This window comes from Vibrio wakamikoensis (assembly GCF_050337275.1).
Classification (GTDB): domain Bacteria; phylum Pseudomonadota; class Gammaproteobacteria; order Enterobacterales; family Vibrionaceae; genus Vibrio; species Vibrio chaetopteri.
On record NZ_JAKJST010000016.1, the window covers coordinates 173,014 to 230,684 of the forward strand.

Genomic DNA, 57,671 nt, shown 5'->3' on the forward strand with positions numbered 1-57,671 from the left:
ATCCCGCCTTCATTCGTCGCGTCAAGCGAGTTCAGCCAGCTTGATCAAAAAACGGATGCCGCTCAGCATGAGCTTAACCAGCACAATCTGAAACATGTCGCAGAGCTGCTTGAACAACAAAATAGCAAGCTCAATTTGCTGCTCAACTACATGATCGCACAGCAAGACGAGCCGGAGCTCCGTTATATCACCAAAAGCTTTGGCGCCAGCCAGTTAAGCTACGTTAATAGCGACGCCTTGCAGGTTGGACAATACGCCAAACTGAAACTGTTTTTAGATCATCCGCCTTCTGGCGTCTATTGTTATGCTGAAGTTACTCAAGTAGAGCCGCAAGACGACGGTTTCCTCATCACGCTTTCCTTTGTTCGTATTTTGGAAGAGCATCAAGACCTTCTTATTAAGGCAGCCTTACATCAGCAACAAAAACTGCTTCGTCAGCGCTCATTAGATAGAGAAAACAATTAATCCATTATGAGTCATTCTCCACTACTTCCACTGAATGCCCCGCAAGGCAAAGGTGATAAAAAACATCTCGGAAATCTGATTGGTGGCGCACTGGCGCTATCTATCGGTGAACACGCGTTAGCCCATAACCAGCACACCTTACTGGTAGTGCCGGATCCGCAGTTGGCGCTGAAACTTCAAGGTGAGTTAGAGCAGTTCTACCCGGGAGATGTTGCTCTTTTCCCGGATTGGGAAACACTGCCTTATGACAATTTCTCGCCGCATCAAGATATCATCTCCGATCGTATCGCCAGACTGTACGCCCTGCCGCAACAAGCCAACGGCATCACCATAGTGCCCGTGAGCACCTTGCTACAGCGCCAAAGCCCACGCGACTATCTGATGCAGCACACCTTGATGGTGAAAACGGGCGATCTGTTCTCTCTCGATAAGCTCAGAGTACAGCTAGAAAACTCAGGCTATCGTCATGTTGACCAAGTGTTTGGACCAGGTGAATACGCTAGCCGCGGATCGATTTTAGATCTCTACCCAATGGGCAGTTCTGCACCGTATCGCATCGATTTTTTCGATGATGAAATCGACACTATTCGCACCTTTGATCCTGAAAATCAGCGCTCAATTGAGGACATTTCAGAGATCCGCCTACTCCCAGCGCACGAATTTCCGACCACCAAAGAGGCCATCGAAGAGTTTCGAACTCGTTGGCGTCAGCAGTTTGATGCCAGACGAGAACCTGAATCCATCTACATGCAAGTCACGAAAGGGACTTGGCCTGCGGGTATCGAATATTGGCAACCGCTATTTTTTGATCACACGGAAACCTTATTTGATTATGTCAGTGATGACGCACAGGTCATCATGGTGGGAGAAGTAGAAACCGCCGTCGATAATTTCCTTGCCGATGTCGATAGCCGTTACGAGCAGCGTAAAGTCGACCCACTTCGACCATTGCTAGCACCCACAGAGCTATGGCTAGAAAAAGATGAGTTCTTTAGCCGCCTTAAGCAGTATCCACAGCTGCAATACCATACGGATGCGATCAAAGAGAAAGCAGGACGCAACAACGCCCCTGTTGAGGCGCTACCAGACATTACAGTGCAGCATCAGCTTAAAGAGCCGATGGCGCAGATCCGTCAATTCACCGAGCAGTTTAGCGGCAATATTGTCTTTTCGGTCGAATCTGAAGGTCGTCGAGAAGCACTACTTGAGCTACTGCATCGCATTAAGCTTCGCCCAGTTGAGCAGAGCAATCTGTCTGAAGCCCTTGCCAGTAATGAACGCTTCACTCTGATCATCGGCCAATGCGAGCATGGATTTCGCTACCAAGACAGCTTTGCACTTATCTGTGAAAGTGACATGTTGGGTGACCGTGTTATCCAACGCCGCAAGAAAGAAAAACGCTCCATAAACAGCGACACGGTAATTCGAAACCTCGCCGAGCTAAAACCAGGACAACCTGTGGTACACATCGACCACGGTATTGGCCGCTATGTCGGTTTACAGACGCTTGAAGCCGGCGGCATGACCACAGAATACGTAACGCTTGAGTATCAAAACGACGCCAAGCTCTACGTACCTGTTGCGTCACTTAACCTTATTGGTCGCTATTCTGGCGGCGCAGAAGAGTCCGCACCGCTGCACAAACTTGGTGGCGAGGCTTGGGCGAAAGCGCGCCGTAAAGCGGCAGAAAAAGTCCGTGACGTAGCCGCAGAACTGCTTGATGTCTATGCCAAACGTGAACTCAAGCCTGGCTACAAATTCAAGCTAGACCGTGACCAATACGCTACCTTTAAAGCTGGTTTCCCATTCGAAGAAACGGACGATCAAGCTCAGGCGATAAATGCGGTCATGTCGGACATGTGCCAACCAAAAGCGATGGATCGCCTAGTTTGTGGTGACGTAGGTTTTGGTAAAACAGAAGTCGCCATGCGAGCAGCCTTTGTCTCCACGGACAATGGCAAACAGGTTGCGGTTTTAGTCCCGACTACCCTACTCGCTCAGCAACACTTTGAGAACTTCCGCGATCGCTTTGCCAACCTGCCAATCCGAGTGGAAGTACTCTCGCGCTTTAAGTCGGCCAAAGAGCAAAAAGCGATTCTACAAGATGTCGCAGATGGCAAAGTCGATATCGTGGTGGGTACCCACAAGCTGCTGTCCAGTGATATTCGATTCAAAGATTTAGGTCTGCTGATCGTTGACGAAGAACACCGCTTTGGTGTTCGTCAGAAAGAGAAAGTAAAAGCGATGCGAGCGGATGTCGATATTCTGACGCTGACTGCAACCCCTATTCCAAGAACGTTGAATATGGCCATGAGTGGTATGCGAGACTTGTCTATCATCGCTACACCACCAGCCAGACGACTTGCGATTAAAACGTTTGTACGTCAAAGCGAAGATAGCGTGGTTAGGGAAGCGATTCTTCGTGAGATCATGCGTGGTGGTCAAGTCTACTTCCTACACAACCAAGTAGAAACCATCGAGAAAGTGGCCGCTGATCTTGAAAAACTGGTTCCAGAAGCCCGCGTCACGGTCGCTCACGGTCAAATGCGGGAACGCGAACTAGAGCGCGTGATGAACGACTTTTATCATCAGCGGTTCAATTTGCTAGTGTGTACCACCATTATAGAAACTGGCATCGATGTTCCAACGGCTAACACCATCATTATGGATAGAGCCGATAACTTGGGTCTTGCGCAGCTGCACCAACTTCGTGGCCGTGTGGGTCGTTCGCACCACCAAGCTTATGCATATATGCTCACTCCGCATCCTAAAGCCATGACCAAGGATGCTATCAAGCGTTTAGATGCTATCGCTTCACTCGAAGACTTGGGCGCTGGTTTCACGCTTGCCACACACGATTTAGAAATACGTGGTGCGGGTGAATTACTGGGTGATGAACAAAGTGGCCAAATTCAGTCTGTTGGCTTCTCACTGTATATGGAAATGCTTGAACAGGCAGTTGAAGCGCTTAAAGAAGGTCGAGAGCCTTCGCTAGACGATCTGCTGCGTGAGCAAACCGAAGTTGAGCTACGGATCCCTGCGCTACTCCCAGACGATTACATTCCAGACATTAACACCCGCTTGTCGATGTATAAACGCATTGCGAGTGTGGGCAATGAAGATCAACTTAACGAACTTAAGGTCGAGCTTATCGACCGCTTTGGTCTACTTCCTGATGCAGCGAAACACCTACTGGAAGTTGCCAAAATGAAGCTTCGTGGCGGGTCGCTGAAAGTGAAGAAAGTAGAAGCGCATGAGAAAGGCGGCTATATTGAGTTTTATCCAGACGCTGACATTAACCCAGCCTTCTTAGTTAAACTACTGCAAGCTCAACCGACCAAGTTTGCGATGGAAGGGCCAACCAAGTTTAAGTTTATGGAGTCATTGACCGATCGCCGTAAGCGCTTGAACTACTTAAACAGCATGCTTGATGAGTTTGAAGCCAATCGACTACCGGCCTAAACGACACAAGTAGAGCCTTGCCGAAACATAAAGCTGATGAATGGCACAAATTGTTTCGGCAACACTTTGTATTAATTGATATACTGGATCCCACTCACCGACAGTGGCCATCAATGGAGAAACAATGAAAAAACTGATCCCACTGCTACTCCTATTGGTCTCTATGCCAAGCTTGGCACAGAGACAATTTGACATAGAAGTGATCGTTTTTAAGCGCGCCATCAATCCTGAAAAAGTGAATGAGTCATGGCCAAACGATGTGGCAGACATTGACTTTAGTCGCGCCGGCTCTCTTAACGATGCGAGTTATCGCGCGTCAAAAAATGTCACCGTGTTGCCGACAGCCTCTTTTCAGTTAAACGAAGAAGCCAATAAGCTTAAGAATCATGCGGGTTACACTGTATTGCTTCATAAAGCCTGGCGCCAAGGCGACAATGGTAAAGGCTCTGCACCTATCTTCCATCTTCGAGCAGGTAAAGACTACTCCACTGAGTTTTACTCTGACGGCTCTGAAAAAGGCAGCCTAAGCAACACATCATCACCCGTTGAAGGCGTAACTGAGCAAGCCATCGATAAACCACTGTATGAGCTTGATGGAAAACTGCAGATTTATGTTCAGCACTACCTCTATGCAGAGGCGCAACTTGACCTTAAATCACCAAGTACCAAACAAGTAGTTGTTGAAGCACCATTAAGCGAAGCTCCAATAGAAATTACAAACACAGAAACAACCACCGATGCCGCGCAGCCAGACAGTAATGTTATCGCTGGTAATCTCGAAGCCATTGAGCCACAACGTGAAACATTGACCTTCTTGAAAGACTATCGCCTGGATCAGAAACGTCGTATGCGCAGTAGTGAAACTCACTATCTCGATCACCCATTAATGGGAATGATCATTCAAGTACGACGTGTTCAAAACTAGTCGATACACAATCTTCTAGATACACTCTCTTCTAAAGACTCGCATTGCGAGTCTTTTTTTATTTCATTTCCCCAACTCTCAAAAAGCCAATAGAGCTGTGAACTCACTCGCATAAACGTTTATACTTTGGCTATGAACGTCAATTACACCATATACACCAAGCGCTTATGCTTACGTCTGCTAACACCAGACCATGTACCGCAGTTTGCAAACGCGATCCAAACCTCACCGTCACTTCATCAGTGGATTGATTGGTGCCACTCCAATTACACCGAAGAAGAAGCATTGGAGTTTATTAGTGCCACGCGGCTCAATTGGGTAAAAGCGTCGGCATTTGGCTTTGCACTGTTTAGTCGCGATAGTGACGAGTTTCTCGGTATGGCCGCATTCAATGAGTTTTATCATACCTTCAACATGGGAAGCCTAGGCTACTGGCTTAAGGATTCGGCGCAGCACCAAGGCTACGCCCTGGAGGCGATGGATGCGATTATTGAATTTGCCTTTGCTCACCTACTCCTAACGCGCTTAGAGATTGTCTGTGACCCGGACAACTCGCCTAGTCACCATCTTGCAGAGCGTTTGGGGGCAACCTTCGAATGTGTCGCGCAGAATCGCTACATCTTTAACGGCAAGCCGAAAGCAGGAATGGTCTACTCGATTATACCAAACACGCGCAGGGTATAGAGCCAACTTCAATTAGCATCTTATCTAACGGGTCAGATTCGAAACAAAAAAAAAGGAAGCTTACGCTTCCTTTTTTCGTTCATTTTGGATTGAGCTGATTAGCCGTGGTTGCGAATCCACTCATCCATGTCTGTTTTCAGGTTGTCAGACTTGGTACCGAAGATAGCTTGAACACCACCAGATACTACAACTACACCTGCAGCACCAAGTTGCTTAAGCTTGTCTTGGTCAACGATTTCAGTGTCTGCTACAGCAACACGTAGACGTGTGATACATGCATCTAGACCTGTGATGTTCGCTTTACCGCCGAACGCTGCAACTAGTTCACCAGCCATTTCGTTACCAGAAACTTCTACACCAGCTTCTTCAGTTTCGTCTTCACGGCCTGGAGTCTTAAGGTCCATTGCAGTGATTACTGTGCGGAATACGAAGTAGTAGATTGCTGCGTATACTAGACCAACACCAATCATTAGACCAAGTTTCTGAGAGTTACCAGACAGAACTAGGAAGTCAATTAGACCGTGTGAGAATGAAGTACCGTGTACAAAACCTAGAGTGTTTGCAACAACGTATGCAGAACCAGCTAGTAGAGCGTGGATTCCGTATAGTAATGGAGCTACGAATAGGAACGAGAATTCGATTGGCTCAGTGATACCTGTTAGGAACGATGTTAGAGCAGCAGAAGCCATGATACCCATAACTTTAGCGCGGTTCTCAGGCTTAGCACAGTGTGCAATAGCGATTGCAGCAGCTGGTAGACCGAACATCTTGAACATGTAACCACCCGCTAGCTGACCGAAGCCATTACCAGCAGCACGAGACGCTTCGTCTGCAACTAGGTAACAAGTTAGTACGCCGTTTTGAGTTTCGCCTGCAGCGTTAACACAAGTACCTGCTTCGAAGAAGAACGGTACGTTCCAAACGTGGTGTAGACCGAATGGGATTAGAGAACGCTCAACAACACCGTAGATACCGAATGCTAGTTGTGGGTTTTGCTCTGCAGCCCAGTGAGAGAATGCACCGATAGCAGCACCGATTGGTGGCCATACGATAGATAGGATGATACCTAGTGCAATCGCAGTGAAACCAGTGATGATTGGCACAGCACGCTTACCAGCGAAGAAGCCAAGGTACTCTGGAAGTTGGATTTTGAAGAAACGGTTGAATGCCCAAGCAGCCACACCACCGACAAGGATACCACCTAGTACACCTGTATCGATTTTCTCAACGCCCATAACACCAGCCATAACGCTTAGCGTTGCAGTCATGATGCCGTAACCAACGATAGCAGCTAGACCTGCAACACCGTCGTTGTTAGTAAAGCCAAGTGCTACACCTACAGCGAATAGCAATGCCATTTGGCCGAATACTGAGCCACCAGCTTGTTCCATAAGGTTAGAAACTACTTCTGGAATGAAGCCAAGGTTGGCAGCACCTACCCCAAGAAGAATACCTGCAACTGGTAGTACCGATACTGGCAGCATCAGAGACTTACCAACTTTTTGCAGGTTAGCAAAAAGGTTCTTAAACATGTTTATGCTCCTGATAAAGTTATTAGTATTTATGGGCTCTAACGGCACACCCCCGTAGCCTAAATGTTAGCACCCATAGAAAATGTAACCACGATTCGAATTATATTTTCTGCCTCTAAATATATCTTGATGGCACTCAAGGTTTCTACACACTTACGAAATTTAGTTTCAAAACTACGCATAGATCACGTTTCGAATCACCTTGTGTAATGGTTTTCAGGCGCCTTAAATAATTGAAAAGTAAAGGAATTATAATTATATCAATTAATTTCACTGAGTGAATAAAATAGGCTTCTAAGTTATTTTACGTAACATAATTACAGTTTGTGCAGAATCACCTCTTTTTTCTCAACAGAAATCGTTAACATTAAATTTATTTGAACTTTTCAATTTTTTTCGACAAAAAAGGCGCAAATTGCGCCCTTAGTAACCACATGTGTCAAAGTTGTTATTTCCTAGCTCAAAAAAAGATCGCGGTAATTTTTGCTGGTTTTTTCAGCGACCTCAGACAATGACACCCCTTTGAGCTGCGCGATATAGGCTGCAACTTCGACAACATACGCTGGTTGGTTCTCTTTTCCGCGGTGCGGAATAGGCGCAAGATACGGAGAGTCCGTCTCAATAAGCAGGCGTTCTAACGGTAATTGTTTCACGACTTCTTTGAGTTCTTTTGCTTGTCTGAAGGTAACAATACCTGAAATCGAGATATAAAAGCCCAGCTCCATAGCCGCTTTCGCGAAAGGCAAGTCCTCAGTAAAGCAATGGATCACGCCACCACAACGCTCTGCATGACCATTTTTTAGTATATCAAGAGTGTCTTGACGTGCGTTGCGAGTATGAATGATGAGCGGTTTATTCACGTCAACCGCAACGTCAACTTGCTGCTCAAAGCGACGTTTCTGAAGCTCTGCTGTGTCTGGTTGGTAGTGATAGTCCAGCCCAGTTTCACCAACAGCCACAACACGTTCGTCAGCCACATAACGTTTAAATTGTTCTAGCGAAAAATTACTTTCTACGTCCAGAGGATGAACGCCACAAGATGCCATAATTTGCGGGTATGGCTTGATAAGCTCCATCATCGCTGGAAAAGAATCTAGCGTAACACCTACGGATAAGAGCTGTTCGACGTTCGCTGCTTTGGCTTTATTCAGTACGTCTTGAATACCATCGTGTAGCTCGTCGTAGTTGAGCTTATCAAGATGACAATGTGAATCTACAAACATAATAATTTACTTAATTAACTATGAAAAATTTGAGGAATACGGAGCTGGTATGGAGTTAGACAATCGGTTTGGCCTAACCCATAGGGTAGACCAAGACCGTGTGTAAGGTTAGAACGAGACGAAAATTAAGCAACTAAAAACGGTATAACCAGTTCGTCATCAAGAGTTCAGTATTGAGGCCACTAGAGATCGACAGCTGCTGCTTTAGCTCAGCGAGAGCCTCCGCCTGTTGAAACAAGGTTTGATAGTCGAAATGTGCCGCTAACCGCTTCGCCTCTGATATTGTCGTGTCATCGGTTACACCAAGCGCCTGTTTTTGCGCACTCACCAACACGAGCCAAAGCCAAGAAAGCTGAACGTCGACAGCCACATCGCTCTTTACTAAGCTCGTCATCAATGACGACACGTCCGTTTGACCACTAATCACGACTTGGATAAAGGACTCAAGCAGACTATTAAAGACTTTCTCATGACCTTGCTCTATAAAAGCCTTCATCACTAAAGGCTCGCTCTGACAGAGGTAGGCAGCCTGAGGTGATACGTCTTTATTAAGTTGCTGACTCACCCACTCACAAGCAGCTTGCTGTGTCGGAGCAGCAATTGGCCAAGCCTCACAACGACTTCTTATCGTCGGCAGCAAACGTTGTGCGTTGTCCGTTGACAGAATAAACACACAGGAGCTTGATGGCTCTTCGAGCGTTTTTAACAAAGCATTAGCTGCAGAGGCATTCATACGCTCTGCTTGTGGAATCACAATCACTCGGTAGCCCCCAAATTGGGAGGACTCTAGTGCCCACTTATTAGCTTGGCGAATTTGTTCAACAGAAAGCGTCTTTTTATCCTTCTCAGGCAGCACCATATGCACGTCAGGATGTGATTCTGAACGGATTAAGCTACAGGCATGACAAAATCCACACGGCTCAGACGCATCATTCTCGCACATCAGCCCGCTAACATAGCGATCAATCAATGCTTGAGGTGCAAGACCCGGTTTAGCCTGTAATAGCATCGCCCCCGAGATGTGAGCTCGTTCTAAGTTGGACTTAAGTTGCTGCCAAGTGGTCGTGTGCCAAGGATACGCGTACATAACCTTTCCTATTGCTGTGCTAACCAAACTTTAACCGCTTGGCGAATATCCGCTTGAACCGAATCGATATCTTGGCTGGCATCAATAGTCACAATGCTCGAATCCTCACTCGCTAAATTCAAGTATCGTTCGCGAGTGCGCTCAAAAAAGCTAATGTCCATTTTTTCAATGCGATCCAATTCACCACGGCCACGAGCACGCTCAAGACCGAGACGTGGCTCAATGTCTAAATACAAAGTAAAGTCTGGCTTAAAGCTACCAAGCGCGATCTGCTTTAACGACGACATAATATCGGCATCAATTTGACGACCGCCGCCCTGATACGCCTGCGATGACAGATCATGACGATCCCCTATCACCCAAGCGCCCTTTTGCAGCGCTGGCTTAATCACGGTTTCTACAAGCTGAATACGAGCGGCATACATCAATAGAAGCTCTGAGCGATCTTGCAGCGCTTCACCTGGCTGTTCTTCTTTAACCAAGGCACGCATTTTCTCTGCCAACAAAGTACCGCCTGGCTCACGGGTGTTCTCTATGTGCTCAATACCGGCAGCGTCGAGCTCTTCACGAAGAACATTAATCGCAGAGCTTTTACCTGCGCCTTCCAGACCCTCAATAACTATGAATTTACCTTGAGGAATGAATTTACCTTGAGGAATATATTTACCTTGGTTCATTTTCGACTTCTTAACTGTTTTAAATACTGTTGGACCGCACGATTGTGGTCGCGTAAGTTCTTAGAAAACACATGGCCGCCAGTGCCACTAGCAACAAAATAGAGATAGTTGCTGTCTTCTGGATTCACTGCCGCCATGATAGATGCTTTGCCTGGCATTGCAATCGGTGTTGGTGGCAGCCCATTGATAACATAGGTATTATAAGGCGTGCGCTCACGAAGATCTTTCTTACGAATATTACCATCATATCTATCGCCCATGCCGTAAATTACAGTTGGGTCAGTTTGAAGGCGCATACCTTTGTTCAAGCGGTTCACAAACACTGATGCGACACGTTCACGTTCAGACGGAACAGAGGTCTCTTTTTCAATGATTGAGGCTAAAATTAAGGCTTCGTACTGATTATTTAACGGCAGTTTCTCTTGTTTCTGCTCCCAGCTCGCGTTGAGTATTTTTTCAAGCTTACTGTTAGCACGTTTTAAGATATCTAGATCGCTATCACCAACCGAATAATGATACGTTTCTGCAAGGAACAAGCCTTCAAGCTTTTCATGTTCAATACCCAGAGCCTTGGCAATTTCAGCCTCTGTCATTTCCTCTGTCGCATGCTTTAAATGCTCAGCAGTTGTAAATTGCTGGCGCCATTCTTTAAACGTTGAGCCTTCGATAAAGGTAATAGCGAGTTGATACTCTTGACCATGGATGATTTCGCTTATCGCCTGTTCGAAACTCATGCCCGGTCTAAGCTCAAATGTTCCAACTTTAATCTTGGTAAGCTCAGGGTGAAAACGACGGATCAATGGCTCAAAATCTGTTGGCTTTATCCATTGGTTGGTGACGAATTTACCTATTATCGTATTGAGACTATTCCCACGCTGAACAGTCACCAACTCAGGCTGTTCTATATTGAGCGGTTGAGTGATAAATGTTTCAACACTGTTCTTCACATATACAAAGCCGCCAGCGGCTATCGCACATAGCACGATGACGAGTAATACAAACTTCTTTAGCACAGACTTAACTTCTCCTGGATCTGTTTTGTTAGTGAGCCTTTGACAAACTCAACTTCCCTAATTTTTATGACGGGCGCAACCCCTAGAATACAATTGGTAACGAAAACCTCATCGGCATCTAGAACCGTCTCGAGACGAAACTGACCCACGGTCACTGAGTAGCCAAGTGAGCTCATCGCTTCAAGCACTTGTTCACGCATAACGCCGGAAACACCCGCAAGCGAAAGATCAGCAGTAAACAGTTGCTGAGACTTAACCCAAAACAGATTCGCCATTGTGGTTTCTATGACATTGGCCTCCAAATCGAGGACGATGCCATCTAGATAGCCCGCATCTTCTACATTGGATTTCGCTAGAATTTGTTCGAGTCGGTTATTGTGTTTCAAACCGGCCAATAATGGACTGTGCCCCAACACAACGTCTGAAACCGTCATTTCGACGCCATTTTGTCGAAGTTCGTTATATTTTTCCGGATATTCAAAGCAGCTTACCGTTACGAAAGGGCCATGGTTGACCTTGGCACTGTAGCCTCGACCACCTTCTCCTCGACTTACGTGTAGCTTGATGCCTGCTTGGGCATCGGGCAGAGCTAGGCTTTCAATATCGTCACGCAAAGCGTGCCAATCCACGGGTTCAATACGCAATGCTTCGAGCGCCTGTTCCATACGCTTCACGTGCTGCGCCCACAGTTGAAGTTTGCCATCTCGCGTCAAGATCGTTGTAAAGCAGCCGTCACCGTATTGAAAACTTCTGTCACTTACCGAAATCCTTTCGATAGGCTGACCATCACGCCAATGCATACTGTTCCCTTAAAATAACAAAACGGCTCAATGCTAAGCATCAAGCCGTTTAAATACAAGTCTCTTATCTCAACGAGTAGATATTACATCTTTTTGAAGATTAGTGAGCCGTTTGTACCGCCAAAACCGAACGAGTTACACAATGCGTATTCCATTTCCACTTTACGTGCTGTATGTGGTACTAGATCCACATCGCACTCTGGGTCTGGATTATCGAGGTTAATCGTTGGTGGCACGATTTGGTCAACCAAAGACATGATTGTGATAATTGCTTCAGCTGAGCCTGCAGCACCAAGAAGGTGACCTGTCATCGATTTTGTAGACGATACCAATACTTTCTTCGAGCCTTCTTCACCAAGTGCACGTTTAATGCCTTTGATTTCAGCTACGTCACCCGCAGGTGTTGACGTACCGTGTGCGTTTACATAACCGATTTGCGCGCCAGTAAGGCCTGCATCACGAAGTGCCGCTTCCATTGCTAGTGCGCCACCAGAACCATCTTCGCTTGGAGATGTCATGTGATAAGCGTCACCGCTCATACCGAAACCAACAAGCTCAGCATAGATCTTAGCACCGCGCGCTTTAGCGTGTTCGTACTCTTCAAGTACGATCACTCCAGCACCATCACCAAGTACAAAGCCGTCACGATCCACATCCCAAGGACGAGATGCTTTCTGAGGTTCGTCATTACGAGTTGACAGAGCTTTCGCAGCACCAAAACCTGCCATACCAAGAGGTGTAGACGCTTTCTCAGAACCGCCTGCAACCATAGCTTCAGCGTCACCGTATGCGATCATACGAGCCGCATGACCAATGTTGTGTAAGCCAGTAGTACAAGCTGTTGAGATGGCAATGTTAGGACCACGTAACCCAGCGAGAATAGAAAGTTGACCAGCAACCATGTTTACAATAGTCGAAGGGACAAAGAAAGGACTTACGCGACGAGGGCCTTTCGATACCAACGCTTGATGACCCGCTTCGATGAGATCAAGACCGCCAATACCAGAACCGATCGCAACACCGATACGGTGTTGGTTATCTGGCGTGACGTCTAGACCAGAATCTTTAAGAGCGTGCATACCTGCCACAATGCCGTATTGGATAAACAAATCCATTTTCTTGGCATCTTTTTTAGACACGTACTCACTGCCGTCAAAGTCTTTAACTAAGCCTGCGAAACGAGTTGAGAAATCGGTTGTATCGAAATGTTCAATATTTACGATACCACTCTTGCCCTCAAGAAGGGCTTTCCATGAAGATTCTACGGTGTTGCCTACCGGTGACAACATACCCATGCCAGTGACAACAACACGACGCTTGGACACGATTTTTTCTCCGGGATATTTGTGATTCTATTTGAAAGGATAGAAGACGTTTAAAAAAAACACAGGCGGCCATGGTGGCCGCCTAGAAAGAGATATTACTGAGCGCTGTTTACGTAGTCGATAGCAGCTTGAACAGTAGTGATCTTCTCAGCTTCTTCATCAGGAATCTCAGTGTCGAATTCCTCTTCTAGAGCCATTACTAGCTCAACTGTGTCTAGAGAGTCAGCACCTAGATCGTCAACGAAAGAAGCTTCGTTTTTAACTTCTGCTTCGTCTACACCTAGCTGTTCAACAATGATTTTCTTTACGCGTTCTTCGATGTTGCTCATTTTAATTTTCCTTTACAGATTTCGCTCTATGCGATGTTTCCGTAGTTTATTCGAACTGTTGAAAGTTGCAAGGGGGTCCTTGCTGGTCAAACCACAATTTTAGCGAATTTAACCGAAATTCAGCACATTTTTGACTTAAATCATGCACAAATGTTGCACAGATCAAACCATGTACATGCCACCATTTACGTGAAGAGTCTCACCTGTGATGTAAGCCGCTTCTGGCGATGCAAGAAATGCAACAGCCGAAGCGATTTCACGAGGGTCACCTAAACGGCCAGCAGGCACGTTCGCTAGTGTAGCAGCTCGTTGCTCATCATTCAGTGCTTTTGTCATGTCTGTTTCAATAAAACCAGGTGCAACTGTGTTGACTGTTACACCACGTGAAGCTACTTCACGTGCCATAGACTTGGTAAAGCCGATAACGCCTGCTTTTGCTGCTGCGTAGTTTGTTTGACCTGCGTTACCCATAGTGCCCACAACAGAGCCTACGTTGATAATACGGCCTTGACGTTTCTTCATCATGCCACGCAGTACCGCTTTAGATAGGCGGAAGATAGACGTAAGGTTCGTGTCCATGATATCCGTCCACTCATCGTCCTTCATACGCATTAGAAGGTTGTCACGAGTGATGCCTGCATTGTTAACCAGAATGTCGATAGCACCGAATTCTTCGTTAATTTGCTTTAGAACAGCTTCGATTGAGTCGGTATCTGTCACGTTAAGAGCTAGACCCTTACCGTTATCACCTAGATATTCACTGATTGCTGCTGCGCCGTTCTCTGACGTAGCTGTACCAATTACCTTTGCACCGCGCTCTACAAGTAGCTCAGCGATTGAGCGACCAATACCACGGCTTGCACCTGTTACTAGGGCAATTTTGCCTTCAAGGTTCATCATTATTGGATTCCTTTTATTTTGCAGCTTCAAGTGACGCAGCGTCGTTTACTGCTGCAGCACTTAATGTCTTAACGATACGCTTAGTTAGACCCGTTAGAACCTTACCTGGGCCAAATTCTAGCAGTTTCTCTACACCTTGCTCGCTCATCTTCTCTACACCTTCAGTCCAGCGAACTGGGCTGTGTAGCTGACGTACAAGTGCGTCTTTAATTTTTGCAGGATCAGTCTCTGCTGCCACATCAACGTTATTGATAACTGGAACAGATGGTGCGTTGAATTCAATCGCCTCTAGAGCAACGGCTAGCTTCTCTGCTGCTGGCTTCATCAGCGCACAGTGAGAAGGTACCGACACAGGAAGAGGAAGTGCACGTTTCGCACCCGCTTCTTTACACAATACACCAGCACGCTCAACTGCCGCTTTGTTACCGGCAATCACGACTTGACCAGGTGAATTGAAGTTTACTGGAGAAACCACTTCACCTTGCGCTGCTTCTTCACACGCTTTAGCAATAGATTCATCATCTAGACCGATGATCGCGTACATAGCGCCAACACCAGCTGGTACGGCTTCTTGCATTAGCTGACCGCGCAGCTGAACAAGCTTAATGGCTTCTTTGAAGTCAATCACACCTGCACAAACTAGTGCAGAGTATTCACCTAAGCTGTGGCCTGCGACGAGCACTGGCTGAGCAAGGCCTTGCTCTTGCCATACACGCCAGATAGCGACAGAGGAAGCTAGCAACGCTGGCTGTGTACGATGTGTCTGATTAAGATCTTCAGCAGATCCATTTTGAACCAATGCCCAAAGGTCGTAACCTAGTGCATCTGATGCTTCTGCAAATGTCGCTTTCACGATCTCATGTTGCTCGCCAAGCTCTGCAAGCATGCCAATTGTTTGTGAACCCTGACCTGGGAACACGATTGCAAAATTACTCATCGTTATTTCCTTAAACAACGCAATCTATGACTTTTATACCGTTTGGTTTGGGCAGAGTTAGAAGCGAACGAGCGCCGAACCCCAAGTAAACCCACCACCAAACGCTTCTAATAACAGGTTTTGTCCACGCTTAATTCGGCCATCACGCACTGCTTCATCGAGTGCAGTCGGTACCGTAGCGGCTGACGTATTACCGTGACGATCAAGTGTCAATACGACTTGATCCATCGACATACCAAGTTTCTTCGCTGTTGCGGCAATAATGCGATAGTTCGCTTGATGAGGCACTAGCCAATCGAGATCTTCTTTACTCATCCCATTGGCTGCTAGTGTGTCTTTCACCAATTTAGATAGCTGGGTTACCGCTACCTTAAAGACTTCGTTGCCTGACATGTTGAGCCATTTATCTAGCTCACCACCACGAACTGGCATTTCAAGGCTAAGCAAATCGCCAAAACGGCCATCTGCATAAAGATGTGTCGAGATAATTCCTGGTTCTTCGCTTGCACCAAGAACCACGGCGCCTGCAGCATCGCCAAACAAAATAATAGTAGAGCGATCAATCTCTTCAACAGTTTTTGATAGACAATCTGAACCGATCACCAATACGTTTTTACACATACCAGAGCGGATATGCTGATCGGCAACTGATAACGCATAAACAAAACCAGTACATGCTGCCGCCATATCGAATGCAGGACAACCTTGAATACCAAGTTTTGCTTGAACTTGACATGCAGACGACGGAAACGCGTGGCTGCTACTTGTCGTTGCAACAATGATCAGATCGATATCGTTTTTATCGATACCTGCCATTTCAATCGCTTTTAGCGACGCTTCATAGCCCATATCCGCGACGGTTTCGTCTTCGGCGGCAATGCGACGCTCTTTAATGCCTGTGCGAGTGACAATCCATTCATCTGTCGTGTCTACCATTTTCTCTAGATCGGCATTGGTGCGGATCTGAGATGGCAGGTAGCTGCCCGTACCTAAAATTTTGCTATACATGAAGACTAATACTGCCTCTCGAGTAACACTGCTTCTAGACGATCGCTTATTTGGTTTGGCACTTGGCGCTTAACCTCGTGAACCGCTTCGCCTATTGCATTAACAAGCGCCGAAATATCAGCGCTTCCGTGGCTTTTTATGACAATGCCGCGCAATCCTAACAAACTTGCTCCGTTATACTGGTCGGGGTTCAGTGCTTTTACTTCACTTAACATGTCAGAAAACAGTAATCTGGCTATCCATCCTTTGATGGTTGACGTAGCCAACTTCGCTTTAAGTTTGTCCAAAACAAACTGCGCAGTTCCTTCGCACGCTTTCAATGTGGTATTACCAACAAATCCATCGCAAACGATAACATCAGCACAGTCGCTCAATAACTCATTACCCTCAACGAATCCAATATAGTTAATGGATGGGCATTGTGTCAGCATTTCTGAGCAACGTTTGACCAAATCATTACCCTTAATTTCTTCGGCACCAATATTGAGAATGGCAACGCGAGGGCAGCGTCCCAAATGTTGCTGTGCAAGTGCACTACCCATGACAGCGAACTGAAATAGAGAGTCTGCATCAACCGACGCGTTTGCGCCCAAGTCGAGCATCCAGGTTTTTGCACCGGATTGGGTTGGCAGTGCCGTAACTAAAGCGGGTCTATCAATGCCTGGGAGAAGTTTGAGACGATATCGTGACAACGCCATCAATGCGCCAGTATTTCCGCCACTAACACATGCGTCAGCGTGCTCAGATTCAACTAAATCCAAGGCAATACGCATCGACGTATCGTGACTGTTTCTTAAGGCGAAGGAAGGCTTTTCGGAATTCGAAATGACTCGGTCACTATGCATCACCTCAAGGCGAGGGCTGCGTTGGTAACCTAAATGTTTGAGTTGCGTGTTTATTGACGGCGTGTCGCCAACAAGCACCACTTTTAGCTCTGGGAAATGCGACAGTGCCTGCACGGCGGCAGGCACTGTTACGGAAGGACCGAAGTCCCCGCCCATTGCATCAAGTGCAACGGTTATATTATGCAAAGGTCAACCTTACTTGTTGATAACCTTTTTGCCACGGTAGTAACCGTCAGCAGTCACATTGTGACGTAGGTGAGTTTCACCTGAAGTTGCGTCTACAGATAGTGCAGCTGAAGTTAGCGCATCATGTGAACGACGCATGCCACGCATAGAACGTGACTTCTTGCTTTTTTGTACGGCCATGGACCCTACTCCTATGTTAGTAATTTAAACGTCAGTAACTTTAGTTACTCACGCTTTAAGCTCTTTAAAACATCAAATGGATTTGGCTTTTCTTCTGGAATCTCTTCCGGAATATCTCCAAACACCATGTTGTTTGAGTCAACGCTACAGTCTGCTATATCGTGCATTGCGACTTGAGGCAGGTTTAAGATGAACTCGTCTTCAACTAGTTGTATGAGATCAACCTCACCGTACTCATTAAGATCTACCAAATCATAATCTTCCGGTGCTTCCTCTTCACTCTTCTCACTATAATAAGGAGTATAAGTGAATTGGACTTCACACAAGTGTGTGAAAATCTCATTACAACGCTGACATTCCAAATCAACTTCGATGTTAGCTTTACCAGAGATAACAACAAGTCGCTGTTCATCATGCCCAAAGGACAATGTCACTTCAGCATCGCGTTTTACGCTACTAACTGACTCGTGCAAACGCTTAAAAAGGCTGACTTGGATGATGCCATCATAGTCGAGTCTTTTTTGTGCCGTCTTACCCGGGTCAACACTTCGCGGTATTTTTACCTTTTGCATAGGGCGCGAATATTATCTTCCAAAACGGATTTAGTCAAAGAAAAAGGCGAAAAAGTTGTACTTTTTTTGCCTACAGATTAAGAATCTATCAATATGTCTAGAAACTGCAATTATAATAGAAAAACTGAACCGAAAATGAAATCCATAAGACTCATTTTAGCCTCAACTTCTCCTTATCGTGCCGAGCTATTGGCGAAGTTAGGTCTACCCTTTGAGGCCATCGCCCCACAAGTTGATGAAACCGTCCATTCTGATGAGTCAGCTACGCAGCTGGTTCAACGACTAGCAGAACAAAAAGCACGTGCACTGCAAAATGAGCCCGACGCGCTTGTTATCGGCAGTGACCAAGTTTGTGTTATCAACGGCCAAATTATTGGTAAGCCTCTTGATCGCGAAACAGCTATTGCTCAGCTTAGCCAGCAGAGTGGCAAAACCATTCGATTCTATACAGGCCTCGCTGTCGTCAACACCAACACAAATGAGTGTGACGTCACCGTCGATACCTTCGATGTTACCTTTAGAACGCTAAACCAAGCGCAGATTGAGCGCTACGTTGATCTCGAGCAGCCCTATTACTGTGCCGGCAGTTTCAAAAGTGAAGGACTTGGCATTAGCCTATTTAGTACATTGGAAGGAAAGGATCCAAACACATTAGTGGGTCTGCCTTTAATCGATCTAGTAACTATGCTCGATAAACACGGGCTCTCACCTTTAGGCTAGTTTCAGCGCTATTCTTTCTAAGAGTTCAAAAAAGCGAAGCCAACTCGGCTTCGCTCATCAATAGAACAAACTAACCTCAAGACATCGTCTTAAGCTTGTCCAATGCTTTTTGAAGCTTAGGCTCCATTTCGGCGTCGATTTCCATTCGCTCTTCTTTACCCGGGTGGGTGAAAATAATGTTTGCAGCATGTAGGAATAAACGATCCAATCCTGCTTTGGCCGTGTAAGCATCAAATCGGCGATCACCGTAACGGTCGTCCCACGCAATAGGGTGACCGGTATATTGAGCGTGCACTCGTATCTGGTGAGTACGCCCGGTAATCGGACTTGCCTGAATTAACGTTGCTTGCTCAAAAGACGTCAGCACTTTGAAACGTGTTTCTGATGGCTTGCCGTTAGGGTTCACTCTGACAATACTGTTCACTTCGTTTTTAAGAAGTGGTGCTTTGACGACCTTGCAGCTCGGCTTCCACTTGCCCATTACCAAAGCATAATAATATTTCTGAACGGTTTTCTCTCGGAACTGAGCTTGCAAGTGGCGCAGCGCTGAGCGCTTTTTCGCTACCAACAAAATACCGGACGTATCACGGTCGATGCGGTGCACAAGCTCAAGAAAGCGCGCTTGTGGTCTCAAAGCGCGTAACGCTTCAATAGCACCAAACTTAAGGCCGCTGCCACCGTGAACGGCCAGACCCGAAGGTTTATTAAGGATGAGCATGTGGTCATCTTCATAGATGATCTTCGATTCCAGCTCAGCGACACGACTTAGGTTGGTATTGAGCGGCGCTTCTTGCTCTTTTTCTTCCAGAGTTACCGGCGGAATGCGCACCAAGTCACCCGCTTGCAGCTTGTATTCGGCCTTAACGCGCTTTTTGTTGACTCGCACTTCGCCCTTGCGCACGATTCGATACACAACACTTTTTGGGATGTTTTTAAGTTGGTTACGCAAAAAGTTATCGATGCGTTGACCAGCCATATCGTCATCGATGTCGACGAATTGGACTTTTGTTCTAATTTCACTCATTTCGCTATTATAACACTCAAAGTATCAAGAAAAGAACGCTTTCTATTTTCCGTATCCAATTCGGAAACTTGTGAACTGTGCCAAAACAGGTCAAGTGGTACTGGCTGGACAAGTTGTGGATAAATTTTAACCACGATTGGATCCATTTTCACAACCCTCTAATTTTGACGATTAAAATCAGTACATTAACTGTACAGACCGCGCAAAAGCTTGGTTTTTTTCTGTGGTTTACAATAAAGCTGATTGCTGATAATTCGTTGCGCTGCTATAGTTCACAGCTGCACAGGGTAATTAGAATCGATTTACCATTTATCGCTATTATCCTTGAGCAATTATATCTTGAGTAGATCGCTTAGTATTGAAACGCAGCAACTGGCATAAGACGTTGAAAGCTAAGTCTTCCTTGTCACCTACTCACGTACTCGTGTTTGAGTAATACCGCTAGATACGCGGATCACACAGCCTCAGCCTTGTGTGATGACTGTAGTGCCCACGAGCATCCCTTCCAGCCGGGAGGTTGCATTAAATAAAGCCATGGGATCAGGCACCGCGAGTTACGAAACCTGTGACAAGAGCAATGATGAAAACAAAGAAAATACAACGAGAATTTCTGTAATGAAAAGAATGTTAATTAACGCAACTCAAAAAGAAGAGTTGCGTGTTGCTTTGGTTGACGGCCAAAAGCTTTTCGATCTTGATATCGAAAGTCCTGGTCATGAGTCAAAAAAAGCAAATATCTACAAAGGACGTATCACTCGAGTTGAGCCTAGCCTAGAGGCCGCTTTCGTTGACTACGGTGCCGAACGCCACGGTTTCCTCCCTCTTAAAGAAATTGCAAAAGAATACTTCCCAGAAGGTTATACCTATCAAGGTCGCCCAAGCATCAAAGATGTATTGAGCGAAGGCCAAGAAGTGATCGTGCAAGTTGAAAAAGAAGAGCGTGGCAGCAAAGGCGCTGCTCTGACAACGTACATCTCTCTAGCAGGTAGCTACTTAGTTCTAATGCCAAACAACCCTCGCGCCGGCGGTATTTCTCGTCGCATCGAAGGTGAAGAGCGTACTGAACTAAAAGCTGCACTGAGTACTCTTGAACTGCCACAAGGTATGGGTCTTATTGTCCGTACTGCAGGCGTTGGTAAGAGTGCAGAGGAACTTGAGTGGGACTTACGTTTCCTACTGAACAACTGGGAAAACATCAAAGGTGCTGCAGACCAAAACCCTGCACCATTTTTGATCCACCAAGAAAGTAACGTGATTGTGCGCGCTCTGCGTGACTATCTACGTCGCGATATCGGTGAAATCCTTATTGATAGCAACACTATCTATGAGCGTGCTCGCCAGCATATCCAATTGGTACGCCCAGACTTCGTTAATCGTGTTAAAAAGTACGACAGCGAAATACCATTGTTCAGCCACTACCAAATTGAAAGCCAAATCGAATCTGCATTCCAACGCGAAGTGCGCCTACCTTCAGGTGGTTCAATTGTTATCGACCCAACAGAGGCACTTACCTCTATCGATATCAACTCAGCGCGCGCAACCAAAGGCAGCGATATCGAAGAGACGGCACTGAATACCAACCTAGAAGCAGCAGATGAAATTGCACGTCAATTGCGTCTTCGTGACCTAGGCGGTCTAGTGGTTATCGACTTCATTGATATGACGCCAGTTCGTCACCAACGTGAAGTAGAAAACCGTCTACGCGAAGCGGTTCGTATTGACCGCGCCCGTGTTCAAATCGGTCGTATCTCTCGCTTTGGTCTACTAGAGATGTCGCGCCAGCGTCTAAGCCCATCGTTGGCTGAAGCTAGCCACCACATCTGTCCGCGTTGTAGCGGTACTGGTGTGGTTCGTGACAACGAATCACTTGCACTTTCTGTATTGCGTCTGATTGAAGAAGAAGCGCTTAAGGACAACACATCGCAGGCTTTAGCGATTGTTCCTGTGCCTATCGCCTCTTACCTACTCAATGAGAAGCGCCGCTCAATTAACCACATCGAGCGTGTTCAAGAAGTGAAGATCACTATCGTCCCTGATTCAGACATGGAAACACCACACTTTGAGGTGATCCGTGTTCGTGAAGGCGAAGAGCAAGATCTATTGTCTTACCTACTGCCTAAGAAGCTTGAAGCACTGCGTGAAGCAGAAGCAAAAGAAGCCGGCGAGTCAGAGGTTAAGCCACGTAAAATAGAACAACCAGCACTGCAAGGCTTCGCGACACCAACGCAAAGCGCTCCATCTCCATCTACATCTTCGACTCCAGCGCCTAAGACGCCAGAGAAGAAACCAGTGGTTGAGCCAAAGGTTGAGAAACCTGGTCTGTTCTCACGTATTCTTTCTGCAATTAGCTCACTATTCGCGTCTCCAGAACCTGAAAAGAAAGAGCCAGAGAAGAAAGAAGACAACAACAAGAATCGCAACAATCGTTCACGCCGTAACCGCAACAACGATCAGCGTCGTCGCAACAACAAAGAGACTCGTGACAACGATCGCAACAAGAATCGTCGTAACAAGCCTAACCGTGACCACGATGAAGAAAAAGAAACGCAAAGTAACGAACAAGAGCCGCGCAAACCTCAAAACCGTCGTAACAAGCAGCAAGACCGTCGCAACAAGAAGCGTGACGAAGCAGCTAACAACTCGAAGGTAGAGGAGCAAGGCAAGCAAATCGCTGCTGATGTTCAAGCTGAGAAGAAAGCACCTCGTGCGGAAGAGAAAACAGCGAAAGTGAAAGAACGTCGTCAGCGTCGTAAACTCACTAAGCAAGTTCGTGTGAAAGATCAAAACGCGAAGCAAGAAGAACTCGAAACGCAACAAGAAGCCGCTGTTGTCGCCCAAGCTCCGGTAGAAAAACCGCAAGCTCCAGAAGCGTCAAACGAAGCAGGTGCTAAAGAGGAAGGCAAGCAACGTCGTAACCGTCGTTCACCACGTCACCTACGTGCAAGTGGTCAGCGTCGTCGTCGCGGTCGTGATCGTCGCCCTAACCCATTCCGCCTGCGCAAAGGTGGTGTTGCATCACCAGAGATGGCAATGGGTAAAGTGATGCCAAGCTACGGTATTGTGAAACCAAAACCGAAAGCGAAACCTCAAGAAGAAGTAGCTGAAACACCAGTACTAGCTGTAACAGGTATGGCAATGCCAGAAATGGCGATGGGTAAAGTCATCGTTATGCGTAAGCCAGAGCCCGTCGTTGCGCCAGAGCCAGTAGAAACTGCAGTCGTTGAAGCGGTAACAACTGAAGCACCTGCTGTTGCTGAAGCTGTCGTTGTAGAAGCTCCGAAAGCAATTGAAGCTGCTCCAGAAAGCACTCCAGCACCCGTCGCTGAAACTGAAGTTTCTGCAGAGCCTGCAATCGAAGCGGTAGCTCCTGCTGCAGAAGCGCCGGTTGAAGCTGCAAAGCCTAAGCAAGCGGCTCCTGCGAAAACAACGGTTAAAGGTCACGCAAGTGCACCAATGGCTAAAGCGGAAGGCAAGCAAGAGCTAGGTGAAATCATCATCAACGCAGCGCCTGCTAAAGCAGAGCGTTACCAGCCAAAAGGCGCTGGCAGTCAAGCTGCGTCTAACGCTGCTTCAGCGGTGATGACCAAACCAAATTACTAACCCTTTGCGGTTAGAAATTGACAACAACGAAAGGGCTACCAACTGGTAGCCCTTTTTTTATTCTTCATTCCACCCAGTGTATTATTCGGTGCTTCCTAATCTCGACACTATTTATGCATAACAATTTGTTTCAATATTGAACTTCTGGAGACAATTAGGTAGCATGCCCGACTTTGATTATTTCATTAGCAATGCACCTCACCTATGAGTTAACACTCATAGCTCATGACGCTCACTTACTCTTTTTTGCTCGCTGTTAATACAGTTGAAACAGTTTAAATGTCGAATGTGTGCTGGATGAAATGGATGTTAACCCAACAACATAAGTACGATTAATTTCATGTTTGAATTCCCACAGTTTTCTAAACACTCTGTAAAGAATGACGTTTTGTCAGGTCTTACAGTGGCTCTAGCACTGGTACCAGAAGCGGTGGCATTTGCCTTCGTAGCTGGTGTTGACCCTATGGTTGGCCTTTACGCTGCGTTTATCGTTGGTTTGGTCACCTCTATCTTTGGCGGCCGCCCGGGTATGATTTCCGGTGCAACCGGCGCGATGGCTGTGGTCATGGTTAGCTTGGTAGCGACTCACGGCGTCCAATACCTCTTTGCAGCCATCATGCTTGCTGGTTTGCTGCAAATTAGTGCAGGCCTTTTCAAGCTCGGTAAGTTTATCCGCATGGTGCCTCATCCAGTGATGATTGGCTTCGTAAACGGTCTCGCCATTGTCATCTTCCTTGCTCAGCTTGGTCAGTTTAAAGCGCCTGACCTATCCGGTGCACTCACTTGGCTACCACAAGACCAAATGATGCTAATGCTAGGCTTAGTCGCACTGACTATGGGTATCATCCACTTCCTACCAAAGATCACGACAGCGGTACCTTCTTCTCTAGTTGCGATTGTGACTGTCACTCTGCTGGTTCAAGGTTTAGGTCTTGATACGCGCACGGTTGTAGATTTCCTACGCTCAATGTCTGGTGATGAAGCTGCGACGCTTGCAGGCTCGCTACCATCATTCTCAATCCCAGCGGTACCACTAACGTGGGAAACGCTGCAAATTATTCTTCCTTACGCAATCATCCTTGCGGCTATCGGTCTTATTGAGTCGCTACTGACGCTTACCGTTTTGGATGAAATGACGAACACTCGCGGTCAATCAAACCGTGAATGTGTAGGTCAAGGTCTAGCAAACGTAACGTGTTCCGTATTCGGTGCAATGGGTGGCTGTGCGATGATTGGTCAGTCGATGATTAACGTAAACTCAGGTGGTCGTGGTCGTCTATCAGGCATCGTCGCTGCCGTTGCGCTACTGATGTTCATTCTGTTCGCCGCAGCACTGATTGAAATGATCCCGCTTGCTGCGCTTGTTGGTGTAATGTTCATGGTGGTTATTGGCACCTTTGAATGGGCTACATTCAAACTTGCACGTCGCGTACCTAAGAAAGACTTCTTTGTTATTGTTCTAGTAACTGTAGTTACTGTATTGACTGACCTTGCTGTCGCTGTTGCTGTGGGTGTTGTAGTATCGGCACTTATGTTTGCTTGGGAACACGCTAAACACATTTATGCGAGCAGCTGCATTAATGACGAAGGCTCAAAAGAGTATATGGTGAATGGTCCGATTTTCTTTGGCTCTGCCGCGAACTTCCTAGAGCTGTTTGATGCACCAAACGATCCTCAGGATGTTATTGTAGACTTTGCTAACTCACGAGTAACTGACCACTCTGCCATTGAAGCGATTGAGACGGTGGCTGAGCGCTATTCAGCTGTAGGCAAAACCCTACACCTGCGTCACCTCAGCCCAGATTGCCGCAAGCTACTCGATAAAGCAGGTAGCTTAGTGGAGATCAACGTGAAAGAAGATCCAAGCTATAAAGTTGCAACAGATGTACTTGCTGGTTAATCAGCAGGCACGATGAAAAGGGGTGGCGACACCCCTTTTTGCTATCTATCATTTGCCAACTATCTGGTGCTTTACCAACTATAGTTTGCAAGTACTAGCGCTCAATCTTATTGGGCGACTTTCACTCGCGCTATTTCATTGGAATTGTCAGCGAACTGGTTTTTAAGGTCAGCTTTACTTTTGAAAGTAATGTCTCCACCAGCAGCCACCGACATGTGTTGCGGATCAACATTATGCTTTGACTGATACAGCATAACGGCCTGCATACAAGAAGAGCGTTGTTCATCAGAAAGACGACTGCCCTCTGGCCAGCGGCCTGTTTCTGTGGCGTAAAGTAGCCTTTCGTATACATCTGGTGTCATTGCAGCTAATAATTGCTCTACATCCATAATAAACCTTCTTGTTCTAAAGATAACAGCCCCGCAATTTTGCGGTTCTGAGAGGTTAATTCATTACTCGAACCATAACCTGATGGTACACTGAGTCAAGTTAAGCTAGATAAATCAGTGTATTCGATCACAAGTAGTAACATGAATTTACCCCACTCTTTGCTCGTTCTTTTAAGTGCGTCTCTTTTAAGCGGCTGTTTTGAAACACGCAAGAATACAGATCAATTGTGCGAACAAGAACCCGCATTGAATTGTGCAGTAATGAATACGTCAGATGGCCAATGTCGGATCCCAAGAACCAACCTAATTTGGCATCGCTACGATATGCTAAGTGCACCAACTGAAGCAAATACTGTCCAAGATTATTATCTGCTCAAGGAGTATCGTAAGTGCTTGGAACTTGCTTCACAGATACAGCCTATCGAGCAAGCTGATCTTAAAGCGCGTCGATTCAATGCGCTTATGTTTACGATCAACGAACAAGAGCGTGTGACGCAGTCACTGAGTGCAACCACTTCACCTGACACTTTATACTTCTTGTGGAGTGAAACGGGAGACCACGCAGCAAGAAGGCGCTTTCTCGCAATGGAAGGGTCGCCTCAGCTAGACACACCACAGCTCCAGTACGCCTTGGCGACGTACTACATTTCCCGTGATAAGACCAAAACTTATCAACTGCTCAATCGTTCTTTGATGTTGTCTGAAGGGGTTAGTTCAGTAAACAATGATGTGATCCAAGCGCTAGCCAGCGTCACGCAGAGTCTTGACCAGCCAGAGCAGTCTTACCTGTGGGCGATGGTTGCAACTCAGTTTGATATCCCTATCGCATCGGAGAATGAACTTCGATTAATGTTCAACTTAAGTGATAGCACTTACAAGCGATTGCAAAAACAAGCTGACGACGTCACCAAAGCCATTAAAAGTGGTGACTACTCTCCAAGTCTCGCCATGTAATTAAAATGGTGAGCGACCAATATTAAAAAGCCCCAACCAAGTTATCTTGATTGGGGCTTTTGTATTCATTCGCTATCAGGATTAATGAAGCTTAAGGTTTGGACGCAGCACACGGTTGATGCGACCGACCAACATCATCAAGCCGGTCTTTAACACGCCATGAAGTGCCATTTGGTGCATGCGATACAATGAAATATACACCACACGTGCGATTCTACCTTCAACCATCATCGAGCCCTTAGTAAGGTTACCCATTAGACTGCCGACCGTTGAGAAGCGGCTTAGAGACACCAAAGAGCCATGGTCGTTGTAAACATAAGGTTTTAGCTCACGGTCGTTTAGCTTAGCTACGATGTTTCCAAAAGCGCGGCTCGACATTTGATGAGCAGCTTGAGCGCGTGGCGGCACAAATTTACCATCCGCTTGAGTACACTGTGCAAGGTCACCAATGACGAAAATATCGTCATCACGAGTGGTTTGCAGCGTGTCTTTTACTACGAGCTGATTGATACGGTTCGTCTCAAGACCAGCAATGTCTTTCATGAAGTCCGGCGCTTTAATACCCGCAGCCCATACCATGATTTGTGCTGGGATATGCTCGCCATCTTTCGTAGTTAGACCGGTTGCATCCGCTTGCGTCACCATAGTCGCTGTACGAACTGTCACGCCAAGTTTTGTAAGCTCAGAGTGTGCTGCACTTGAGATACGTGGCGGAAGTGCTGGCAAAATACGCTCACCGGCTTCTACCAAGTTCACGTTAAGCTTGCTCGAGTCCAGATCACCAAACCCGTATGTACGAAGTTCTTTAACCGCATTGTGCAGCTCAGCAGAGAGCTCAACACCCGTCGCGCCCGCACCTACGATAGCAATATCTACCGCACCCTGACCGTTTTTCGCATGTAACTTCAAGAACTCATTGTTCATCTCAGTACGGAAACGGTGTGCCTGCTCTGGGCTATCCAGGAAGATACAGTTATCACGAACGCCTGGAGTATTGAAGTCATTAGACGTAGAGCCAATAGCCAAAACAAGAATATCATAGTCGATATTACGGCTAGGCATTAGCAGTTCACCCTGCTCATCCTTCAGCTCACTGAGCGTGATGTGCTTGCTTTCACGGTCAATCTCTTGGAGGCTGCCCATTTGGAAATCGAAATGGTGGTTTTTTGCATGCGCACGATAGCTCAATGCATCCACACCTTCATCCAGCGAACCTGTCGCTACTTCATGCAGCAACGGCTTCCATAAATGGCTGGCTTTACGATCAACTAGGGTAATATTGGCGCGCCCTTTACGTCCCAGTGTACGGCCTAATTTGGTTGCAAGCTCTAATCCGCCTGCGCCACCACCTACTACGACAATATTAGTCACAATGGCTCTCCTAAAAAGTGAAAATTTAAAAATTGAACGTGCCCCGACAAAGTCCAAGCACAAAAATTCTTGTCATTCTGCGTTAACTTGCATGAGTACAGAGTGCCCCTAACGCGTTACAAATCCGGTTTCACTTCACATATCGGCACAAAATCGTCTAATTTTGCGACCTTTGGGCAAGTTTTCTTCTTGCTCTCAATTTTTTTTGATATTTATCAAAATTTGTAGAATGGTTTTATTATATAGAGCAAATCAATGTCCGCAACTATTCCGTGGGATTATTTTTTCTTGGTAAATTAAATGGTGATTAAAGCAGCAATTACCGGCACAACAAAAAAACGGCCCTACTTAGAGGACCGTTTACAGGCTAAAACCTGGAGAATTCTTTAGATATCATGCATTTTTAAAAGCTTTCATCGCCTGCAAATGCTGAGAAATCTTCTTGAACTTATGAGTCTGAGTCTCATCCCATGTCACGTCATAATAATCACTTAATGCATCAGCCGTTTCGTGATTGTCACGGATCTCATCTTCACGAGATAGAACAACCATACATTGCTTCGCATTCTTAGTACGGAACTTCTCGACACACTTAGTGGCGATGTCTTCGTACTCTTCAGGACGGTCGATACGTCCTTGCATGTTGATCTCTGGATGAAGGTTTGGGTTAAAAACTACCTGTTTAATGCCACACAAAAAACCGATTCGCTCAGACCAATAGCCACCGAGTCCAACACCACAAATCAATGGATTAGTATCAGAAGACTCCTGAACTAACTTGTTGACCTCTTTGAGAAGAAACTGCATGTCATGTTTGGGATGGAGTGTGCTGTAGTTAACGAAGCGCACGTCTTCGTCGATGAATTGCAACTGAAGCACCTTTTCATGGTTGCCTGGGCTTGTTGAGTCAAAGCCGTGAAGATAGATAATCATAGTACCTCTCGATCATTCCTGTAATGGTACGCTTTCCTTAAATCTAACATGAAAGCCATAACTTCAAAGGGGTTAAACGCGTTTTACGATGATGGAACTGATAAACAGTGATCCATTCAACAATTTCGCTGATAAATTTGCTCAGCAGCAACTAAAAACTCTGGATTTTCCCATTGCTCTGCGGCGAGTACATACCAAAGCATGGCCATAATTTCAGAGTGAGGCTGCCAACTACGCATATCATCTAGCCACTCAGCGGCATTGTCGATATAACGATATTGCTGATAAAGATTAAGTCCCGTCTGGTAATCTAGACCCAACATATCCAACGTCAGGACTAAATCGAGCGTAGGGGAAGCCATCGCCGCATATTCCCAATCTATCACCACAAGCTGATCTTTGGCGCTTAGTATGTTGTGGTGACCAAAATCGAAATGGCAAAGCACATTGTCTTCGCAATGAAGCTTGGGTAACTGGCGGTATTTCTCATACAGTGACTTATAACGCCGTTTTAAGACATTATCGTGAATATGCGCCCAGTAATGGTCGAGTTTGGCGGTGAGATCAAAATTACGTATTGATAAGGACGGTTTGATCTCGTGGATCTTGGCTAACTCACTCAATAAAGCATCGGCCGGATGATCTGCCGAAATAGGTTTCCCTTCGCACCAAGTGACCAACAGCCCCTGCTCACCCTGCGCCACAACACGATTGGCTGAAAGATACCCTTCAACGCTCAATAACGCATTGGCTTCATTGCGGCGATCAATATCGAATACTTGGCAATGCTCACTACCCGCTCGCCAGACTAACCAACCATAATTCGATGTAAGAACGCGCCAACAACGATTGGTTAGCCCTCCAGAAAGAGGAAGTGCCCCGAGGGGCACTTCATTAATCAGAGAGGGGATGGCCGCAAGATTGGGCGCTGATTGCAGCGCTTGCTTCCATGGCTGCATCATTAACTCTGTAATATCGGCATTACAGACCCAATACCGAGCGAGACTCTTGTTTACGAATCTCGGTCTCGTCAGCCCACTCAATCAGGCCAGTTTCTAGATCCATAAGACGCATCGTCATTTTGTAGTAGACGTCTTTGTCACTGCCCGCCTCTTTAACGATGCTGCTCAAGTTGCCGTAAAGCATGTACTGTGCGCCAACCATTTGACCAAATTGAATCGCAGTGCTTTGGTTCACAAGCTCGTCGTTGTTTTGGAAGTTAAGCTGCTCACGCACAGACTCTACGCGATCCATATCCACGAAACGGAATTTGCCTGAGTTAAGCATCTTGGTACTGATTGTGTCAGTAATCGACTCAGTATCAATGTGCTCTGTGGTTTTATTCTTAATGCGCTCAACAAACACGATTGGACGGCTGTCGCGAGTGATTGCCGCTACAGAGCCCGACATCAACATGCTATCAACCATATCCCCGGCAATTTTTTGCAGATCAGTCGAACCGAAATCGATGGTCGTTGTTTCAGTTGCCTGTGCATCGCCATAGCTGACTTTATTTGAACAACCGCCAAGAATGACAGCTAAACCCAACAAAGCAATAATACTCTTTTTCATTTTGTTTCCTTAGTCTTGCTTACGTTTCCAACTCGTGGAAATTAATCATCAGCTCCGCGCAACTGCACACGGAATTCTTTACCATTTGGATTAACAGACACCTCAGAGAGGGTAATGGTTTCATCACCGCGTAAAATGGCTCTACGCCACGGCGCCTGTTTTGTATTGACTTCTAGGCCTTGCTCGTCATACCAATAAAAACGATATTGAATCGTTTGATCGACAGAGGTCTTATTCGATAGCTTAACCACCGCTCTAGGGTGACCATTTGTGTCAACAGTAGAGATGTCGTCAATGGAGAACTTATCCCCCATTTTTTCATCCCCATAAAGCACCGTCTGAGTCTGTCCCTCAATTTTAATACCGGCTGTTTTGCTTGAGCTACAGCCAACAATTGAGAGCAACACCCCAATTACTACTAACCACTTTTTCATTACAATCTTCCTAGTTGCTTGTGCCAAATAGTGGCATTACCACCTTGCCTCGAAATCCAAACCAAGGCTGTTTGGCGATCTCTTACTTCAAAAGTATAGTCCTGACCATCCACTGTGAGTGTATGCTCACCCGCATTCACTATGCTACTCGCCGCGTTTACTCGCCCCGGCAATGTTTGCCAACTGCGGGTATCCGGTTGTTCAGTCAAAGTATTCCACACGTTGAACAGCAGATTACCCACGTTGTCTTCATCACCCGTCGAGCTTTTACGAATCTGATCTTTTGCATACACACGCAGCGCTTGTCTTAACAAAATTGAAGGCATGTTCTCAGAAAGCTGCTGCTGCGCCATCAAGTTTACATCAACCAGCTCATCGCTCTTCATCGATTTACTGTCTAACACCAGAGGCGACAGTTTTGGCGGAACATTGGGTACATAATAAGGCAAGGCGACAGTATACAGAGCGGTATTGCCACGACTGTCATAGATAGGCAAAGTCAGGTTCCAAGCCTGCATCGCCGAGACAACCCCCTGCTCTTCCAGCACAATCACCCTACCCTGACCTTGTTTTGGCCCAGAGCGATCGCCATATTGTTTTTTCAGTTTAGCCAAATCTTGATTACGGCTAGAGCGTTTCGCCACGCGAATCGCGGATTCAATAACCGCTTCATTTTCAGGTGCAACGGCTAAAGCACGCGTGTAATCAATATAAGCACCATTTAAGTCATTCGACGCTTCATACAGAAGACCCGATAGGTACAGTAGATAGCCGTTTTGAACTGCCTTGAGCTTGTTACCTGCATCAGGGTAGCGTGACAGTACTGATCCCAAGTTTGGTGATAGACCTTGCTGCTTGAGCTGCTGCTCCGCCGATTGGAGATCTTTTTCTCTTGCTTGACGAGCTCGCTCTTGAACTCGATTAGCGCGTCTTACTTCGACCAACGCGCCTTCAAGATCATTGCTTTCAACGTAGTTAAGTCCAAGGTACAAGTGTAGAAAACCCAGCTCATAGTCAGGCGGGGTATACTCGGTAATGTTGTCGTTAATCGCCAACGCACCGACACTGGTTGCTGTGTCAGTAATCGAGATCAACGCTTTATCCTGCTGCACGCGCACCGCTTTATCACTTAATTCCAGCGCGGACTTACTTTGCGGGTAGTCGCGGTTCAAAAATTCCACTCTACCGCGTTCAAAGTTATCCAAAATTCCGCCCGCTACAGGCTCAGCTGGCAATGCTGACAAGGCCTTATCGTACTGACCTGTTTTTACCGACTGGTAAACAATCGTATTTTGCTGAGTATAGTGACTAAATAGATTGCCGGCGGAAAGCCCGGCACAAGCGGTCAAGGTCGCTGTAAGCGCGACCGTTGCCGTATGTTTAACGCAACGTCTTAACATAAATTTTGAATAACATGACTCATTTGTTTGTGAAACTATGACCGCTAAACGCCAATATGGTTGCAACTCGGCCGATATTGGCCACAGCTTCATTCGTACGCAACAGTCAGGATAACAACTTGGTTAACTTGCTACCTATGACGTTTTAGCCGACTAATAGGGGTCCAAGTGGACGACCGCCCACAAGGTGCATATGAATATGATAAACCTCTTGTCCACCATAAGCGTTGCAATTCATGATCAGACGGTAACCGTCATCAGCAATGCCTTCTTCTTTTGCAAGCTTTTTCGCGACAGTAAACATACGACCCATCATTGCTTCGTCATCAGCCTCAACATCATTCACTGTTGGGATCAGTTTGTTTGGAATGATAAGGATATGGCTTGGCGCACGAGGATTAATATCGCGAAACGCCGTCACTAAGTCATCTTGATACAAAACATCAGCTGGGATTTCTTTACGAATAATTTTGCTAAAAATGGTTTCTTCAGCCATGAAGGTCTCCAATTACCAGATAGGATACGTGTGTGAGTGAATACACTTAATAATAAAAGAAAGTATGCACCATGGGCTTAGGGATCACAATTGAAAGCAAACCCAACTAGCTACTTGTTTTTATTATTGTTCAAATCTTCAACGTGTCGACTCTTTCTCTCGAAGACTGAGCTAACACTTCTTCACAAAACTATCACTTTTGTTGTGTTTTTGATGAGTGCGTCATAAAACGTAGCACTGTTTATTAGATATATTTCAGTTTTTGCTATTTGTAACGATAGAGAGACATAGCACCAACTGATATTTAGTCCGCACGCAGATTGTGCGACAGGTTGGTGACAAGCGTCCAGACTATTTTTGTATCGTTTTTGTATTGCTGCACTTTATAGGGAGAGATAAATGCAGGGTTCTGTCATCAGAAGAATGTATGCCGGCTTTACGCTGATCGTCGTACTATTCGTCATCACTATTGCCATCATGCTTAACGGCATGAATCAGATTCACCAAAACTTTGGTTCGGTATCGAACACATCGTTACCCCTGGTGTCCATGTCTAACCAAACCAGTGTGCAGCTGCTATCCGCTGATAAGTCATTCAAAGACTTTCTCACTACGCAGAATGAAGAGCGCATGACCATTCGCCGTGAAGAGTTTACGGTATCGATGCAGAAATTTGGCGAGGCGCTTACTCAGCTTTCTGAAGTCAGCCAAGGTATCCCAGAGCTTGAAACGGCTATTACCGAATTGCGTGACGTGCAAACCCGTTATGACCAGGAAGCGCAAACAGCTATGGACAACTACCAGTCCATGTTTGCCGCGCAAGAGCAAGTTCAGCAATCGACTCGTCGCTTCCAAAAACTTCACGCTGACTTATCCGTGGGTATGAAAGATTATGTGGATGATTCATCGAGCATCTCGGTGAAAGTGATGGCGAAGAGCTACTTCATTAAACTTAAGGATGCTGAAATCATTACATCCGATGCGCTTGCTAGCAGTGATACAGAATTTGTACAGCAAGCCGTAAACAAAAACCGTAAGGCAGTGAGCCACTTAAACTACGCGTTCAATGGCCTAGTCACTCAGATGCCAGAGCTAAAAGACGCTTTTTCTGAGTCGGTAGCTCAATTTACGCAGGATGTCGGCCGCAAAGGTGGGGTACTCGACCAACACAACAACTACCTTATTGCTAAAGATGCCTTATACCAGAACATTGAAAGTCTAGCCGTCGTGGTTGACGATGCCATGGGAACACTTAATGGCTTCAATGACATTGCAACCAGTAACCTCAATTCATCATTGGCTCATGCCGGTGACATTTACAACGAAGGCGTCATCAAAGCCGTCGGTATCGGTTTTGTTGTAACATTGATTGCGGTTGGTATTGGCTATCACATTGCACAAAGTGTCCGCCAACCACTCAACAGCACGCTTAAGACGCTGGAGAGCCTAACTGAAGGCGACATGACTCAGCGTATCGAAGTGAAATACAACAACGAGTTCCGCCGTCTAGGGAATCACATCAATACCCTTGCGGACAGCTTACACAACGTTCTGGTCAAGCTTAACGATGCTTCGGACAACCTAACGGATACCGCAAGCAGCAACCAATCGACATCAGCCAGTGCCCAGCAACAGTTGAGCGCTCAGCGTGAGCAAACGGCTAACGTTGCTACAGCAATGACGGAAATGTCTCATTCGGTACAAGAAGTGGCGAACAGCGCGCAAAGCTCTCTAGAGAAAGTGCATGCCGTAGAGTCTGCATCTGAATCTGGTCGTCAGATCATGAGCACCAACATCAGCACGATCAACCAGCTTGAGACTCGTCTCAATGAATCGGTTGAAGCGGTGGGTGAGCTGCAACGCATGAGTAGTCAAATTGGTAGTATTCTTGATGTAATCCGCAATATTGCAGAACAAACCAACCTGCTCGCCCTCAACGCAGCGATTGAAGCGGCACGTGCAGGTGATCAAGGTCGAGGCTTCGCAGTCGTTGCGGACGAAGTTCGAGTGTTGGCACAAAAGACCACGGAATCAACCACAGAAATTGAAACCATGATCAGTAACTTACAGTCTAGCTCAAAGAGTGCTGGCTCAGTGATTGAAAGCTGCATGAAAGATATGGAGCTGTCCGTTGAGCAAGCTTCAAGTGCTAATGGCGCGATGGAAGAGATTCAAGCGCTCATTATTGAAATCAGCCAAATGAGTACTCACATCTCTCAAGCCGCTGCAGAGCAGAGCGAGACAACCGCTGACATCGCGAAAAACATTGAAGAAATCAATCACATCGCAGATGACAGTTACCAAGCCATGTCGCAAATTGCCGCGACCAGCCAAAGCTTAACTAGCCTTGCTAACCAACAAGGCGAACTGGTACATCGATTTAAGCTTTAACTTCGTCAATAAAGCGTAAATAATTCAACAAGAGCGAGATTCCTAGAGTCTCGCTCTTGTTTTTTAAACCTAACGCCATTATATCTTGAGTATGGCTTGCTTTACTTTTTAAAGACCTAGCGCAGGGCTGCGTTGGGTCGTCTTCCATTTTCTTCGGTAAGCCAAATGTTGAAGGAAACACTATGGCCGTTCATGTAGGCATCATTGACCAAGACCCGATTCGCTTGGTCACTCCATTACTCGATGACCGCACCGTCAGTCGTCATATCATTTTTATCGGTGACGAATCCCAGTTTGATATGTATGAGCGCCTGAGCGCCGTACTTGGTGAGCGAGAAATCACCTCTGAGTTTTTTGAAATTCCCAATATCGTCAACACCTCAGCCATCAAGCAATCCATTCTAACGCTCGCCAATACACTCAAAGAGAAAAACCTTGAGGTCAAGCTCAATGCAAGTTGTGGTTTAAGGCACAGACTGCTGTCCGTCTATGAAGTGTTCCGCACCTTCCACTGGCCTATTTTTGTAGTTGAGCCAAACAGTGACAAGATGTGCTGGTTGTACCCAGAAGGCGCACAGGATGCCCAGGTGCAAGACCACATTACTATTGGCGACTATCTAACCATCTTTGGCGCGAGAGGCGAGTTCACTGACTACGACCTACCACCACAGTTAGATAAGAAGCTGTACCAACTTGGCGAGAAATGGGCAAGTAACGCCCTAGAGCTTGGCCCTGGCCTTGCGACGTTAAACTACCTTGCGACTACATGCCGTAAAGAGCAGAAACTTGATGTCGCCTTGTCTGAGAAGCAGCAAGGCTACCGCGAGCTGAACATGCTAATCAGCGACCTAGTCGAGTCTCAAATCGCCAATTACGACAACGGGGTACTGACGTTTATCAGTGAAGACGCTCGACGTTTCTCAAACGGTGAATGGCTAGAGAACTTAGTTCATAGCACAGTGAAGCAAATCCGTGATGACTTGCCGACCATTCAAGATCACTCGCTAAATGTACAGGTGTATCGTCAGCTCGGAGAGCGTGAAGTGCGTAACGAGTTGGATGTCGCTTCCGTGGTGAACAACAAGCTGCACATTATCGAGTGTAAAACCAAAGGCATGCGGGATGACGGTGACGACACGCTCTACAAGTTAGAGTCACTGCGCGACCTCCTAGGTGGCCTGCAGGCACGAGCGATGCTAGTAAGCTTTAGACCCCTTCGTCACAACGACATTACTCGCGCAGAAGATCTGGGACTGGCACTTATCGGCCCTGATGAACTCAAAGATCTCAAACACCACCTCACTATCTGGTTCCAAGGCGCTGGCGGTATTGATGAGCGTGCGCGTCTGAGCTAATTTCCAACTAGCTCATACAAAAAAGGCTTGGCACAGCGCCAAGCCTTTTTGCTATCTAAATCTGAATTAAGCAGATTTGATTTGTTCACGCTTTACTGCAGCTTTATGCTTCATGCCAACGATAACCACACACACGTATGCGGCAATCGTTAGACCAAGGATAGCAAATGGTAGTGCTGCCCAGCCGTAACCATCAACGGCAATACCACTGATCACACTGCCAAAACCAAAGCCAAGCGAGATAAAGAACATCATCAGACCTTGAGTCAAACCGCCGCCAACAAACGTCAGACGTGCAGCAATCGCTGGAGAAATCATGTCCGTTACCGTAATACCTTGCAAGTAAACGAGGAATAGCGCTAGAGGAATGATGTAGTGCAGAGACATACCCGCTTCTGCAATCACATAAGCAATAGCAATCACCACGATTGATGCAACTGCAGATAGCTTAAATAGGCTTAGGTTACCAAAGCGTGCAACGAATTTTTCCGCGGCAACCAGAATCACTAAGCCAAGAATTGATGCTACCGAAAGGTTGGCTGCAGACAGAGACTGAGACACACCATAGCCATTCTCTAGTAAGTTCGGATATTGTGCTTGGAATGCACCTTGACCCGCACACAGTAGGCCAACCGCCAACAAGAATAGACCAAAGTTAGAGAAGATAACCTTAACAAAGCCAACTTTTGGTGCATCATCTTCTGCAGCTGCAGCTGCCATAGCTTCCGCGTTATCAAGAATACGCTGCGCTGGCTTCTTATTTGTTAGCATAGTGATAACCGCGAGCACTGCAACGATCGCCATCATTGCTATAAAGCGCATTTCGTATGACCAGCCAAGATCTGTCACGTACGCGAGTGCAATGCCAGATAGCAACGAACCGATAATAAGAACCTGAGCCATGCGACCAAGCATAGACGCTTCGGTCTTTGCATCGTAACCAGCAAAAGTGATAAACACTGGGTTTAGCATAAGAAGAATCGCAGAGCCTGTACCAAAGAAGACTGAGCCTACCGCCATCATAGAAAAGTTGCTACCCGCAGTAAGGAAACATGCGCCAGCCAGTAAGTAAGACACCATACCGAAAAGCTGAGCAAGACGGTGTGCCTTATATTTGTCTGCTAGCATGCCAATAACTGGAGCAAAAAGGCCAGCCAGACCAAACAGACCCATTGCCAAGCCAGCGTCCGTTGCGCTGCCAGTACGAGCAAGGATGAACGATGGCACCATCATAGGAATAAAAACGATTTGTACGATACCGTAAGCAAAGTGCGCTGAGAACCAGCCTTCTAAGCCAAGCTTTTTCAACATGTTGCAGACCTCTTTAGGAAAATATCCATAGGGTTGTAGGAATAAAGGAACAGTACGGCAAAAAGAATCCTTCTTTTACCCACTTTCATCATAGCCTCCATAATCAACGATAATAAGTAACATACTAGTACACGTTTTGTGTGCTTATCTGTTACTCTAGCGCGCTCATTGTGGCAGGCATTTAAAGGCCGCAATCATAGCAAGGTCTCCATTAGCCAGTAATAGTGCTACCTCCCCCACTGTCAACATAACGCTTCACTGAGCGTCACAAATGCTATACTCTACGCATCATAACAATAAACTCATTAGCGACTCATTCACACGCTAATTCTTTTGGTGGGAGCTCCCCCTATGAACCTTACAAAATTGCGAGTGTTTGCACTGACTGCCGAACATGGCTCGCTAACCAAAGTTGCCAATATTATGGGTAAAACCCGCACATCTTTGAGTATGGCTCTCTCGAGCTTAGAGGATGAGCTTGGCGTAGAACTGTTTGAACGAACTCGTAATCGCCTAGTTCTGAATGATGCAGGTGCAGCCTTACTGCCAGACTGTCGGAATATTCTCAATATGGCTGAGAGCTTGTACTCAAAAGCAGAACAGTTCCGCCAAGGCGACAGCGACAAAATCCGTATTGCCTACGATGACACACTTCCATCGACGTTTTGGCGTCGGCAGTTAGTGGCACTGTCTGATGAGTTTCCTCACATATCGCTCACTGCAATAAAATCATCCAGTGCAGATATTCCAACGCTCGTTAAAGAAAACCACGTTGATCTTGGCTACGGGCTTGTGTTTAGTTCAGGTGACGACCCAGCGATCAAAGTTCGCGCTCTGCACCGTATTCGTATGATGGCCGTCTGCTCACCACTACATGATTTGGCTAAGCTATCTAATGTGACCAGCACAGACATCACTGCCTATCGTCAAATTGTACTTTCTCACCTTTTCGACGAAATTCACCAAGATTTCCGCCCGATTTCTAGTAGTACGATGAGCTTTTCTAACTATCAAGAAGTACTAGAGGCCGTGGTTGATAACCTCGGCTGGGGCATTATTCCTGAGAGTTTAGTCAAACAAGAACTACGCAAGGAGCATCTTGTGGTACTCAAGCACCCAAATGGAATGTACTACGAGAGCTTTGGCGAGATGTCTAGACCGAATGACCATACCGTTGAGACGCGTCAGGCGCTGATCGATGGAATTGAGGAAGGGATTTACGATTTGTTTTAAGGGTTGTGGTTTCTTTGGATTCTGCATATTTACCCCTCCTAGCCTCCCCTTATTAAGGGGAGGAACCATAAGCTCGCTACGCATCGCCTTATAATTAGTGCAATGTTACGCGAGTAACGAGCAGTGGTTCTCCCCCTTTATAAGGGGGAGCTAGAGGGGGTGCTCTTAAAAAAACAAAAAGCCGAAGCAACAGCTTCGGCTTTTTCACGTCAATCAGTCAAACAACCGATTAAACGATACGCAGACCGCCTTGAGCGATTGCGAAACGACGTGCGCGAGTGAACGAGTACGCGTTTGTGATACCTTCGCCAGTTGGACCTGCGATTGTGAACGTTGAAGTACCTTCAGCGTTGTAACCTACACCAGATAGTGTTGGACCGTTGTGAGCGAAGATAGTTGTGTTGATAGCACGACCGAACTTAGTGACGTTCTCGATGTTACCAGAGTAGATACATGCAGAGTGCTTGTTACCACGTTCAGCAGCTACTGCGCGCTCGATAGCTTCGTCGATGTTCGCACAACGAACAACTGGAAGTACTGGCATCATTTGCTCTACGTGTACTAGTGGGTGATCGTTCTCAACAACCATAACCGCTAGACGAGTCTCTGATTCAACACCGATAGACTTAAGGATTTCACCTGCGTCTTGACCAACGTGTTGCTTAACTGGGTGCCATACGCGAGCAATTTCTTGCGCAGTACATGGCTTAGCACCGTCGATTTCGTCCATAGTTAGGATTTGTGCAGTTAGCTTCTCAGCTTCTTCTGCAGAAAGAACGTAAGCGCCCGTTGCTTCTAGCTTAGCTAGGAACTCGTCAGCGACTGCATCTTCAACGAATACTTCTTTCTCGCCGATACATAGTAGGTTGTTATCGAAAGATGCACCGCCGTAAACGCCAGCCGCAGCTAGGTCTAGGTTAGCAGAAGCGTCAACGATGACAGGTGGGTTACCAGCGCCAGCGCCTACACCTTTCTTACCAGATTGTAGGATTGCTTTCACTAGACCAGGACCACCTGTACCTACTAGCATGTTAACTAGTGGCGACTTAGCGATTTGGTTAAGAGTTTCTAGAGTAGGCTCTTTAACCATAGTAACTAGGTTAACTGGGCCGCCTGCTTCAACGATAGTTTTGTTGATCATGTCGATCATCATCGCAGAAACGACTTTAGAAGATGGGTGAACGTTGAACGTTACCGCGTTACCAGACGCTAACATAGAGATAGCGTTGTTAACGATAGTTTCAGTTGGGTTAGTGACAGGAGTAACAGCACCGATAACACCGTAAGGTGCGCGCTCTTCTAGAGAGATACCGTTGTCGCCAGACCATACTTTAGTTTCTAGAACTTCAGTACCAGGAGTTTTAGCAGCCGTTAGCTGGTGCTTAGCGATCTTGTCTTCAACGCGACCTAGTTTCGTTTCTTCACGAACCATTTTCGCGAAGTCTTCAGCTTTAGCTAGAACTGCACCACGGATAGCAGTAAGGATAGCTTCACGGCCTTCTTTAGTAGAGTTTGCGTAGTATTCTACTTGTGCTTTATGAGTTGCTTCGATTGCAGCTTCAACAGTTTCGAAAACGCCTTGTGCGTTGTTGATATCGAATGACATTATAATTACCTTCTGTAAAGTATTCAGTGGCAAGCCACTTTTAAAGAGCAGGATTAAACCTGCTCCTAATCTTTATTCAATTAAGCGTCGCTATTAATTAAGCGTAAGTTTGAGCAGCTTCTTCGCCGTTCACTACGCGTAGCGTACCTAGTACTAGTGCTTCTAGCTCAACTTCACCTGGGAACTTAGTTACAGGAGCGATGAACTCAACACGCTTAGTGATTTCAGCTGTGATGTACTTGCTGTATGCGATACCACCAGTTAGAAGGATACCGTCAACCTTTTCACCGCCGAATACCGCGCCCATAGCAGCGATCTGCTTAGAAACTTGGTAAGCCATAGCGTCAGTCACTAGTTTGAACTCAGCGTCGCCAGCTTCCGCTTTCTCTTCGATTTCACGCATGTCGATGCTACCTGTGTAGCTGAATGCGCCGCCTTTACCTTGGATGAATGCTTTCATCTCAGCGTGCGTGTACTCACCGCTGAAGCAGATGTCGATTAGCTCGCGAGTTGGTAGGTCACCAGAACGCTCTGGAGTGAATGGACCTTCAGATACTGCGTCGTTTACGTCAACAGTTTGGCCGCCCATGTGAGCACCTACAGTGATACCGCCACCCATGTGACAAACGATAACGTTAACGTCTTCGTACTTCTTACCTTGGTCTTCAGCGAATTTACGCGCGATAGCTTTTTGGTTAAGAGCGTGGAAACGACCCTTACGCTTGATAGCTTTGTGACCAGAGAAAGACGCCAGCTCAGATAGCTCGTAAGTTACTGGAGCGTCAGTGAAGAATGCTTCGATGCCGTTCTCATCAGCGATCTCTTTACCAATGATGCCTGCAAGGCTAGCTGGGTGCTGGATTTGCGCTTCTAGAAGGTCTGCGATTACTGCATCGTCAACCTTGTAAGTACCGCCAGAGATTGGCTTAAGAACACCACCGCGACAAGCAACAGCGTTTAGCTCAGAAGCTTTAACGCCCGCTTCTTCTAGAGCCGCTAGAATTGCTTCTTTACGGAATTCTTTTTGGTTTGCAACAACTGCACCGAATGGCGCTAGCTCTTCAGCGCTGTGACGTAGAGTTTTTTCGAACAGTTCAGTTGTACCTTCGAAAAGACCGATTTTTGTAGACGTAGAGCCTGGGTTGATAGCTAGAATTTTCATCACTTATAAACCTAATTTAAGTTATTGCTAGTTATAATTAAGCAGACGCGTCTGCTGCTTCTTTCTGCTGGCTCATCGCCGCGACAGAACATGCAAGCGCGATAGATACTGTCTTCTCAGCTTCGCCGTCAGCGCGAGAAACTAGAACAACAGGAATACGTGCACCAAGTAGAACACCCGCCATGCTGAAACCAGCCATGTACTGAAGTGCTTTAGCAAATACGTTGCCTACTTCGATGTTTGGAACCATTAGGATATCTGCGTTGCCCGCTACTGGAGACTCGTAACCTTTAAGGTTTGCAGCGTACTGAGATACCGCGATATCTAGAGAGATAGGACCAGAAACGATACAACCTTCGATTTCACCGTTTTGGTTCATTTTTTGAAGCTCTGCCGCGTCCATAGTCGCTGGCATTTTGTCGTATGGCTTCTCTTTCGCACACAGGTTAGCTACTTTAGGCTCTTGGATGCCTACAGAGTGTGCAAGGCTCACTGCGTTCTTGATGATGCCCGCTTTTTGCTCAAGCGTTGGCATGATGTTCATTGCTGCGTCAGTGAATACGTGGAAGCTGTCGCCGCCTTCTTTAAATAGAACGCCTGCGTGGCTAAGAACGTTACCAGTACGTAGACCGTGCTCTTTCTTAAGCACTTCCTTTAGTAGAACTGAAGTGTCGATTAGACCCTTCATTAGTAGGTCGCCTTTACCTTCTGCGATTGCAGATACCGCTGCAGTAGCGATTGCTTCTAGACCATCAGCTTCGATAATGTCGAAGTTCGCTAGATCAACGTTAGCTTTTGCTGCTGCTTCGTTGATTAGCGCACGCTCACCAACAAGAATCACGTCAGCCATTCCTTCTTGGAATGCGTTGTTTGCTGCGTCTAGCGTTGCATCATCGTGCGCCGCTGCAACAACCATGCGTTGCTTCTTACCGAACTTTTTAGCTTGCTGAATAAAGAAGTCTTTATTGTACATAGGGGCGATACCTTTTATTTAAGAAGAGAGCCACTCGCCCTCTTTCTATTATCGATAAACACTTATCTCTAAAAACAATTCGTCATTGTGGAGCAATAGAAGCGAATTATTTTGTTGGACCCTCGTGAAAGGATGGGTTGAATTTATCGTAGGTATTATCGGAATTAACGTCACTCAGTGTCAGTTTTTTTGACCGATTTACGGTAACAACTATTTGACCATGAATGATTCATAAGCATTCATATCACCAGTAGCTATGGGAGCAGATCGTGATCACAAATTTGCTTAGATTTGGCTGTCAATTTGACAAGAGAAAGGCAAAACGTAACAAGGCAGAGCTTAGGTAACACACCCTTTATACTAGGTAAGTTACCTATATAAAGTTGAGTAACACTGCGAATATCAGCGATAAATTCACAGCAATTATCTATTCGCTATTTACGATTAAAGGCCATCGAGTTGCCTATGCTCAAACCACTCATTCAGTGAATGAATGTTAATGGCACATTTGTAAAGTGTAGTAGTAACGCTAGAGTAAGTTTTTTTGACGCTGAGTGAAGTGCCCCGATTCATGACCATACCCTATACTTGCCTCAGCTAATCAACGTGATTGAGAAGTTTAAGTTTCTGAATCACAAAGTAGATACACCATTGACTACTATTAAGTAAGGGTCGACGATGACAATCCAAAATCGCCTAGAAGAAAGTGTAAATAACCTAAACACTGTACTTGAAGAGCAAAAGCAACTTCTTGCTGAGCACAAAGCGAGCCAAAACTACGCTGAACGCCTACAAAACCTGCTTACTCCAACAGATGAACTAAGCACTAAAGGTGATGACCTATACATCGGTGGCTGCAAAGCAACTGATCTAATTGAACAATACGGCAGCCCGCTATTCGTACTGAGCGAAGACACTCTACGTGGCAACCTACGTCGCGTTAAGAATGCATTCGGTTCAAACTGGCCTAAGCCTGTGAACGTAATGTTCGCAATCAAATCAAACACTAACTACGCTGTTCGCGCTATCTGTAACGAAGAAGGCGTTGGTGGCGACTGTTTCGGTCCTGGTGAAGTTGAAGCAACTCACATCGCAGGTGCGGATCCAAAAACTATCGCACTAAACGGTACCGTTAAGCCTGAGCTAGCTATCCGTAAAGCAATTGAGTACGGCTACGCAATCCACCTAGACTCTTACGAAGAAATTGAAATCGTAGAGCGTATTGCGGCAGAAGTTAAGCCAAAAGAAAAAGTACGCATTGCTGTACGTCTGAAAGTTATCCCAGAAGATTTCTTCAACGACTTCGAACCAGATGCATACCCATTCCCTAACTTCATCGGCGCGATGAAATGGATCAAGTTCGGTCTACTAAAAGAAGAAGCGAAGAAAATCGTTAACCGCGTTAAAGAAATCGATGCATTCGAATTCTACGGTTTCCACACTCACCTAGGTCGTTTCTCTAAGCAACCTGAAGGTTGGGATGCGCTATACCGTGAGTACGCACGCAACGTTATCGAGATCTCTCGTGAGTGTGGCGTTCAACCATTCCAAATCGACCTTGGCGGCGGTTGGCCACGTGAGCGTGAGCCAGAGTGTCGTAGCGTTGAACACATGATGAACCGCAACACAATCGAAGACTACGCTGCTATCGTATGTAAAGGCATGCTAGAAGAATTCAACAAAGAAGGCTTCGAGATCCCACAACTATGGCTAGAACCAGGTCGTTACATCGCAGGTAACATCGGTACGCTACTAACGTCTGTATACGTAGTGAAAGATGACCAAGAGATGGACTACACCTACACAATGGTTGACGCATCTACGTACCTAGCAACGCTAGTAGAGTCTCAAGAGTCTAAGAACCCAGTTCTACCGGCTAACAAGATGACTCAGCCTCTTCAAGAGAAGACGACTGAAGTAGCGGGTCCAATCTGTATCCCATCTATCTGGGAAAGCGGTGCACGCATGCCAGCTCTAGAGCCAAAAGACGTTCTAGCTATCATGGATGTAGGTCACTACGCAGAATCTCAAGCGAGCCAGTTCAACTCTCTACCACGTCCTGCAACTGTACTAGTTAAAGACGGCGAAGCTGAACTAATCAAGCGCGCTGAAACGGTTGAAGACGTATTTGCTACGCAAATCCTTCCAGAGCGTTTCAAAAAAGCAAAAGCAGAACTTGAGAAGCAGCGTAAAGCTTAATTCTTAAGTCTTCTGGACGGACAAAAGCCTCTCAATTGAGAGGCTTTTTCGTATCTGTTGCCCAGATAATGTTACCAATAGACAAGTAACAAAAAAGCGGAGCAGTTTCCTGCTCCGCTTTTCTATAATCTCACTTTCTAACCGCGATAACCGTTAATTAAGTAGCTTGCGCGCCGCTTCCACAACAACGCGAATAGAACGCGTCTCTGCTTGTTTCAACGTATCGTGATCCGGTGTCTCTTTCTGTGTACGGTTGATGATAACGCCCGCAACACAGCCAGCTCGTAGACCTGAACTTGCACACATTGTTAGTAGCGTGGCTGATTCCATTTCAAAGTTAAGCACACCCATTTGTTGCCACTCTTCCATAGAACCTTGGAAACGACGTACTACACGACCCGAGAACGTATCATAGCGCTCTTGGCCTGGGTAGAACGTATCGCTCGATGCTGTCACACCAGTGTGCACTGTTGCACCTGCTTCAATCGCAGCTTCTTTCATTGCCGTTGCTACATCGAAATCCGCAACCGCTGGGAACTCCATTGGCGCGAAGTGTAGGCTTGCACCATCAAGGCGAACAGAGCCTGTGGTCACAATCATATCGCCCACATTCACATGTGATTGAATCGCACCTGTGGTACCAACACGCAAGAAGGTACGCACGCCAAGTTGCGCTAGCTCTTCTACAGCGATAGAGGTTGACGGACCACCGATACCTGTCGAGCAAACCACCACTGGCTTACCGTCTAATTTTGCACGATACACAGTGTACTCACGTTGGCTTGCCAAAAACTCTGGCTCATCCATCAACTCAGCGATCTTCTGAACTCGAGCTGGGTCACCTGGAATAATGGCAAGTGTTGCGCCTTGTAGATCTTCTTTATTTACTCCGAGATGGAAAACAGCTTGGGACATGGGGGACTCCTTTTGTCTCTTGGGTATGGGTTTAAGCTTATAAGATAGTGCCACCAATAAACGTACACGGATCACACTTATTTAATGCAACAGACGCAACATTTCACATTAAATCGGTTTGCATCACACTTTATTGTCGAATTTGCTCTGATATTGCACAAATTCAGTTTTTCAGCTCACAAAAAAGCCGCTCATAAACGTTAAGTCCCTGAGCGGCTATCGCCATACTAGTCGAGACTAATCCAACGAGGATTTATGACGAAGCAGTCTTAGCGCATTCAAGGTCACAATCGCCGTCGCGCCACTATCGGCTAGTACGGCGACCCAAAGCCCAGTAATACCCAGCAAGCTCGTGACAAGAAACACCCCTTTGAGACCAAGCGCAAGGGCGACGTTCTGTTTGATGTTGTTGAGCGTTGCACGTGAGAGTTCGATCATCGCTGGTAGCTCAGTTAAACGGTTGTGGGTCAGAGCTGCATCGGCGGTTTCAAGCGCGACATCAGTACCGCCTCCCATCGCAACCCCAATATTGGCCGCTTTCATTGCCGGAGCGTCATTAATACCATCTCCCACCATCGCCACTCGATGCTGGCTTGCCAGTTCATTCACATAACTCACTTTGTCCGCAGGCAACAATCGCGCTTTATAATCCATCCCAAGAGGAGAAGCGATGGATGCGGCGCTGCGTTCATTATCCCCGGTCAGCATGATAGTTCGGATACCAAGTTTGGACAGTTTTGCCACTGCCTCAGCAGTATCTGGCCTAATTTCATCTTGCCACGCAATCAGACCCTGCAGCGCCATCCCCTGCTCGGTTTCACAAAGTGCTACCACGACGGTTTTACCTTGATCCTCAAGTGCTGCAATTCGCTCTAGAGCTTCGCTAGAAATTGACACCTCAAGCTTGGAGGGGGCAGAAAGTATCCACTTCACATCTTCTAACATGCCTTCAACACCCACACCAACCAGCGCTTTTTGCTCTGAGGCAGGCAAAATCGACACACCTTTACTTTCTACATAGCGCACTAACGAGGTTGCGAGTGGATGGTTAGAACCCTGCTCAATAGACGCTGCCGCTGATAGTAGCTCGTCTTCAGACAATGAACCACTGACAATCACATCCGTCACTTGCGGTTTGCCTAGCGTTAGGGTGCCCGTTTTATCAAACGCAACGGATTCAATGTTGCCAAGCTGCTCAAGCGCCGCCCCGCCTTTAATGAGTGCACCACGTCTTGTCGCCGCAGCTAGCCCAGAAGTAATCGCGGCTGGTGTAGAAATAACGAGAGCACAAGGACAAGCAATCAATAACAGCGCAAGGCCTCGATAGACCCAGGTTTCCCAAGGCTGAGCAAACAGAAGTGGCGGCGTAATAATAACCAGCAAAGACACTAACATCATAAGCGGGGTATACCAGCGGCTAAATTTATCGAGAAAACGCTCGATCGGCGCTCGGCGTGACTCGGCTTCTTCAATAAGGTGTAAGATGCGATCAATCGCGTTCTCACCTTGCTTTGATGTCACTTTTAGGCGCACGACTTTATCAGCCAACACTGCACCTGCCATGACCGTGTCACCAACCATACGCTCAACGGGAACAGATTCACCGGTAAGTGCACTTTCATCAAAGCTTGCATTGGCACTGAGAAGTTCACCATCAGCGGGCATTCTATCGCCCGGCGCGACTTCAATAATATCGCCAGGCTCGAGCAAAGCGGCACTTTTCTTTTGACGAGTGTTGTCAACAATGACCGTGGCTTCTTCTGGTACTAGCGACATTAGCGCTTGAACGCCGCTTCTTGCTCGTGAAGCAGCGAACGCTTCAAGGCGCTCGCCAATCAAAAACAGCAACAGCACCATCGCCGCTTCAACCGTTTCACCGAGATAAAGTGCACCAATCGCCGCCACACTCATCAGAGTTTCAATGGCAAAAGGCGTACCCGATTTAGCAAGCTTAATAGCTTTGGCGCCAATAGGCATAAGACCAAGGATACAAGTCAGAATAAAAAGCCACTCACTGATAACAGGATAAGTCCCTTTAAAGGCAGCGGCGATAACCATACCTGTGGATATCGCAAGGATATGTGCGTTGTCTTTAAAAGTCTTTTTCCAGCCTGTCAGCTCAGCGTCACCGTTGTTATTAACCGTGCTGCCATCTAATACATTGAGGGTAAATCCGGCATCGGCAACAGCGGCTTCGACTTGTGAAAATAGCGCAGCATCATTGACTCTCACCACCAATTTTTCGGTAGCAAACATCACTTTTGAATTAACAACGCCTTGGATTCGACTGGTTGCAGTTTCCACTTTTCGCGCACAAGCGGGGCAATCCATGCCGGCGACTTTCCAGGACTTTAGCAGTCCAGTGGATTCGGTTGAGGGTTGGCCACTGGAGGCAGCAGGCTCTTCAGGTTCCGCGCTGCAGCAACTGTCGCCAGACTGGCAGCCTTCATCCGGACTCGCAGCGATAGTGGAAACTTGGGTGATTTTGGCTGCATCACAAGCGTCACTTACAGGACGAATAGCATTGATTTTTTGCGTACTGCACGCTTTATGTTTGTTACACATGGGACTCTCCTTTTCATATCCTTGATCCCAAGTGTAAACCTTGGAGCTAGCTCCAAGGTCAAGAACAAATTAACCAGAAAGTGTTGGTGATTCGAGCTGCTTGTCGATTTTTGATACTTCTTCGATCATCACAGGATCATGGGAGCAGAAAGGCTGTGAATTGACACTAACGATACTTGGGTCTTTGGTTTGTGTGCACTCTCCAGTTTTATGAAGCTCGGCAATATGGAAACGCAGCACAATGTAACCAAGCACACCAAACACAATGTTGCCTACGGCTTGACCATACAAAACCCCCAAGGCGCCAAACCACAGTGAGCCAAAGTAGACAAATGGCAAGGTACCGGCGGTCGCTTTTCCCAAATTGAGCGCTGTCGAGTAAAGCGGCTTCCCAAGATTATTAAATGATGTATTGGCAACAAACAGCACGCCATTAAACACGAAGGTGATCGCCACATAGGTAGCAAACGCCGCAACAACATGCGCCGCATCGCCGGTCAATGAAAACACCGCTATTAACGGGTCTTGAACTAAATAGAGCAACAAGCAAACCACCAGCGTGTAGAACGTAGTGACAATTAACGAGTTCTTTAATGTCTCTTCAACCCTATCAATTCGTGCAGCACCAAAGTTTTGGCCGACAATAGGGCCAACCGCCCCAGACAACGCAAAAATAAACGCAAAACACACTGGAATAATACGGCCAATAACCGCAAAACCAGCCACATAATCTTCACCATATTGAGCGATCGCTGTGGTAACAATAGCATTACCAATTGGCGTCGCGGTATTAGTGACAATCGCAGGTAGAGCAATGGCTAGCATGACCTTAGTATCGCGCTTCACGGAATCAAAGGTTGGTCTAGAAAGCAGCTGGTGTACTTTGATGAGCGGCATAAATGAGAAATAGAACACAGCAAATCGAGCCACTACAGAAGCCGCCGCGGCTCCCTCTACATTCCAGTTGAAGCCGAAGATAAACAACGGGTCGAGTATGGCATTAACAATACCACCCGCGAGCGTTGCCCACATCGAACGCTTTGCATCACCAGCGGCACGAAGCCCAGCGCCACTCGCCATCCCAAGGGCAATGAGTGGGGTACTAGGAAGCAAAATCCACAAGTAGGCTTCTGCACGCTCATGCGCTCGACCTTCCGCCCCAATGGCAGTGAGAAGCTCCGGTATGTACGCGCACATCAGCGCGGTCACCAAGGCACTAATAACGAAGGAAATCACTAAGACACTACTGCCAATTTCTCGCGCATAGCTGATGTTCTTAGCGCCAATGGCCTTGGACATCAATGCACCCATTGCAATGGATGTACCGATACTGACCGACGTAGCAAAGAAAGTGAGAGTGCCCGCAAAGCCCACCGCGGCGGCGAGTTCTGCTTGTCCGAGCATACTGATAAACAGCATGTCGAGTAAGTCGACAATGAAAATCGCCATGATGCCCACAGTCGATGTTCCAGACATCACCAAAATGTGGCGCATCGTTGATCCTTCAACAAACTTGGCAGATTGTTCAGCCATTGAATTCCCTTTCTGTCTACAGACGCTCTACAAACAACAAAGGGCGCCGCAGCGCCCGTTTCGAATAATAGCTAGTTTATACTGGATGTTTGAAGCATGCTTCAATGGTTTTACCAATAGCACGCAGCACATCACGACGGGTAATCACACCGACCAAACGACCGTTATCGATAACAGGATACATTTTCGGCTTACCCACTTTCATCATATCAGCCAGTTCGATAATGGAGGTATCCGGAGCGACAGACAATACCTCACGGTACATACAGTCCCCTACCGTGTGCGTGTCCTGACAGTGATAACTCACTTTTACTAACTTCTCGAGCAAATCTTGCTCAGAAATAAAACCAATCACCTGCTCTCTTTCATCAATAACAGGCCCGCCTAAATGGGTCGATTGCATCACTTTGTCGAGTGCTGCACTGAGCGACATGTCTTCCGTGAACGTGACCGTTCTTTGCGTCATATAATCTTTTACTTTTAGCGACTCCATAGCACTCTCCTTACTTCCCGATAATCAAACCTTGTACGTTCATTCTGGTGCAATCCGTCACAAGGTAGAAATGGGACTTATCGATACTATCGATAGTGAATTCCTATTACAGCGGAAACTCCTTGATTCCACTGCATTGATATTTTTAAGCGTAAGACGGTTTTTTCGATTTTGCCTATCTTATCGATAAGAATTTTGTAACAATCCCGTGAATTAGATTTTCCGTTACTGGCGCCATCATGTTCAAAAAGCTGCTTCAATCTTTATCCGATGCTGTTGAATTTCGCTCACGTATTTGGGTGGTTCACATCTCAGAATCGTTTCTTAAAGACCAATCCTTTGTGGTCAATGAGGATCAGTTTTCAAGCCCGTTATCTTGGATGAAAAGCCGCGGCTACCCGAAAACTATGCTCGACAAGGTCGAGACAATGAAGCGTTCGCAAGTACTCGTTGTTGAGCTCGGTGAAACCACTCACCAGCTTATGAGAGTGAAATAATCTCACCCTCATTATAAGCAAAGCGTAAGTTACGCTGACATCACCCAGACTTCCTCACCACGTATTTCGACAGGCCACGTTTTCACCGAGATATTAGGGTCTTCGACACACTCGCCAGAGGTTAAATCGAAATGCTGCTTGTACAATGGGGAAGCAACGCAATCTCTGCCACCTATGTCTCCCACAATCCCACGACTTAGCACAAATGCCTCACCCAAAGGATCCCAATTATCAATGGCATACACCGCCTGTTCCGTTTCCGGTAAATAAAACAGAGCAAGTTGAGTTTCCCCGACCAGTGCGCCGCGCCCTTGGTATGGCGTCAAATCAGCAACATCACAAATCTTATTCCACATAATTAATCCTCCAACTGCGGGTCAACGATGGTAACAGGGATCCTCTGGCCTCGAACACGCTGATAGCCAAGGTCGGTACTTTGTTGGTCACTGTTGATAAATGGCATAAACTTGGCACGCTTCTCTTCAGATTCAATCGCTGTTTTCCATTCACACTGGTATGTGTCCACAATGTGTTGCATTTGCTTTTCAAGCTGAGCATTGATACCAAGTGAGTCTTCAATCACCACTTGTTTGAGATACTCGAGACCACCTTCTAGGCTTTCCATCCAAACCGAAGTACGCTGCAAGCGTTCGCCGGTCTTAACGTAGAACATCAACACCCTGTCGATCAAAGTGACCAACTGTTCTGTCGTTAGATCAGACGCAAGTAAATCTGCATGGCGTGGACGCATCCCGCCATTGCCACAAACATACAAGTTCCAACCATTTTCGGTGGCGATCACACCAATATCTTTGCTTTGTGCCTCGGCACATTCACGTGTACAACCTGACACCGCAAACTTGATCTTATGCGGAGCTCGAAGACCCTTGTAGCGATTTTCAAGATCGATAGCGAGACCCACTGAATCGTCGACGCCATAACGACACCACGTCGAGCCCACACACGATTTCACAGTGCGCAGCGACTTACCGTAAGCGTGGCCGGTTTCAAAGCCTGCAGAGATCAATGTGTCCCAAATTTGCGGAAGTTGCTCGACCTGAGCACCAAACAAGTCCACTCGCTGGCCACCGGTAATTTTGGTGTAGAGATCGAACTTCTGCGCCACCTCACCCAGCACGATCAATTTTTCAGGGGTAATTTCACCACCAGGGACGCGTGGAACGACTGAATAAGAGCCATCTTTTTGTAAATTCGCGAGAAACAGATCGTTTGAGTCTTGCAACCCACGATGTGAGCCTTCCAAAACATGTTCATTCCACAGTGAGGCAAACACAGAAGCCGCTGTAGGTTTACAAATGTCACAGCCTTTACCTTTACCATGCTTTTCAATCAGTTCATCAAAGCTCTTAATGGAATCCACTTGGCAGATGTGGAACAGCTCTTGTCTTGAAAATTCAAAGTGTTCACAAAGATGGTTATTGACCTCTTGTCCCATCGCCACCAGCTCTTCATCAAGAACGCTCTTCACCATGTTGGCGCAGCCGCCACAGCCAGTTCCAGCCTTAGTTTCATCTTTTAACGTCGCGAGATCATGAGCGCCAGCATGAATAGCTTCGACCAAATCCCCACGGGTTACATTGTGACAAGAACAGATCATGGTTGAGGCACTTGCACCGCCAGACAATGAACTGGTATCAAACAGCAGCTCCGCTGGATGCTCAGGTAGGGTTTTCTCATTGAGATACGCTTGTAAGAGCAAATCGTAGTCGGTGGTATCTCCAACTAGAATTGCGCCTAGCAAACGGCTACTGCTTTCATCAACGATGAGCTTTTTATAAGTGCCTTGAGCGGCGTCTTGCAGCACCATCTCTTTTGCCCCGGGAGTTTGCATTTGCGCGTCACCAATTGATGCGACATCAACCCCTAGTAGTTTAAGCTTGGTGCTCATGTCCGCACCTTCAAACGTCGCCACCTTACCCATAAGCTGGTCTGCGACTGCGCGCGCCATGGCATAACCTGGTGCCACTAGTCCAAAGATACGATTTTGCCAAAGGGCACATTCACCGATTGCGTAAATAGCCTCATCACTGGTTTGGCAGTGATCGTTAATCACAATGCCACCACGCTCACCAATATCTAAACTCGCCTCTCTTGCGAGTGCATCTTGGGGACGAATACCGGCGGAAAACACCACTACATCCACATCCAATGGCTCAGCATCTTTAAACACCATACGGTGATAAGCGGTTTCACCATCACAGATCTTATCGGTACCAGTTGAGGTGTGTACCTTGAGCCCGAGATCTTCAATTTTGCTCTTCAACAGACCGCCAGCACCATCATCAAGCTGCACTGGCATTAATCTAGGCGCAAACTCTACAACGTGAGTTTCAAGCCCAAGAAGCTTCAAGGCATTGGCCGCCTCAAGACCCAGCAAACCACCGCCGATAACCGCACCCGTTTTCGCTCCCTCACACGCTTTACGAATCGCAGAGAGGTCATCCAAGGTTCTATATACAAATACGTTGTCGCGATCTTTGCCTTCAATTGGCGGCACAAACGGATAAGAGCCCGTCGCTAAGACCAAGTGGTCATAACCAAGAATGTCCTCGTCATCTAGAGTGATGCGCTTACTTTGTTTATCAACGCTGGTGACACGGCTGCCGAGTACTAGCTCAACGCCATATTTTTTGTACCACTCTTCGTCTCCTAGCATCAGAGAGTCATGCGAGTTACCAGAAAACAGCGATGAAAGCTGAACACGGTCATAGGCAGCATAACGCTCCTCGCCAATCACCGTAATTCGATAATTTAAATGTCCTTGCAGGCTAATGAGATGAGCGATGAAATGATGCCCAACCATGCCATTACCGACCACAACGATATGTTCCATATCTCGTCTCCCTATGCGCTTTTCTTCGCGTCTTGCTGCTTGCTGATTTCTGCCGTTGCTGACAATTCGTTTTTGGCTTGCTTCTCATATAGGAAGGTCAGTACGGCTTGGCGGTACTTTTGATATTGCGGGTTGTCGGCCATCGCTACGCGATTTCTAGGACGTTCCAGTTCGATATCTAAAACTTCACCAATCGTCGCTGCGGGTCCATTGGTCATCATCACTATCTTGTCGGAGAGAAGCACGGCTTCGTCCACATCGTGAGTAATCATGATGACGGTATTATTGAGCTCCGCCTGAATCGCCATTAGCGCATCTTGCAACTTGGCACGAGTCAACGCATCGAGTGCGCCAAACGGTTCATCCATCAATAAGACTTTTGGTTTTAATGCTAGAGCGCGGGCAATACCAACGCGCTGCTTCATACCGCCGGAAATTTCATCTGGCCTCTTGTCGGCCGCGTGAGCCATTTCAACCAGGTCGAGATAATGATGAACCTGCTCTTTCACCCAAGCTTTATCTTTGCCCTTCGCGACCTGCTTTACTGCAAGTTCAATGTTTTCATACACGGAAAGCCAAGGCAGTAACGAGTGATTTTGGAACACTACCGCTCGTTCGGGGCCTGGGCCATCCACTTCACGGCCATCGACAATCACGCCACCATCGGTGGGAAAATGCAGACCCGCGACCAAGTTCAGTACTGTAGACTTACCGCAGCCTGAGTGACCAATTAGCGAGATAAACTCCCCTTTTTGGATTTGTAAATTGACGTTCTTTAGTGCCACAAACTCCCCTTGTGGCGTAGGGAACCGCATTCCTAGCTGGGTTAAGTCAAGTAAAGGTTTCGACATCGTTAACTTCCTTATTCGATAATCAAGGCGCCATTTCTTCTCAATGAGAACAGAATGACAACAGAGCCTAGTTAGCGAAGCGATTGTTGTTTGTTCCAAGAAAAATGCTTTTGCAGCAGCAACATGCCACGATCAAGCAATAAACCGATAAAGCCGATGGTGATCACCGCGACCATGATGCGGCCTAGTGACGCTGAGCTACCATTTTGGAACTCATCCCACACGAACTTGCCAAGCCCTGGGTTTTGCGCCAGCATCTCTGCTGCAATCAACACCATCCAAGCAATACCGAGTGACAGTCGAAGACCTGTAAAAATCATTGGAATCGCTGAAGGCAATACGATAGTGCGAATATGCTGCCACCAAGAAAGCTTGAGCACCTTACTCACGTTGAGCAGATCTTTATCTACGCTAGTAACACCTACAGCGGTGTTAATGAGTGTCGGCCACAAGCTACACAAGGCAACGGTAATCAATGAGTTAACGAAAGATTTCGCAAACAAAGGATCGTCACTCACGTAAGTCGCACTGACGACCATGGTCACAATAGGCAGCCAGGCCAAAGGTGACACCGGTTTTAAAAGCTGAATGATTGGGTTAAATGCCTGATACACGCCTTGATTCAGACCCAACACAATCCCAAGGGGAATCGCAATCACTGACGCTAAGATAAACCCACCTGCTACAGTGATAAGTGAGGTCCCAATCTGGTCAAAGAAAGTCGGTTTCCCCGTATAAGGGCGGATCTTCACTTTCGCGTCCGGATTTTTCGCCAGCTTGGCTGCGTTGCGCTTTTCTTGACGCTCAACAAACGCCACCGCTTTATCACGCTCCTCAACGTGTTCTGCGGCTAAGTTTTTGAACTGTTCAAACGTCTGAACGGGTCCCGGTAAGGTACCTAAAGACGTCTCTACTTGTTTTGCTGCCAAATGCCACATCATCAGGAAACACAAAATCCCAATGAGGGGGAACAACAGCACTCGGCTGCGGTTCACCACCATGTCGCGGCTTGGCTTAAGTGAAATTACGTTCGTTGCCATCGCCTATACTCCTTAGCTTTCTCGGCTTACTCGCTTTAACGTTCGTGATAGACGTTCGCGTCTAAACTTTATCGTTACCTTTCAGACCGATAGAGAATTTTTTCAGGTACTCATTCGGCTTACTACCGTCATACACGATGTTGTCGATAAAGTGAGTTTGTGGGGCGCGGAAACCATCTTCATTTTTGAAATCAGGGAAGTCTTTCGACGTTAGCACGCCATCTTCGACTAAGGCCTCAGCCGCTTGTTGATAGATATCTGGACGGTAAACTTCTTTAGCGATATCCATGTACCATTGGTCATCTTGCGAGTCTGCAATCTGTCCCCAACGACGCATCTGAGTGAGGTACCAAATCGCATCACTGTAGTATGGGTACGTGGCGTTATGACGGAAGAACACGTTAAAGTCAGGCACATCACGCTTATCACCTTTCTCATACTCAAACGTGCCCGTCATGCTGTTGGCGATAACTTCAGCATCAGCACCAACATAGGCACTTTTCGAGAGCATTTTCACTGCTTCTTGACGGTTGGCATTGTTGTTTTCATCCAACCAATGTGCAGCACGGATAAGCGCTTTCACAACGCGGATATGAGTATTTGGGTTTTCCTCAGCCCAAGACTTCGATACACCAAACACTTTCTCAGGGTTGTTTTTCCAAATCTCGTAGTCTGTCACCACAGGAACGCCAATGCCCTTAAATACCGCTTGCTGATTCCACGGTTCGCCTACGCAATAGCCTTCAATCGTACCCGCTTCCATTGTGGCTGGCATTTGAGGCGGCGGTGTCACGCTAAGTAGTACATCTGCGTCTACTTGGCCACTGTTATCACCTGATTTTGGTGAATAGTAACCTGGGTGAATTCCCCCTGCTGCCAACCAGTAGCGCAGCTCATAGTTGTGCGTTGAAACGGGGAAAACCATACCCATGTTGAACGGCTTACCTTCATCAAGGTAACCCTCAACCACAGGCTTTAGCGCGTCCGCCTTAATTGGGTGAACAGGTTTGCCATCGGCCTGCTTAGGAATGTGCGGCTTCATCGCATCCCAAGTGTTATTGGAAACGGTGATGGCATTACCATTGAGATCCATACTAAATGCAGTAATGACCTCCGCCTGAGTACCGATACCAATCGTCGCGCCCAGCGGCTGACCAGCTAGCATATGAGCGCCGTCCAGCTCACCATCGATGACGCGGTCTAGCAGGACTTTCCAGTTAGCCTGCGCTTCCAATGTGACGTAGAGACCTTCATCTTCGAAAAAGCCCTTTTCGTAAGCGACTGCTAGCGGTGCCATGTCAGTCAGTTTGATAAAGCCAAATTTGAGCTCCTCAATTTCCGGCTCACCTAACTCAGCCCAAGCCGACGTGCCAACCAGTAGCGTTGCCGTTGCAATAGTCGCGGTACTGACGCGATGAAACGTCTTACCCACTTTGTTTGCTCGTTGCGTCCATGTTTTCATAACACTATCTCCGTGTGATGCTTAAAAATTTTTTCCAAAAAAAAAAGGCGCTACTGCCATCTATAAGCAATAGAGCCTATGTGTAAGCAGTAACGCCGTCGCCAACCTTCCATTCACCGCCGTTGATGAGTTCAGGAGCTGCCCACTTAAGGGCGGGGGTATTGTAGTTAATATTAGTAATTCAATATGCGTGCCATATTTAAATTTTCCTATAAAATCATAACCTTAATAAAATCCAGACTCCATCCTGACTTTCTTTTGCTTCTCCAGTGTGCACCGTGCACCAAT

Annotated in this window: 49 protein-coding genes (1 of these 49 running past the window's edge); 13 read left to right on the forward strand and 36 right to left on the reverse strand. The window is 46.8% G+C overall.

The window, feature by feature from the left end:
- The 4 genes from L4C42_RS07960 to L4C42_RS07975 form a co-directional block, all read left to right on the forward strand.
- On the forward strand, nucleotides 1-465 hold the 3' portion of the coding sequence (locus L4C42_RS07960; RefSeq protein WP_418642063.1) for a PilZ domain-containing protein. 105 nt of this gene lie to the left of the window's left edge; the window shows 465 of its 570 coding nt (coding positions 106-570); the start codon falls outside the window, past its left edge; its stop codon occupies nucleotides 463-465.
- A 6-nt stretch (nucleotides 466-471) separates the two neighbouring features.
- A complete protein-coding gene (gene mfd, locus L4C42_RS07965) occupies nucleotides 472-3,927 on the forward strand; it encodes a transcription-repair coupling factor (protein ID WP_353496624.1) in 3,456 nt (1,151 codons plus the stop codon).
- Between the two features lie 124 nt (nucleotides 3,928-4,051).
- Nucleotides 4,052-4,852 (forward strand): peptidoglycan binding protein CsiV, encoded by an 801-nt coding sequence (locus tag L4C42_RS07970; protein WP_418642062.1) that lies wholly within the window; start codon nucleotides 4,052-4,054, stop codon nucleotides 4,850-4,852.
- 132 nt (nucleotides 4,853-4,984) lie between these two features.
- Nucleotides 4,985-5,536, forward strand: a complete 552-nt coding sequence (locus L4C42_RS07975; RefSeq protein ID WP_429760076.1) for a GNAT family N-acetyltransferase — start codon at nucleotides 4,985-4,987, stop codon at nucleotides 5,534-5,536.
- A 98-nt stretch (nucleotides 5,537-5,634) separates the two neighbouring features.
- Here the strand turns inward: L4C42_RS07975 and ptsG are convergent, their stop codons facing one another.
- From ptsG to yceD, 14 genes are all read right to left on the reverse strand, one after another.
- Nucleotides 5,635-7,068: a PTS glucose transporter subunit IIBC gene (ptsG, locus tag L4C42_RS07980; RefSeq protein ID WP_353496626.1), complete on the reverse strand. Its 1,434-nt coding sequence runs from the start codon at nucleotides 7,066-7,068 to the stop codon at nucleotides 5,635-5,637.
- Between the two features lie 455 nt (nucleotides 7,069-7,523).
- The gene (locus L4C42_RS07985) at nucleotides 7,524-8,291 is read right to left on the reverse strand and encodes a TatD family hydrolase (RefSeq protein WP_353496627.1); all 768 of its coding nucleotides are present in this window, start codon (nucleotides 8,289-8,291) and stop codon (nucleotides 7,524-7,526) included.
- Nucleotides 8,292-8,424: 133 nt separating this feature from the next.
- Entirely contained in the window at nucleotides 8,425-9,378 is a 954-nt protein-coding gene (gene holB / locus L4C42_RS07990; RefSeq protein WP_353496628.1) for a DNA polymerase III subunit delta', read from the reverse strand.
- A gap of 8 nt (nucleotides 9,379-9,386) precedes the next feature.
- Nucleotides 9,387-10,019: a dTMP kinase gene (gene tmk, locus L4C42_RS07995; protein ID WP_429760078.1), complete on the reverse strand. Its 633-nt coding sequence runs from the start codon at nucleotides 10,017-10,019 to the stop codon at nucleotides 9,387-9,389.
- A gap of 32 nt (nucleotides 10,020-10,051) precedes the next feature.
- Nucleotides 10,052-11,068, reverse strand: a complete 1,017-nt coding sequence (gene mltG / locus L4C42_RS08000) for an endolytic transglycosylase MltG (protein WP_353496630.1) — start codon at nucleotides 11,066-11,068, stop codon at nucleotides 10,052-10,054.
- Nucleotides 11,062-11,868: an aminodeoxychorismate lyase gene (pabC, locus tag L4C42_RS08005; RefSeq protein ID WP_418642061.1), complete on the reverse strand. Its 807-nt coding sequence runs from the start codon at nucleotides 11,866-11,868 to the stop codon at nucleotides 11,062-11,064. The genes mltG and pabC overlap by 7 nt, the downstream gene beginning before the upstream one ends.
- 83 nt (nucleotides 11,869-11,951) lie before the next feature.
- Entirely contained in the window at nucleotides 11,952-13,193 is a 1,242-nt protein-coding gene (gene fabF / locus L4C42_RS08010; RefSeq protein ID WP_353496632.1) for a beta-ketoacyl-ACP synthase II, read from the reverse strand.
- A 95-nt stretch (nucleotides 13,194-13,288) separates the two neighbouring features.
- On the reverse strand, nucleotides 13,289-13,522 hold the full coding sequence (gene acpP / locus L4C42_RS08015) for an acyl carrier protein (RefSeq protein WP_004406112.1): 234 nt from the start codon (nucleotides 13,520-13,522) through the stop codon (nucleotides 13,289-13,291).
- Nucleotides 13,523-13,684: 162 nt separating this feature from the next.
- On the reverse strand, nucleotides 13,685-14,419 hold the full coding sequence (fabG, locus tag L4C42_RS08020) for a 3-oxoacyl-ACP reductase FabG (RefSeq protein ID WP_353498714.1): 735 nt from the start codon (nucleotides 14,417-14,419) through the stop codon (nucleotides 13,685-13,687).
- A 16-nt stretch (nucleotides 14,420-14,435) separates the two neighbouring features.
- The gene (gene fabD, locus L4C42_RS08025) at nucleotides 14,436-15,359 is read right to left on the reverse strand and encodes an ACP S-malonyltransferase (RefSeq protein ID WP_418642059.1); all 924 of its coding nucleotides are present in this window, start codon (nucleotides 15,357-15,359) and stop codon (nucleotides 14,436-14,438) included.
- Between the two features lie 57 nt (nucleotides 15,360-15,416).
- On the reverse strand, nucleotides 15,417-16,367 hold the full coding sequence (locus tag L4C42_RS08030) for a beta-ketoacyl-ACP synthase III (RefSeq protein ID WP_112478343.1): 951 nt from the start codon (nucleotides 16,365-16,367) through the stop codon (nucleotides 15,417-15,419).
- 5 nt (nucleotides 16,368-16,372) lie between these two features.
- Complete coding sequence (gene plsX / locus L4C42_RS08035) at nucleotides 16,373-17,398, reverse strand: phosphate acyltransferase PlsX (protein WP_353496634.1); 1,026 nt, start codon at nucleotides 17,396-17,398, stop codon at nucleotides 16,373-16,375.
- Nucleotides 17,399-17,407: 9 nt separating this feature from the next.
- Complete coding sequence (gene rpmF, locus L4C42_RS08040; RefSeq protein WP_031493499.1) at nucleotides 17,408-17,578, reverse strand: 50S ribosomal protein L32; 171 nt, start codon at nucleotides 17,576-17,578, stop codon at nucleotides 17,408-17,410.
- 44 nt (nucleotides 17,579-17,622) lie between these two features.
- Nucleotides 17,623-18,150 (reverse strand): 23S rRNA accumulation protein YceD, encoded by a 528-nt coding sequence (gene yceD, locus L4C42_RS08045; protein ID WP_353496635.1) that lies wholly within the window; start codon nucleotides 18,148-18,150, stop codon nucleotides 17,623-17,625.
- 135 nt (nucleotides 18,151-18,285) lie between these two features.
- On the opposite strand from yceD, the gene L4C42_RS08050 reads away from it, so the two are divergent.
- Nucleotides 18,286-18,870 (forward strand): Maf family protein, encoded by a 585-nt coding sequence (locus L4C42_RS08050; protein WP_353496636.1) that lies wholly within the window; start codon nucleotides 18,286-18,288, stop codon nucleotides 18,868-18,870.
- A gap of 76 nt (nucleotides 18,871-18,946) precedes the next feature.
- Here L4C42_RS08050 and rluC read toward each other — a convergent pair whose 3' ends face one another.
- Complete coding sequence (gene rluC / locus L4C42_RS08055) at nucleotides 18,947-19,894, reverse strand: 23S rRNA pseudouridine(955/2504/2580) synthase RluC (RefSeq protein WP_353496637.1); 948 nt, start codon at nucleotides 19,892-19,894, stop codon at nucleotides 18,947-18,949.
- A 615-nt stretch (nucleotides 19,895-20,509) separates the two neighbouring features.
- On the opposite strand from rluC, the gene rne reads away from it, so the two are divergent.
- Complete coding sequence (gene rne, locus L4C42_RS08060; protein WP_353496638.1) at nucleotides 20,510-23,494, forward strand: ribonuclease E; 2,985 nt, start codon at nucleotides 20,510-20,512, stop codon at nucleotides 23,492-23,494.
- Between the two features lie 340 nt (nucleotides 23,495-23,834).
- Nucleotides 23,835-25,394: a SulP family inorganic anion transporter gene (locus tag L4C42_RS08065; protein WP_353496639.1), complete on the forward strand. Its 1,560-nt coding sequence runs from the start codon at nucleotides 23,835-23,837 to the stop codon at nucleotides 25,392-25,394.
- Nucleotides 25,395-25,501: 107 nt separating this feature from the next.
- Here L4C42_RS08065 and L4C42_RS08070 read toward each other — a convergent pair whose 3' ends face one another.
- Complete coding sequence (locus L4C42_RS08070) at nucleotides 25,502-25,783, reverse strand: YeaC family protein (RefSeq protein WP_353496640.1); 282 nt, start codon at nucleotides 25,781-25,783, stop codon at nucleotides 25,502-25,504.
- A 141-nt stretch (nucleotides 25,784-25,924) separates the two neighbouring features.
- Here L4C42_RS08070 and L4C42_RS08075 point away from each other — a divergent pair, with 141 nt between their 5' ends.
- Nucleotides 25,925-26,737 carry a DUF2989 domain-containing protein gene (locus L4C42_RS08075; RefSeq protein WP_353496641.1) on the forward strand — a complete coding sequence of 271 codons (813 nt, stop codon included), beginning with the start codon at nucleotides 25,925-25,927 and terminating at the stop codon, nucleotides 26,735-26,737.
- An 81-nt stretch (nucleotides 26,738-26,818) separates the two neighbouring features.
- Here L4C42_RS08075 and L4C42_RS08080 read toward each other — a convergent pair whose 3' ends face one another.
- The 7 genes from L4C42_RS08080 to hinT all read right to left on the reverse strand — a co-directional run bounded on the left by L4C42_RS08080 (nucleotide 26,819) and on the right by hinT (nucleotide 32,943).
- Nucleotides 26,819-28,108 (reverse strand): NAD(P)/FAD-dependent oxidoreductase, encoded by a 1,290-nt coding sequence (locus L4C42_RS08080; protein WP_429760043.1) that lies wholly within the window; start codon nucleotides 28,106-28,108, stop codon nucleotides 26,819-26,821.
- Nucleotides 28,109-28,501: 393 nt separating this feature from the next.
- Nucleotides 28,502-29,041 (reverse strand): alpha/beta hydrolase YcfP, encoded by a 540-nt coding sequence (gene ycfP / locus L4C42_RS08085; protein WP_353496643.1) that lies wholly within the window; start codon nucleotides 29,039-29,041, stop codon nucleotides 28,502-28,504.
- Nucleotides 29,042-29,157: 116 nt separating this feature from the next.
- Nucleotides 29,158-30,000 (reverse strand): phosphotransferase, encoded by an 843-nt coding sequence (locus tag L4C42_RS08090; protein ID WP_367357775.1) that lies wholly within the window; start codon nucleotides 29,998-30,000, stop codon nucleotides 29,158-29,160.
- A 22-nt stretch (nucleotides 30,001-30,022) separates the two neighbouring features.
- Nucleotides 30,023-30,613, reverse strand: a complete 591-nt coding sequence (gene lpoB, locus L4C42_RS08095; RefSeq protein WP_042476725.1) for a penicillin-binding protein activator LpoB — start codon at nucleotides 30,611-30,613, stop codon at nucleotides 30,023-30,025.
- A gap of 41 nt (nucleotides 30,614-30,654) precedes the next feature.
- Entirely contained in the window at nucleotides 30,655-31,047 is a 393-nt protein-coding gene (locus L4C42_RS08100; RefSeq protein WP_353496645.1) for a YcfL family putative periplasmic lipoprotein, read from the reverse strand.
- The gene (locus tag L4C42_RS08105; protein WP_353496646.1) at nucleotides 31,047-32,447 is read right to left on the reverse strand and encodes a COG3014 family protein; all 1,401 of its coding nucleotides are present in this window, start codon (nucleotides 32,445-32,447) and stop codon (nucleotides 31,047-31,049) included. Before L4C42_RS08105 ends, L4C42_RS08100 begins: the two co-directional genes overlap by 1 nt.
- A gap of 145 nt (nucleotides 32,448-32,592) precedes the next feature.
- Entirely contained in the window at nucleotides 32,593-32,943 is a 351-nt protein-coding gene (hinT, locus tag L4C42_RS08110) for a purine nucleoside phosphoramidase (protein WP_353496647.1), read from the reverse strand.
- Between the two features lie 399 nt (nucleotides 32,944-33,342).
- Between hinT and L4C42_RS08115 the strand changes: the two genes are divergently transcribed.
- A complete protein-coding gene (locus L4C42_RS08115; protein ID WP_353496648.1) occupies nucleotides 33,343-35,334 on the forward strand; it encodes a methyl-accepting chemotaxis protein in 1,992 nt (663 codons plus the stop codon).
- 182 nt (nucleotides 35,335-35,516) lie between these two features.
- Nucleotides 35,517-36,689 carry a DUF1887 family protein gene (locus L4C42_RS08120; RefSeq protein ID WP_353496649.1) on the forward strand — a complete coding sequence of 391 codons (1,173 nt, stop codon included), beginning with the start codon at nucleotides 35,517-35,519 and terminating at the stop codon, nucleotides 36,687-36,689.
- Between the two features lie 66 nt (nucleotides 36,690-36,755).
- On the opposite strand, the gene L4C42_RS08125 is transcribed toward L4C42_RS08120, so the two are convergent.
- Nucleotides 36,756-38,000, reverse strand: coding sequence for an MFS transporter (locus L4C42_RS08125; RefSeq protein WP_353496650.1), 1,245 nt, complete (start codon nucleotides 37,998-38,000; stop codon nucleotides 36,756-36,758).
- Between the two features lie 351 nt (nucleotides 38,001-38,351).
- Here L4C42_RS08125 and L4C42_RS08130 point away from each other — a divergent pair, with 351 nt between their 5' ends.
- Nucleotides 38,352-39,233 (forward strand): LysR family transcriptional regulator, encoded by an 882-nt coding sequence (locus tag L4C42_RS08130; protein WP_353496651.1) that lies wholly within the window; start codon nucleotides 38,352-38,354, stop codon nucleotides 39,231-39,233.
- A gap of 229 nt (nucleotides 39,234-39,462) precedes the next feature.
- On the opposite strand, the gene L4C42_RS08135 is transcribed toward L4C42_RS08130, so the two are convergent.
- The 3 genes from L4C42_RS08135 to L4C42_RS08145 all read right to left on the reverse strand — a co-directional run bounded on the left by L4C42_RS08135 (nucleotide 39,463) and on the right by L4C42_RS08145 (nucleotide 42,974).
- Nucleotides 39,463-40,839 (reverse strand): aldehyde dehydrogenase, encoded by a 1,377-nt coding sequence (locus L4C42_RS08135; RefSeq protein WP_353496652.1) that lies wholly within the window; start codon nucleotides 40,837-40,839, stop codon nucleotides 39,463-39,465.
- Between the two features lie 97 nt (nucleotides 40,840-40,936).
- Nucleotides 40,937-42,001, reverse strand: a complete 1,065-nt coding sequence (gene buk, locus L4C42_RS08140; protein ID WP_353496653.1) for a butyrate kinase — start codon at nucleotides 41,999-42,001, stop codon at nucleotides 40,937-40,939.
- A gap of 37 nt (nucleotides 42,002-42,038) precedes the next feature.
- The gene (locus tag L4C42_RS08145) at nucleotides 42,039-42,974 is read right to left on the reverse strand and encodes a bifunctional enoyl-CoA hydratase/phosphate acetyltransferase (protein ID WP_353496654.1); all 936 of its coding nucleotides are present in this window, start codon (nucleotides 42,972-42,974) and stop codon (nucleotides 42,039-42,041) included.
- 678 nt (nucleotides 42,975-43,652) lie between these two features.
- Here L4C42_RS08145 and L4C42_RS08150 point away from each other — a divergent pair.
- Nucleotides 43,653-45,173: a diaminopimelate decarboxylase family protein gene (locus L4C42_RS08150; RefSeq protein ID WP_353496655.1), complete on the forward strand. Its 1,521-nt coding sequence runs from the start codon at nucleotides 43,653-43,655 to the stop codon at nucleotides 45,171-45,173.
- Nucleotides 45,174-45,326: 153 nt separating this feature from the next.
- Here the strand turns inward: L4C42_RS08150 and udp are convergent, their stop codons facing one another.
- The 4 genes from udp to L4C42_RS08170 all read right to left on the reverse strand — a co-directional run bounded on the left by udp (nucleotide 45,327) and on the right by L4C42_RS08170 (nucleotide 50,679).
- Nucleotides 45,327-46,088 (reverse strand): uridine phosphorylase, encoded by a 762-nt coding sequence (gene udp, locus L4C42_RS08155; RefSeq protein WP_418642056.1) that lies wholly within the window; start codon nucleotides 46,086-46,088, stop codon nucleotides 45,327-45,329.
- A gap of 237 nt (nucleotides 46,089-46,325) precedes the next feature.
- Nucleotides 46,326-48,653: a zinc/cadmium/mercury/lead-transporting ATPase gene (locus L4C42_RS08160; RefSeq protein WP_429760050.1), complete on the reverse strand. Its 2,328-nt coding sequence runs from the start codon at nucleotides 48,651-48,653 to the stop codon at nucleotides 46,326-46,328.
- 69 nt (nucleotides 48,654-48,722) lie between these two features.
- Complete coding sequence (locus L4C42_RS08165; RefSeq protein WP_353496658.1) at nucleotides 48,723-50,186, reverse strand: MATE family efflux transporter; 1,464 nt, start codon at nucleotides 50,184-50,186, stop codon at nucleotides 48,723-48,725.
- 76 nt (nucleotides 50,187-50,262) lie between these two features.
- Nucleotides 50,263-50,679, reverse strand: coding sequence for a CBS domain-containing protein (locus L4C42_RS08170; protein WP_353496659.1), 417 nt, complete (start codon nucleotides 50,677-50,679; stop codon nucleotides 50,263-50,265).
- A 239-nt stretch (nucleotides 50,680-50,918) separates the two neighbouring features.
- Between L4C42_RS08170 and L4C42_RS08175 the strand changes: the two genes are divergently transcribed.
- Nucleotides 50,919-51,176: a hypothetical protein gene (locus tag L4C42_RS08175; RefSeq protein ID WP_353496660.1), complete on the forward strand. Its 258-nt coding sequence runs from the start codon at nucleotides 50,919-50,921 to the stop codon at nucleotides 51,174-51,176.
- A gap of 29 nt (nucleotides 51,177-51,205) precedes the next feature.
- Here the strand turns inward: L4C42_RS08175 and nirD are convergent, their stop codons facing one another.
- From nirD to L4C42_RS08200, 5 genes are all read right to left on the reverse strand, one after another.
- Nucleotides 51,206-51,532 (reverse strand): nitrite reductase small subunit NirD, encoded by a 327-nt coding sequence (nirD, locus tag L4C42_RS08180; protein WP_353496661.1) that lies wholly within the window; start codon nucleotides 51,530-51,532, stop codon nucleotides 51,206-51,208.
- Between the two features lie 2 nt (nucleotides 51,533-51,534).
- Entirely contained in the window at nucleotides 51,535-54,030 is a 2,496-nt protein-coding gene (gene nirB, locus L4C42_RS08185) for a nitrite reductase large subunit NirB (protein WP_353496662.1), read from the reverse strand.
- Between the two features lie 11 nt (nucleotides 54,031-54,041).
- Complete coding sequence (locus L4C42_RS08190) at nucleotides 54,042-54,881, reverse strand: ABC transporter ATP-binding protein (protein ID WP_353496663.1); 840 nt, start codon at nucleotides 54,879-54,881, stop codon at nucleotides 54,042-54,044.
- A 71-nt stretch (nucleotides 54,882-54,952) separates the two neighbouring features.
- On the reverse strand, nucleotides 54,953-55,921 hold the full coding sequence (locus tag L4C42_RS08195) for an ABC transporter permease (protein WP_353496664.1): 969 nt from the start codon (nucleotides 55,919-55,921) through the stop codon (nucleotides 54,953-54,955).
- Nucleotides 55,922-55,982: 61 nt separating this feature from the next.
- A complete protein-coding gene (locus L4C42_RS08200) occupies nucleotides 55,983-57,383 on the reverse strand; it encodes a CmpA/NrtA family ABC transporter substrate-binding protein (protein WP_353496665.1) in 1,401 nt (466 codons plus the stop codon).
- Between the last annotated feature and the right edge of the window lie 288 nt (nucleotides 57,384-57,671).

Excerpts from the sequence above, each read along its gene's own strand:
- ycfP (WP_353496643.1), bottom strand. The coding sequence starts at position 29,041 with ATGATTATCTATCTTCACGGCTTTGACTCAACAAGCCCAGGCAACCAT.
- L4C42_RS08125 (WP_353496650.1), bottom strand. The coding sequence starts at position 38,000 with ATGTTGAAAAAGCTTGGCTTAGAAGGCTGGTTCTCAGCGCACTTTGCT.
- L4C42_RS08130 (WP_353496651.1), top strand. The coding sequence starts at position 38,352 with ATGAACCTTACAAAATTGCGAGTGTTTGCACTGACTGCCGAACATGGC.
- rne (WP_353496638.1), top strand. The coding sequence starts at position 20,510 with ATGAAAAGAATGTTAATTAACGCAACTCAAAAAGAAGAGTTGCGTGTT.
- L4C42_RS08075 (WP_353496641.1), top strand. The coding sequence starts at position 25,925 with ATGAATTTACCCCACTCTTTGCTCGTTCTTTTAAGTGCGTCTCTTTTA.
- L4C42_RS08065 (WP_353496639.1), top strand. The coding sequence starts at position 23,835 with ATGTTTGAATTCCCACAGTTTTCTAAACACTCTGTAAAGAATGACGTT.
- L4C42_RS08100 (WP_353496645.1), bottom strand. The coding sequence starts at position 31,047 with ATGAAAAAGTGGTTAGTAGTAATTGGGGTGTTGCTCTCAATTGTTGGC.
- L4C42_RS08030 (WP_112478343.1), bottom strand. The coding sequence starts at position 16,367 with ATGTATAGCAAAATTTTAGGTACGGGCAGCTACCTGCCATCTCAGATC.
- L4C42_RS08105 (WP_353496646.1), bottom strand. The coding sequence starts at position 32,447 with ATGTTAAGACGTTGCGTTAAACATACGGCAACGGTCGCGCTTACAGCG.
- holB (WP_353496628.1), bottom strand. The coding sequence starts at position 9,378 with ATGTACGCGTATCCTTGGCACACGACCACTTGGCAGCAACTTAAGTCC.
- L4C42_RS08145 (WP_353496654.1), bottom strand. The coding sequence starts at position 42,974 with ATGTACAATAAAGACTTCTTTATTCAGCAAGCTAAAAAGTTCGGTAAG.
- L4C42_RS08120 (WP_353496649.1), top strand. The coding sequence starts at position 35,517 with ATGGCCGTTCATGTAGGCATCATTGACCAAGACCCGATTCGCTTGGTC.
- nirB (WP_353496662.1), bottom strand. The coding sequence starts at position 54,030 with ATGGAACATATCGTTGTGGTCGGTAATGGCATGGTTGGGCATCATTTC.
- hinT (WP_353496647.1), bottom strand. The coding sequence starts at position 32,943 with ATGGCTGAAGAAACCATTTTTAGCAAAATTATTCGTAAAGAAATCCCA.
- rpmF (WP_031493499.1), bottom strand. The coding sequence starts at position 17,578 with ATGGCCGTACAAAAAAGCAAGAAGTCACGTTCTATGCGTGGCATGCGT.
- yceD (WP_353496635.1), bottom strand. The coding sequence starts at position 18,150 with ATGCAAAAGGTAAAAATACCGCGAAGTGTTGACCCGGGTAAGACGGCA.
- rluC (WP_353496637.1), bottom strand. The coding sequence starts at position 19,894 with ATGAGTGAAATTAGAACAAAAGTCCAATTCGTCGACATCGATGACGAT.
- L4C42_RS08195 (WP_353496664.1), bottom strand. The coding sequence starts at position 55,921 with ATGGCAACGAACGTAATTTCACTTAAGCCAAGCCGCGACATGGTGGTG.
- udp (WP_418642056.1), bottom strand. The coding sequence starts at position 46,088 with ATGTCCCAAGCTGTTTTCCATCTCGGAGTAAATAAAGAAGATCTACAA.
- L4C42_RS08115 (WP_353496648.1), top strand. The coding sequence starts at position 33,343 with ATGCAGGGTTCTGTCATCAGAAGAATGTATGCCGGCTTTACGCTGATC.
- L4C42_RS08170 (WP_353496659.1), bottom strand. The coding sequence starts at position 50,679 with ATGGAGTCGCTAAAAGTAAAAGATTATATGACGCAAAGAACGGTCACG.
- L4C42_RS08190 (WP_353496663.1), bottom strand. The coding sequence starts at position 54,881 with ATGTCGAAACCTTTACTTGACTTAACCCAGCTAGGAATGCGGTTCCCT.
- L4C42_RS08070 (WP_353496640.1), bottom strand. The coding sequence starts at position 25,783 with ATGGATGTAGAGCAATTATTAGCTGCAATGACACCAGATGTATACGAA.
- L4C42_RS08175 (WP_353496660.1), top strand. The coding sequence starts at position 50,919 with ATGTTCAAAAAGCTGCTTCAATCTTTATCCGATGCTGTTGAATTTCGC.
- fabG (WP_353498714.1), bottom strand. The coding sequence starts at position 14,419 with ATGAACCTTGAAGGCAAAATTGCCCTAGTAACAGGTGCAAGCCGTGGT.
- L4C42_RS08160 (WP_429760050.1), bottom strand. The coding sequence starts at position 48,653 with ATGTGTAACAAACATAAAGCGTGCAGTACGCAAAAAATCAATGCTATT.
- L4C42_RS08050 (WP_353496636.1), top strand. The coding sequence starts at position 18,286 with ATGAAATCCATAAGACTCATTTTAGCCTCAACTTCTCCTTATCGTGCC.
- L4C42_RS08165 (WP_353496658.1), bottom strand. The coding sequence starts at position 50,186 with ATGGCTGAACAATCTGCCAAGTTTGTTGAAGGATCAACGATGCGCCAC.
- L4C42_RS08150 (WP_353496655.1), top strand. The coding sequence starts at position 43,653 with ATGACAATCCAAAATCGCCTAGAAGAAAGTGTAAATAACCTAAACACT.
- lpoB (WP_042476725.1), bottom strand. The coding sequence starts at position 30,613 with ATGAAAAAGAGTATTATTGCTTTGTTGGGTTTAGCTGTCATTCTTGGC.
- mfd (WP_353496624.1), top strand. The coding sequence starts at position 472 with ATGAGTCATTCTCCACTACTTCCACTGAATGCCCCGCAAGGCAAAGGT.
- acpP (WP_004406112.1), bottom strand. The coding sequence starts at position 13,522 with ATGAGCAACATCGAAGAACGCGTAAAGAAAATCATTGTTGAACAGCTA.
- fabD (WP_418642059.1), bottom strand. The coding sequence starts at position 15,359 with ATGAGTAATTTTGCAATCGTGTTCCCAGGTCAGGGTTCACAAACAATT.
- L4C42_RS08135 (WP_353496652.1), bottom strand. The coding sequence starts at position 40,839 with ATGTCATTCGATATCAACAACGCACAAGGCGTTTTCGAAACTGTTGAA.
- ptsG (WP_353496626.1), bottom strand. The coding sequence starts at position 7,068 with ATGTTTAAGAACCTTTTTGCTAACCTGCAAAAAGTTGGTAAGTCTCTG.
- buk (WP_353496653.1), bottom strand. The coding sequence starts at position 42,001 with ATGAAAATTCTAGCTATCAACCCAGGCTCTACGTCTACAAAAATCGGT.
- L4C42_RS08200 (WP_353496665.1), bottom strand. The coding sequence starts at position 57,383 with ATGAAAACATGGACGCAACGAGCAAACAAAGTGGGTAAGACGTTTCAT.
- L4C42_RS07985 (WP_353496627.1), bottom strand. The coding sequence starts at position 8,291 with ATGTTTGTAGATTCACATTGTCATCTTGATAAGCTCAACTACGACGAG.
- nirD (WP_353496661.1), bottom strand. The coding sequence starts at position 51,532 with ATGTGGAATAAGATTTGTGATGTTGCTGATTTGACGCCATACCAAGGG.
- L4C42_RS07970 (WP_418642062.1), top strand. The coding sequence starts at position 4,052 with ATGAAAAAACTGATCCCACTGCTACTCCTATTGGTCTCTATGCCAAGC.
- pabC (WP_418642061.1), bottom strand. The coding sequence starts at position 11,868 with ATGCATTGGCGTGATGGTCAGCCTATCGAAAGGATTTCGGTAAGTGAC.
- L4C42_RS07975 (WP_429760076.1), top strand. The coding sequence starts at position 4,985 with ATGAACGTCAATTACACCATATACACCAAGCGCTTATGCTTACGTCTG.
- L4C42_RS08090 (WP_367357775.1), bottom strand. The coding sequence starts at position 30,000 with ATGCAGCCATGGAAGCAAGCGCTGCAATCAGCGCCCAATCTTGCGGCC.